Annotated in this window: 54 protein-coding genes and 1 tRNA gene (1 of these 55 cut by a window edge); 39 read left to right on the top strand and 16 right to left on the bottom strand. The window is 61.5% G+C overall.

Annotated features, from left to right (window positions below):
• The 25 genes from C167_RS0129720 to C167_RS34670 all read left to right on the top strand — a co-directional run.
• Nucleotides 1–1,051, top strand: the 3' portion of a protein-coding gene (locus tag C167_RS0129720; protein WP_017521963.1) for a hypothetical protein. It extends 83 nt beyond the left edge of the window; the window shows 1,051 of its 1,134 coding nt (coding positions 84–1,134); its start codon lies beyond the left edge, outside the window; the stop codon is at nt 1,049–1,051.
• Nucleotides 1,048–1,416 carry a hypothetical protein gene (locus C167_RS0129715; protein WP_017521962.1) on the top strand — a complete coding sequence of 123 codons (369 nt, stop codon included), beginning with the start codon at nt 1,048–1,050 and terminating at the stop codon, nt 1,414–1,416. The genes C167_RS0129720 and C167_RS0129715 overlap by 4 nt, the downstream gene beginning before the upstream one ends.
• A 542-nt stretch (nt 1,417–1,958) precedes the next feature.
• A complete protein-coding gene (locus C167_RS0129705; RefSeq protein ID WP_017521960.1) occupies nt 1,959–2,276 on the top strand; it encodes a phage holin, lambda family in 318 nt (105 codons plus the stop codon).
• Entirely contained in the window at nt 2,273–2,515 is a 243-nt protein-coding gene (locus C167_RS0129700) for a hypothetical protein (RefSeq protein ID WP_017521959.1), read from the top strand. The genes C167_RS0129705 and C167_RS0129700 overlap by 4 nt, the downstream gene beginning before the upstream one ends.
• Nucleotides 2,516–2,529: 14 nt before the next feature.
• Entirely contained in the window at nt 2,530–2,685 is a 156-nt protein-coding gene (locus C167_RS34695) for a hypothetical protein (RefSeq protein ID WP_017521958.1), read from the top strand.
• A 15-nt stretch (nt 2,686–2,700) separates the two neighbouring features.
• Nucleotides 2,701–2,985 (top strand): hypothetical protein, encoded by a 285-nt coding sequence (locus tag C167_RS0129690; RefSeq protein WP_017521957.1) that lies wholly within the window; start codon nt 2,701–2,703, stop codon nt 2,983–2,985.
• The gene (locus C167_RS0129685; RefSeq protein WP_017521956.1) at nt 2,982–4,241 is read left to right on the top strand and encodes a PBSX family phage terminase large subunit; all 1,260 of its coding nucleotides are present in this window, start codon (nt 2,982–2,984) and stop codon (nt 4,239–4,241) included. Before C167_RS0129690 ends, C167_RS0129685 begins: the two co-directional genes overlap by 4 nt.
• 7 nt (nt 4,242–4,248) lie before the next feature.
• Complete coding sequence (locus tag C167_RS0129680) at nt 4,249–6,519, top strand: portal protein (protein WP_017521955.1); 2,271 nt, start codon at nt 4,249–4,251, stop codon at nt 6,517–6,519.
• Entirely contained in the window at nt 6,506–6,796 is a 291-nt protein-coding gene (locus tag C167_RS0129675) for a hypothetical protein (protein WP_017521954.1), read from the top strand. Before C167_RS0129680 ends, C167_RS0129675 begins: the two co-directional genes overlap by 14 nt.
• A 54-nt stretch (nt 6,797–6,850) precedes the next feature.
• The gene (locus tag C167_RS0129670; RefSeq protein WP_017521953.1) at nt 6,851–7,189 is read left to right on the top strand and encodes a Gp49 family protein; all 339 of its coding nucleotides are present in this window, start codon (nt 6,851–6,853) and stop codon (nt 7,187–7,189) included.
• Nucleotides 7,186–8,217, top strand: coding sequence for a hypothetical protein (locus tag C167_RS0129660; RefSeq protein ID WP_200860185.1), 1,032 nt, complete (start codon nt 7,186–7,188; stop codon nt 8,215–8,217). Before C167_RS0129670 ends, C167_RS0129660 begins: the two co-directional genes overlap by 4 nt.
• A gap of 17 nt (nt 8,218–8,234) precedes the next feature.
• The gene (locus tag C167_RS0129655) at nt 8,235–9,158 is read left to right on the top strand and encodes a DUF5309 domain-containing protein (RefSeq protein ID WP_017521950.1); all 924 of its coding nucleotides are present in this window, start codon (nt 8,235–8,237) and stop codon (nt 9,156–9,158) included.
• A 56-nt stretch (nt 9,159–9,214) separates the two neighbouring features.
• The gene (locus C167_RS0129650) at nt 9,215–9,637 is read left to right on the top strand and encodes a hypothetical protein (RefSeq protein ID WP_017521949.1); all 423 of its coding nucleotides are present in this window, start codon (nt 9,215–9,217) and stop codon (nt 9,635–9,637) included.
• A gap of 40 nt (nt 9,638–9,677) precedes the next feature.
• Nucleotides 9,678–9,986 carry a hypothetical protein gene (locus C167_RS0129645; RefSeq protein ID WP_017521948.1) on the top strand — a complete coding sequence of 103 codons (309 nt, stop codon included), beginning with the start codon at nt 9,678–9,680 and terminating at the stop codon, nt 9,984–9,986.
• Nucleotides 9,986–10,282 carry a hypothetical protein gene (locus tag C167_RS33425; RefSeq protein ID WP_017521947.1) on the top strand — a complete coding sequence of 99 codons (297 nt, stop codon included), beginning with the start codon at nt 9,986–9,988 and terminating at the stop codon, nt 10,280–10,282. The genes C167_RS0129645 and C167_RS33425 overlap by 1 nt, the downstream gene beginning before the upstream one ends.
• Complete coding sequence (locus tag C167_RS0129635) at nt 10,279–10,884, top strand: phage adaptor protein (RefSeq protein WP_017521946.1); 606 nt, start codon at nt 10,279–10,281, stop codon at nt 10,882–10,884. The genes C167_RS33425 and C167_RS0129635 overlap by 4 nt, the downstream gene beginning before the upstream one ends.
• Entirely contained in the window at nt 10,881–12,326 is a 1,446-nt protein-coding gene (locus tag C167_RS34690; protein WP_157791883.1) for a hypothetical protein, read from the top strand. The genes C167_RS0129635 and C167_RS34690 overlap by 4 nt, the downstream gene beginning before the upstream one ends.
• Before the next feature lie 301 nt (nt 12,327–12,627).
• Nucleotides 12,628–13,035, top strand: coding sequence for a hypothetical protein (locus C167_RS0129625; protein ID WP_017521944.1), 408 nt, complete (start codon nt 12,628–12,630; stop codon nt 13,033–13,035).
• A complete protein-coding gene (locus C167_RS34685; RefSeq protein ID WP_157791882.1) occupies nt 13,032–13,991 on the top strand; it encodes a hypothetical protein in 960 nt (319 codons plus the stop codon). Before C167_RS0129625 ends, C167_RS34685 begins: the two co-directional genes overlap by 4 nt.
• Nucleotides 13,988–14,674 carry a hypothetical protein gene (locus C167_RS0129615; protein WP_017521942.1) on the top strand — a complete coding sequence of 229 codons (687 nt, stop codon included), beginning with the start codon at nt 13,988–13,990 and terminating at the stop codon, nt 14,672–14,674. Before C167_RS34685 ends, C167_RS0129615 begins: the two co-directional genes overlap by 4 nt.
• 196 nt (nt 14,675–14,870) lie before the next feature.
• On the top strand, nt 14,871–15,893 hold the full coding sequence (locus tag C167_RS0129610; protein ID WP_157791881.1) for a hypothetical protein: 1,023 nt from the start codon (nt 14,871–14,873) through the stop codon (nt 15,891–15,893).
• Nucleotides 15,890–18,046, top strand: coding sequence for a hypothetical protein (locus tag C167_RS34680; protein ID WP_157791880.1), 2,157 nt, complete (start codon nt 15,890–15,892; stop codon nt 18,044–18,046). The genes C167_RS0129610 and C167_RS34680 overlap by 4 nt, the downstream gene beginning before the upstream one ends.
• An 829-nt stretch (nt 18,047–18,875) precedes the next feature.
• Nucleotides 18,876–19,058, top strand: a complete 183-nt coding sequence (locus tag C167_RS0129590; RefSeq protein ID WP_017521937.1) for a hypothetical protein — start codon at nt 18,876–18,878, stop codon at nt 19,056–19,058.
• 22 nt (nt 19,059–19,080) lie between these two features.
• On the top strand, nt 19,081–19,356 hold the full coding sequence (locus C167_RS34675) for a hypothetical protein (protein WP_157791879.1): 276 nt from the start codon (nt 19,081–19,083) through the stop codon (nt 19,354–19,356).
• Entirely contained in the window at nt 19,356–20,663 is a 1,308-nt protein-coding gene (locus tag C167_RS34670; protein WP_157791878.1) for a hypothetical protein, read from the top strand. The genes C167_RS34675 and C167_RS34670 overlap by 1 nt, the downstream gene beginning before the upstream one ends.
• Here C167_RS34670 and C167_RS34665 read toward each other — a convergent pair.
• Nucleotides 20,632–22,137, bottom strand: a complete 1,506-nt coding sequence (locus tag C167_RS34665) for a hypothetical protein (protein WP_157791877.1) — start codon at nt 22,135–22,137, stop codon at nt 20,632–20,634. The two genes, C167_RS34670 and C167_RS34665, sit on opposite strands and share 32 nt — an antisense overlap.
• A 71-nt stretch (nt 22,138–22,208) precedes the next feature.
• Here C167_RS34665 and C167_RS0129575 point away from each other — a divergent pair, with 71 nt between their 5' ends.
• The 3 genes from C167_RS0129575 (at nt 22,209) to C167_RS0129565 (ending at nt 24,035) form a co-directional block, all read left to right on the top strand.
• Nucleotides 22,209–22,748, top strand: a complete 540-nt coding sequence (locus C167_RS0129575; RefSeq protein WP_026079361.1) for a glycoside hydrolase family 19 protein — start codon at nt 22,209–22,211, stop codon at nt 22,746–22,748.
• A complete protein-coding gene (locus tag C167_RS33070) occupies nt 22,745–23,281 on the top strand; it encodes a hypothetical protein (protein WP_017521933.1) in 537 nt (178 codons plus the stop codon). The genes C167_RS0129575 and C167_RS33070 overlap by 4 nt, the downstream gene beginning before the upstream one ends.
• A 274-nt stretch (nt 23,282–23,555) precedes the next feature.
• On the top strand, nt 23,556–24,035 hold the full coding sequence (locus C167_RS0129565; RefSeq protein WP_017521932.1) for a MarR family winged helix-turn-helix transcriptional regulator: 480 nt from the start codon (nt 23,556–23,558) through the stop codon (nt 24,033–24,035).
• Between the two features lie 13 nt (nt 24,036–24,048).
• Here C167_RS0129565 and C167_RS0129560 read toward each other — a convergent pair whose 3' ends face one another.
• Together C167_RS0129560 and mnmC are read right to left on the bottom strand one after the other, a co-directional pair.
• Nucleotides 24,049–24,801: a sulfite exporter TauE/SafE family protein gene (locus tag C167_RS0129560; protein WP_017521931.1), complete on the bottom strand. Its 753-nt coding sequence runs from the start codon at nt 24,799–24,801 to the stop codon at nt 24,049–24,051.
• 55 nt (nt 24,802–24,856) lie between these two features.
• Complete coding sequence (gene mnmC / locus C167_RS0129555; protein ID WP_026079360.1) at nt 24,857–26,824, bottom strand: bifunctional tRNA (5-methylaminomethyl-2-thiouridine)(34)-methyltransferase MnmD/FAD-dependent 5-carboxymethylaminomethyl-2-thiouridine(34) oxidoreductase MnmC; 1,968 nt, start codon at nt 26,822–26,824, stop codon at nt 24,857–24,859.
• A 109-nt stretch (nt 26,825–26,933) separates the two neighbouring features.
• On the opposite strand from mnmC, the gene pap reads away from it, so the two are divergent.
• Nucleotides 26,934–28,439 (top strand): polyphosphate:AMP phosphotransferase, encoded by a 1,506-nt coding sequence (pap, locus tag C167_RS0129550; RefSeq protein ID WP_017521929.1) that lies wholly within the window; start codon nt 26,934–26,936, stop codon nt 28,437–28,439.
• 466 nt (nt 28,440–28,905) lie between these two features.
• On the opposite strand, the gene lapD is transcribed toward pap, so the two are convergent.
• The 4 genes from lapD to C167_RS0129525 form a co-directional block, all read right to left on the bottom strand.
• Nucleotides 28,906–30,861: a cyclic di-GMP receptor LapD gene (gene lapD, locus C167_RS0129545; protein WP_017521928.1), complete on the bottom strand. Its 1,956-nt coding sequence runs from the start codon at nt 30,859–30,861 to the stop codon at nt 28,906–28,908.
• A 12-nt stretch (nt 30,862–30,873) separates the two neighbouring features.
• Complete coding sequence (lapG, locus tag C167_RS0129540; RefSeq protein ID WP_017521927.1) at nt 30,874–31,575, bottom strand: cysteine protease LapG; 702 nt, start codon at nt 31,573–31,575, stop codon at nt 30,874–30,876.
• A gap of 221 nt (nt 31,576–31,796) precedes the next feature.
• Nucleotides 31,797–32,198, bottom strand: coding sequence for a YbaN family protein (locus C167_RS0129530; RefSeq protein WP_017521925.1), 402 nt, complete (start codon nt 32,196–32,198; stop codon nt 31,797–31,799).
• Between the two features lie 7 nt (nt 32,199–32,205).
• Nucleotides 32,206–32,793 carry a YecA family protein gene (locus C167_RS0129525; RefSeq protein ID WP_017521924.1) on the bottom strand — a complete coding sequence of 196 codons (588 nt, stop codon included), beginning with the start codon at nt 32,791–32,793 and terminating at the stop codon, nt 32,206–32,208.
• Between the two features lie 209 nt (nt 32,794–33,002).
• Between C167_RS0129525 and recQ the strand changes: the two genes are divergently transcribed.
• From recQ to C167_RS0129500, 5 genes are all read left to right on the top strand, one after another.
• Entirely contained in the window at nt 33,003–35,147 is a 2,145-nt protein-coding gene (gene recQ / locus C167_RS0129520) for a DNA helicase RecQ (RefSeq protein WP_017521923.1), read from the top strand.
• A 278-nt stretch (nt 35,148–35,425) separates the two neighbouring features.
• Nucleotides 35,426–36,622 carry a diguanylate cyclase gene (locus tag C167_RS0129515; RefSeq protein ID WP_051168005.1) on the top strand — a complete coding sequence of 399 codons (1,197 nt, stop codon included), beginning with the start codon at nt 35,426–35,428 and terminating at the stop codon, nt 36,620–36,622.
• Nucleotides 36,623–36,719: 97 nt separating this feature from the next.
• Nucleotides 36,720–37,736 (top strand): DUF2804 domain-containing protein, encoded by a 1,017-nt coding sequence (locus C167_RS0129510; RefSeq protein WP_017521921.1) that lies wholly within the window; start codon nt 36,720–36,722, stop codon nt 37,734–37,736.
• Between the two features lie 107 nt (nt 37,737–37,843).
• Nucleotides 37,844–38,278, top strand: coding sequence for a transcriptional regulator SlyA (gene slyA / locus C167_RS0129505; RefSeq protein ID WP_017521920.1), 435 nt, complete (start codon nt 37,844–37,846; stop codon nt 38,276–38,278).
• A 291-nt stretch (nt 38,279–38,569) separates the two neighbouring features.
• Nucleotides 38,570–40,810 carry a FimV/HubP family polar landmark protein gene (locus tag C167_RS0129500; protein WP_017521919.1) on the top strand — a complete coding sequence of 747 codons (2,241 nt, stop codon included), beginning with the start codon at nt 38,570–38,572 and terminating at the stop codon, nt 40,808–40,810.
• 201 nt (nt 40,811–41,011) lie between these two features.
• Here the strand turns inward: C167_RS0129500 and C167_RS0129495 are convergent, their stop codons facing one another.
• Nucleotides 41,012–43,219 carry a patatin-like phospholipase family protein gene (locus C167_RS0129495; RefSeq protein WP_026079359.1) on the bottom strand — a complete coding sequence of 736 codons (2,208 nt, stop codon included), beginning with the start codon at nt 43,217–43,219 and terminating at the stop codon, nt 41,012–41,014.
• Nucleotides 43,220–43,289: 70 nt separating this feature from the next.
• Between C167_RS0129495 and C167_RS0129490 the strand changes: the two genes are divergently transcribed.
• Together C167_RS0129490 and rfaD are read left to right on the top strand one after the other, a co-directional pair.
• Nucleotides 43,290–43,574 (top strand): SelT/SelW/SelH family protein, encoded by a 285-nt coding sequence (locus C167_RS0129490; RefSeq protein ID WP_017521917.1) that lies wholly within the window; start codon nt 43,290–43,292, stop codon nt 43,572–43,574.
• A 124-nt stretch (nt 43,575–43,698) separates the two neighbouring features.
• Complete coding sequence (gene rfaD / locus C167_RS0129485; RefSeq protein WP_017521916.1) at nt 43,699–44,691, top strand: ADP-glyceromanno-heptose 6-epimerase; 993 nt, start codon at nt 43,699–43,701, stop codon at nt 44,689–44,691.
• A 243-nt stretch (nt 44,692–44,934) separates the two neighbouring features.
• On the opposite strand, the gene C167_RS0129480 is transcribed toward rfaD, so the two are convergent.
• From C167_RS0129480 to C167_RS0129470, 3 genes are all read right to left on the bottom strand, one after another.
• A complete protein-coding gene (locus C167_RS0129480) occupies nt 44,935–45,801 on the bottom strand; it encodes a DMT family transporter (RefSeq protein ID WP_017521915.1) in 867 nt (288 codons plus the stop codon).
• A gap of 87 nt (nt 45,802–45,888) precedes the next feature.
• A complete protein-coding gene (locus C167_RS0129475; RefSeq protein ID WP_017521914.1) occupies nt 45,889–46,230 on the bottom strand; it encodes a tRNA-binding protein in 342 nt (113 codons plus the stop codon).
• 74 nt (nt 46,231–46,304) lie between these two features.
• Nucleotides 46,305–47,069: an AraC family transcriptional regulator gene (locus C167_RS0129470; RefSeq protein ID WP_017521913.1), complete on the bottom strand. Its 765-nt coding sequence runs from the start codon at nt 47,067–47,069 to the stop codon at nt 46,305–46,307.
• Between the two features lie 137 nt (nt 47,070–47,206).
• On the opposite strand from C167_RS0129470, the gene C167_RS0129465 reads away from it, so the two are divergent.
• Both C167_RS0129465 and C167_RS0129460 read left to right on the top strand, forming a co-directional pair.
• Entirely contained in the window at nt 47,207–48,016 is an 810-nt protein-coding gene (locus tag C167_RS0129465; RefSeq protein ID WP_017521912.1) for a UDP-2,3-diacylglucosamine diphosphatase, read from the top strand.
• Nucleotides 48,013–49,044, top strand: a complete 1,032-nt coding sequence (locus C167_RS0129460; protein WP_017521911.1) for a glycosyltransferase family 4 protein — start codon at nt 48,013–48,015, stop codon at nt 49,042–49,044. The genes C167_RS0129465 and C167_RS0129460 overlap by 4 nt, the downstream gene beginning before the upstream one ends.
• Here C167_RS0129460 and C167_RS0129455 read toward each other — a convergent pair whose 3' ends face one another.
• The gene (locus C167_RS0129455) at nt 49,045–49,293 is read right to left on the bottom strand and encodes a hypothetical protein (RefSeq protein WP_017521910.1); all 249 of its coding nucleotides are present in this window, start codon (nt 49,291–49,293) and stop codon (nt 49,045–49,047) included.
• A gap of 208 nt (nt 49,294–49,501) precedes the next feature.
• On the opposite strand from C167_RS0129455, the gene C167_RS0129450 reads away from it, so the two are divergent.
• On the top strand, nt 49,502–50,635 hold the full coding sequence (locus C167_RS0129450) for a GNAT family N-acetyltransferase (RefSeq protein ID WP_026079358.1): 1,134 nt from the start codon (nt 49,502–49,504) through the stop codon (nt 50,633–50,635).
• A 119-nt stretch (nt 50,636–50,754) separates the two neighbouring features.
• Here the strand turns inward: C167_RS0129450 and C167_RS0129445 are convergent, their stop codons facing one another.
• The 4 genes from C167_RS0129445 to C167_RS0129430 form a co-directional block, all read right to left on the bottom strand.
• Entirely contained in the window at nt 50,755–51,318 is a 564-nt protein-coding gene (locus tag C167_RS0129445; protein ID WP_017521908.1) for a cytochrome b, read from the bottom strand.
• Between the two features lie 140 nt (nt 51,319–51,458).
• Nucleotides 51,459–52,733, bottom strand: coding sequence for a virulence factor family protein (locus tag C167_RS0129440; protein ID WP_017521907.1), 1,275 nt, complete (start codon nt 52,731–52,733; stop codon nt 51,459–51,461).
• Between the two features lies 1 nt (nt 52,734).
• The gene (mprF, locus tag C167_RS0129435; RefSeq protein WP_017521906.1) at nt 52,735–55,368 is read right to left on the bottom strand and encodes a bifunctional lysylphosphatidylglycerol flippase/synthetase MprF; all 2,634 of its coding nucleotides are present in this window, start codon (nt 55,366–55,368) and stop codon (nt 52,735–52,737) included.
• Between the two features lie 163 nt (nt 55,369–55,531).
• A tRNA-Met gene (locus C167_RS0129430) sits at nt 55,532–55,608 on the bottom strand.
• Nucleotides 55,609–55,744 lie beyond the last annotated feature (136 nt).

The raw sequence follows: 55,744 nt of genomic DNA, 5'->3' as shown, positions 1-55,744 counted from the left end.
GACAGCGCGCAGCATTGAGCGTCGCCGCGCATCGTTGGCTCGCAAAGGCTGGAGCCCAGAGCACGACATGATCCATACCGTGCCGGACGGCTACAAGGTCAAGGGAGTCAGCACCTACTACAACAAGGAAGGCAATCCGGCCGGCCAATGGGTGAAGTCCAGCATCGACGAAGACCGCCAGCGTGAGCTGTTCGAGGCATCTTGCAAGGCTGCAGTGAAGGAGCTTCCGGTAGTCGTGCCGCGCAAGGCAAAGGGTGAGTATGTGGACCACCTGCTGACCGCTTACCCAATCGGTGATCCCCATTTTGGCGAATACATCTGGGGCGAGGAATGCGGCAAGGATTGGGATCTGGATATCGCTGAGCGTGTCCACTGCGGCGCCATGGCTGCGCTGGTTGAGTCTGCACCTGCTACCCGTCAGGCCCTGATCATCAACCTCGGAGATGCGGCCCACTATGACTCGATGATCGCTGTAACTCCACGGTCAGGCCATCACCTGGACGCCGATAGTCGCTACGCCAAGATGGTAGACGTGCTGATCCTCGCTATGCGCCAGGTTGTCGAATCGGCGCTGGAGAAGCACGAGAGCGTGCACCTGGTCCATGTGATCGGCAACCACGACGAGACTGGCGCTGTATGGCTCAGCCGGCTGTTCGCCCACCTCTACAGCAAAGAACCTCGCGTCACGGTGGAAACGTCGCCCAGCGTGTTCAGCTACTACCGCTGGGGCAAGACGTTGATCGGTATGCACCATGGCCACACCAGCAAGGCGGACAAGCTCCCTGGGATCATGGCCACCGACCGCGCACAGGAGTGGGGAGAGACTCGCCACCGCTACTGGTACACAGGCCACATCCACCACGAGAGCAAGAAGGAATACCCAGGGTGCGTCGTCGAGTCGTTCAACACGCTGGCACCTGGCGACAGCTACGCGCACTCAGGGGGCTGGCGTTCGCGGCAGAACATGAAGTGCATCGTGCTCCACAAGGAACACGGCGAAGTCGCGCGACACACCGTGAATCCGGATATGCTCAAAGGTGAAGCAGCATGAAACAGTCACTCGACACCGCATACCTTCTCCAGCAGTACGGCATCTGGTTGCGAGTACAGGCAGGCATGCCGCGCTACGTTTCCCCTCAATGGGCCCTGATGAAGGACAACATCCAGGTCAGCAGTGAGCCGACGCCAGACATCCTGGAGGAGGTGGCCATGCTTATTGACCGGTACATCTGCCGGCTTTACATGCGCTACCCGAAGGCCGCTGAGGCACTCTGGAACTACTACCGTTATGCAGGAATGACATACCGGCAACTTGGACGACTGATGGGGATTCACCACAACAAGGCAGAAGAATTGGTGTCTGTAGGGTTCTGGTGGCTGGATAGCTCTCTCGACTCGTATGCAGAGGCTGCATAAAGTGCTTGCAAGTGGAATCCGCCAGATGTAGGATTTCAGTCAAATTGCGGTTTTACCGCTCAGAGCCCTGGACGTGTGCTGGGGCTTTTTGTTTGCCGCGCCTGATGAGTCCAAATGGACGAAACCGAAAGGTCGCGCGGAGTTGCCCCTGGCGGGGAATAACTGGCAACCAGGGAGATCAATCCTAAGCCGATTCAAGTGAGTCGATTTAGGGCGTGGGCGTGCAACGATCTCCTGTGCAGCACGCATCTGGCCCGCCACCTATTTTTAGCCCAGCCAAAGCGCTGGGCTTTTTCATTTCTGGAGTATCGATGGACCTCGACCTTCGCATCTCGCGCTGGATTCTAGAAGCGCAGCGAAGGGGAGTCCGTCTTGAGCGAATCCTGATCCATCCCGATGACTACCCATACGCCAGGAAGCACATGCGCTTTCTGCCTATGGCTGTGCTCGGACAGTTCCCCAGCGCTGAGTAAGCGCCCTCTGCCGGTTGAACAGGCCGGCGTTTTATTCAACAGCGGCCCGCAAGGCCAGGAACCGGAGCCATGAAAATGGATCAGGACCCAAGCCTGTGGGCGGCCATTAGTGGCTGGGCTACCGAGCACTCGGCCCAGCTCTACGCCTTCGGCCTCTCTGCTGTAGTAGCAGTGCTCAGAGTCATCTACGACAAGGGTGGCTGGAAGCAGATGGCACTTGAGGGAGCTCTCTGTGGGTTGGGCACGCTGACACTCGCATCGCTGCTGGCGTGGCTGAAGCTGCCTGAATCACTCGCCACCTTCATCGGCGGCATGGTCGGATTCCTGGGCGTCGAGAAGTTCCGCGACTACGTGAACAAGTTCGTAGGGAAGAAGGTGGGGCAATGAAGGTAGTTGAGTTCAAGCAAGAACCCTATAAAGACTGCCTCCAAGCGCTTCGCAGCATCATTGAAGACATGGAGAAAGGTGAGCTTGGCCCATACGAGACTGGCTGCCTTGTCCTGATCAGCAAGGATGGCATTGTCGATACCTTCGGGTTCGGCCCTAAGTCAGATGACCTCCAGGTGATTGGCGCGCTCCGCATGGGTGAGCACGCTATCCATGACGCGATACGCAGTTACGACTAGAGCGAGGGAAGAAGATGAACAAGCTCATCATCGCCATCTTCCTCATCCTCGGCATCACCTCATACATCTACTCGCACCGCACTGACGACGTAATCGTTGCCTGGTGTCGGTTCATTGCCGGGATCGTCCTCATCGCCATTGGGGCGATTGGGTGGATGGTCTCGAATTAATCAAGGTTAATCATCATGGCTCATGGCGGAAAGCGCGAAGGTGCTGGCCGTAAGCCTGGGTCGCGCAACAAGATCACTGCAGATATCAAGTTGGTTGCCCAGAGCTTCGGCGAGGAGGCGATCAAGCACTTGGTAGAGATTGCACGAGACGGCGATGCGGCTCCTGCTGCCAGGGTCGCGGCAGTGAAGGAGATCCTTGATCGCGGCTTTGGTAAGTCGAAACAGGAGATGGAAGTCTCCGGTCCGGATGGTGAAGGCCTGTTCTCCGGCATCAATGTGACCTTCCGCAAGGCCCAATGAACATCGAGTTCCCGGACAAGCTCAGCTTTCTGTTTGAGCCGCACCGGTACAAGGTTGCTTACGGTGGACGTGGTAGCTCGAAGTCGTGGAGCTTTGCGCGGGCGCTCCTGCTGCAAGGGGCAATGAGTCCTAAGCGTGTTCTTTGCACTCGTGAGGTGCAGAAGAGCATCGCCGACTCTGTACACAAGCTGCTGGCTGACCAGATCGCCGCGCTTGGTCTGGCCTCGTTCTACGAAGTGCAGCAGATGTACATCAAGGGCCGGAATGGTACGGAGTTCAGCTTCGCCGGCCTTCAGCAGCACACCATTGACTCGATCAAGTCCTACGAGGGCGTTGACATTGTGTGGGTTGAGGAAGCCCACGCGGTAGTCAAGAAGTCCTGGGACGTGCTACTGCCGACGATTCGTAAGGAAGGCTCAGAGGTCTGGGTTTCATACAACCCTCAGCTTGAGTCTGACGAGACGCACCAGCGCTTCGTGATTCATCCGCCGCCTGACTGCGTGTCGGTTCTGATGAACTACAGCGACAACCCTTGGTTCCCCGCTGTACTCGAGCAAGAACGCCAGCATGCGCAGGCAACCATGAAGCCTGAGCAATACGCCCACATATGGGAAGGCAAGTGCATGCCGGCAGTTGAAGGCGCCATCTACTTCGAGCAGATGAGCCAGGCCGAGTCTCGCATCATGCATGTCCCGCACGATGGGCTGCTGAAGACGCACGTTGTCTTCGACCTAGGCTTTAACGACGCGATGACGATCATCCTGGTCCAGAAGATGGCCGGCGAGATCCGCATTGTTCACTACATCGAAGGACATCAGCGCACGCTGGCTGAGTACAGCGCTGAGCTGCGCGGCCTGCAGCTGGACGGGCAGCCGATTAATTGGGGCAGCGTCTACCTGCCTCATGACGGCTATCACAAGCGGCACCAGAGCGGAAAGTCGGACGCCGAAGTTATGGGCCAGCTTGGCTGGAACGTGCAGGAAGTGCCTAACCAGCCGGTTGAGCAGGGCATCAACCGGGCGCGTGAAGTCTTCCCTCGCGTGTACTTCAACAAGGATCGCACTGGCCGCCTTGTCGAGTGCTTGAAGCGCTATCGCAGGCATATCAACCAGCAAACCAACGAGCCTGGCGCGCCACTGCACGACGAGTTCAGCCACGGCGCCGACGCATTCCGCTATCTCGCAATCGTTTCCGACCAGCTCAGCAACGAGCAATGGGGCGGAACGCTGAATTACCCACGCTACAACAACGCTTGAGGCCAGCATGGCAAAAATGACCGAAGACGAGCTGAAGGCTGACGTCTCTGAGCGCATGCGCCAGGCGCTTGGCTATTCGTCTTCAAAGCTGTCCCAGCAGCGCCAGAAGGCTGAGTACTACTACTTCGGCCTGCCTGTTGGTGATCTGTCGCCGCCTGAGGTTGATGGACGCTCCAGCGTCGTCTCCACGGACGTGCGCGACACCATCGAGTCGATGCTCCCGCAGCTGATGGTCACCTTCGTCGGGACTGACTGCGTGGCTGAGTTTGAGCCTACCAAACCCGAGGACGAGGACAAGGCCAAGCAGGCTACTGAATACGTGAACTACCTGTTCACCAAGAAGAACAACGGCCATCGCATCGCATACACCTGGATGAAGGACGCGCTGCTTCAGAAGAACGGCATCGTCAAGATCTGGTGGGATACTCGCAACGAAGAGAAGCGCGAGGAATACCGCGGGCTCAGTGATATTGAGCTGGTTCAGCTCTCCAAAGACGAAGAGATCGAGATCGTCGAGCAGGAGACATATCCAGATCAGGAGGATATGAGCCAGCGCCTGGAAGCCATCCAGATGCTTACGCTTCAGGCTCAGCAGAACCCTCAGGCAGCGCCTCAGATTCAGCAGCAAATCGCTCAGATAGAAGCGCAGCCACCGAAGCTGGTATACGACGTGGTCTGCAAGCGTGTGGCGACTGAAGGCCACATCTGCATTGAGAACGTGCCGCCTGAAGAGTTCCTGATCGCGCGGAATGCGAAGGACATCGAGACTGCATCCTTCGTTGCTCACCGCGTGCAGCGTACTCGCTCCGAGCTGAAGTCCATGGGCTACAAGAACGTGGACCAGCTTGGCACCGAGGATTCTGGCCAGGCAATGAACTCCGAGCGTATCCAGCGCCTTAGCTGGAACGATGAGAATGCCTACATTGATCAGGACCCGAGCGCAGACGATAGCCAGGAGCGCATCTGGGTGCTTGAGGCCTATGTCCGCGTTGACTTCGACGATGACGGCATTGCCGAGCTTCGCAAGGTCACCATGGCGGGCAACACGCTGTTGGACAATGAGGCAGTGGATATCGTCCCGTTCGTGTCCATCACGCCTGTGCCGCTGCCGCACCAGTTCTTCGGCCTGTCCATCGCTGACCTTGCCATGGAGAGCCAGCGCGTCAAGACCAGCATCCTGCGCGCACAGTTGGACAACATGTATCTCACCGTCAATGGCCGCTACTTCGCAGTAGAAGGCCAGGTGAATCTGGATGACTTGCTTACCTCTCGCCCTGGCGGCGTGGTGCGCACCAAGCAAATTGGCGCAGTAGGCCGACTTGATCAGGGAGCACCTGACATAGCTACCTCCATGCAGATGATGGAGTACATGCAGGAAGACCTGGAGAACAAGACCGGTTGGACTCGATACTCCCAGGGCAACGACAACAAGAACCTCAACGATACCGCAACCGGCGTGAACATCATCACGAACCGGGCGGACATGCGCCTCGACCTGATCGCGCGCAACTTCGCTGAGGGCTATGTCGAGCTGTTCAAGCAGATCCTAAAGCTGACCTGCCAGTACCAGAACAAGAAGCAGGTCGTGAAGCTCACTGGCGGCTGGGTAGAGATCGATCCGCGCGAGTGGCGCAACCAGTTCGACGTTACCATTAACGTCGGCATCGGCATGGGCAACAAGGACCAGAAGGTCCAGCACCTGATGATGCTTGGTCAGGCCCAGGCGCAGGGCATGGCTATCGGCATTGCCACTCCTGAGAACATCTTCAATGCCGCTACAGAGATGGCGAAGCAACTCGGGTTCAAGAACCCAGAGAAGTTCTTCAGCGACCCATCCAAGCAGCCGCCGCAGAACAAGCCGGACCCCGAGCAGATCAAGGTTCAGGGCCAGATGCAGATCGAGCAGGCCAAGATCCAGGCGCAGGGCCAATTGAAGCAGATGGAGCTCCAGCACCAGGCCCAGCTCGAGCAAGCCAAGCGCGAGTACGAGCTTCAGCTTGAGCAGGCACGCATGCAGTTGCAGGCGCAGGTGGATATCAACCGCCAAGAAGCAGAGGCGCAGCAACAGGCCCTGAAGGCGCAGCAACAGGCTGAGCTCGATGCCCTGAAAGAACAGCAGGAAACCGAGCGCAAGCGCATGCAAATTCAGTTCGATACCTGGAAAACCGAGCAGGACAACCAAACTAAGGTCCTTGTCGCTCAGATCCAGGCCCATACCAGCATGAGCAACGCTCAGACCTCCGCAGCCAGCAAAGGGGCGCCGAATGGCAACGCTTGAGCAGCGCATCTACGACGGCAATCGGGCGAAAGAAATCCTTGAGAACGAGGTGTTCATCCAAGTATGGGCAGACGTCGAGCAGGAACTGACGAAAGCATGGCTGGAATCCCCGGTAAGAGACGTGGAAGGCCGCGAAAAGATATTCATGACGCTGCAGATGCTCCGGAAGCTGCACCGTGCGGTGGAGACCTCACTGGAAACGGGGAAACTGGCTCAGAAGGAGCTGGAGCACAAGCAAACCCTGGCAGACCGCGCCAAAGAGATCTGGCGGCGCTGAATGCCATTCTCACCGGACGTTCCGTCCTGATCCGTAGATAACCGAGGAAACACAATGAGCGATCAAGCGATTGAGCAGGAAATCCAGGCTAAGGGTTTGACCGCGCCTCGGATCACTCCGGCAGACATCGAATCGAACATCTCTGGCGAATATTTCTTCACTGCAGCATCTGCAACGCAGGGTTGCCCACAGCTGCCGCCGCTCGCGCTGCTGACCTTCTGCGTCCTGGTTCTGAAGAATGGCTTCACCGTCACCGGCGAGTCCGCCTGTGCGAGTCCTGAGAACTTCGATGCTGAACTCGGCCAGAAGATCGCACGCCAGAATGCAATCCAGAAAATCTGGCCGCTTATGGGCTATGAACTGCGCAGCAAGCTGCATGGTGGTGATGCATGAACATGTTCATCCATGGTCGTTGCGGCCACTTCATGGCGGAGTCTGGAGACGGCGGCCATGGCTCTGCATCCACCGCGCCACTCAACGTAGATGGCGGGGCGGATGCGTTCGCCCAACTTTTAGCTGATCCTGCAGTAGATCCTGCAGATGCAACTCAGACTCCTGCTGATGACGAATTGCTGCGCACGCAACAGCCTGAAGATCAGCAGGATACTCCCGACGCTCCTGATCCTGACCAGGATCCAGAAATTGATCCTGACGATCAGCCGCAAGATCCCCAGAAGTTCACCGTAAAGGTGGACGGCAAAGAGATCGAAGTCACGCTGGATGAGCTGAAGAACGGCTACCAGCGCCAATCTGACTACACCCGCAAGACCCAGGAAGCCGCCGAGCTGCGCAAACAGGCAGATGCCGAGCGCAGCCAGGCCAACCAGGAGCGGGAACACTACTTCAACAACCTGCAGCGCATGCAGGTGGAGTTGGAATCGGCTCTAGGTGTACAGAGCCAAATCGACTGGCAAAAGCTGATCGACGAGAACCCGGTTGAGGCATTGCGGCAGCAGCATCTCTTGCAAGAGAGACAAGCTCGCTATCAGCAAGTCATGGCCGAGCAAGAACTAGTCGCTCAGCAATACCAGGCCGAACAGGCGCAAGCCCATGCTAGTTACCTGTCCGAGCAGCGGGAAGCACTTCTCGCCAAGCTCCCGGATTGGAAGGACGACGCGAAGGCCGCAGCCGAACAAGGCGCCATCTCGAAGTTCCTGCAAGAGCAGGGCTTCAACGACGCCGAAATTCAAGCAGTGATCGATCACCGGCACGTGCTGATTGCACGAGACGCGATGCGTTACCGGGACCTCATGGCCAATGCCAAAGCGCAAGCCAAGAAGGTTCAGGAAGCACCGCAGCGGGTGGTCAAGCCCGGCGTTGGCGAATCCCCGAATATCGACCGTAGAACCACTGCCATGAAGCAGCTGGGCAAGACCGGTCGTGTCGAGGACGCCGCAGCCGTATTCGCCCAATTCCTCTGATTTAGGAGTGAGTCATCATGACCGCAACCACTAATACCTTCCTCACCACTGCCGCAATCGGCAACCGCGAGGATCTGACCGACGTCATCTACCGCATCAGCCCGACCGCCACCCCGTTCATTTCGATGGCTGCCAAGTCCAAGGCATCCAACACCCTGCACGAGTGGCAAACCCAGGATCTGGCCGCCGCGGTGACCAACAACGCCCAGGCTGAAGGTGACAACGCCTCCGCCAAGACGGTAACCCCGACTGTGCGTCTGAACAACCGCACCCAGATCTCGACCAAGACCGTGATCGTGTCCGGCACCCAGCAGGCAATGAACCCGGCTGGCCGCAAGGATGAGCTGGCCTACCAGCTGTCCCTGGCATCGCTGGAACTGCGCCGCGACATGGAAAGCTCGGCTACTCAGCTCGACGTCACCGCTACTTCTCCGCGTCAATCCCGTGGCCTGGTTGGCTGGGTTGTGGACAACGTCGACAACAACGGCGGCACTCTGGCTTCGTACACCGGCAACACTGGCCGTACCAAGGGCACTGCAGTCGCCTTCACCGAAGCGCGGCTGAAGAACGTCCTGCAGAAGTGCTTCACCGCTGGTGGCGACCCGGACACCATTCTTCTGCCGCCGAAAGCCAAGCAGACCTTCAGCACCTTCACTGGTAACGCCACTCGCTTCGACAAGTCTGAGGACGCCAAGCTGTATGCGTCTGTGGACGTGTATGTAAGCGACTTCGGCGAACTGAAGGCTGTTCCGAGCCGCTTCCAGGACGCCAACGATGTGTTCTGCCTGCAGTCGGACAAGTGGGCCATGTGCTACCTGCGTCCGTTCCAGACCATCGAGCTGGCTACCACTGGTGACGCCCAACAGCGTGAACTGGTGGTGGAGTGGACCGTCGAGTCGCGCGCTCCGAAAGCCAACGGCGCTGTGTACGACGTCGCCTAACAGTAGCAACTAGAACAGGGGAGCTTCGGCTCCCCTTTCTTTTTGGGAGAGACAACATGCCCCAGATTAAACAGGGCGCTGACGGCGCTCTTGGCATCGAGGGTAGTGCAGGCGGCGACGGTGGCTTTGTTCCGGTCACGCTGAACTATCTGGCGACTACCACCGACTGCACCATATTCACCGCAGACCGTCCGTACACAGTCAAGGCCATTCGTGGTCGCGTCGATGTGGCTGGTACCGGTGGCGCATGTACTGCTGTGATCCGCAAGGTTCCGAGCGGTACTGCGCTTACCTCTGGCACCGCGCTGCATACCGGCTCGTACAACCTCGTTGGCACTGCGAACGCACAGCAAACCCTGACCCTTTCCACAACTGCAAGCGATCTGCTGCTGGCCGCTGGCGACTCCATCGCCTATGACCTGACCGGCACCGCAACTTCTGCAGTCGGCAACATCAGCGTCCTGCTGAACCCGGCCTGATTCACCGCCCCTTCGGGGGCGGCTTCCTTTGGAGATAGCCATGAGCAACACCTTCGAGGGTGCGATCAGTGTCGTCGTCACGGGCGTTTCTATCGCCACGACTGGCACCTCTGCGAGCGCCAACATTCCGCTTTGCCAGTCCGGCGAAATCCCGAAGTACATTCGCATTGCGGCAACCGCACCGGCCTGCGTGCGCCTCGGCAACGGCACTGTTACCGCGGTAACCACCGATCTACAGGTACAGCCTGGCGACGCCGTGATTCTCGCTGTTCACCAGCTCACCAAGATCGCCGCCATTCAGGTTTCTGCTGCCGGCATCGTCCAAGTGTCGCCGCTGGAGAACATGTAATGACCGACGCGCTTGATCTGGACACGAAATTCCACTTCCACGACGGCAAGATGACCGTGCAGCGCACCCAGGACTGCACGCCTATCGCGGAATTCACCAAGACCAAGCACAACGCCGGTATGTACGGCAGTTCAGAGATGAAGCATGCCGCCTCCATCCCTTACGTGATGATTGAGAAGTACTGCAACGATCACGGGATTACCTTCCGGGAGTGGTGTGTCAACAAAGAGCACATCAAGCGCATGCTGAATGATCCGGATCTGAAGGCGTTCCGCGTCTGGCCGGGGGCTGTATGAGCATTGCGACCTACTCCGACCTGCAGACCTCCGTAGCAAACTGGCTCAACCGGTCAGACCTCTCTGCCAATATTCCGGACTTCATTGCGCTGGCTGAAGATCGGCTGAGTGGCGACCTGAAGACGCGCGCTATGGAAGCGAAAACAACGCTTTCGACGGTGGGTGGAACCAGTACGGTTGCCTTGCCTGCCGATATGCTGGAGATGCGTCGCCTCCAGATTCTGGGTACCTATAACCAGCCTCTGTCCTATAGGTCGCCAGACGAGCTGAGCATTGACTACGCGGACAATCGCTCAGGGCAGCCTGTAGTTTTCACGGTGGTTGGCTCGAACATCGAGCTTGCCCCCATTCCGGACGGCGTTTACTCGGTAGAGTTGACCTATCAGCAGCGGATCCCCGCATTGTCAGCATCCAATACGACAAATTGGCTCCTGACTGCGTGGCCTAGCGCGTACCTCTATGCATCCCTGATTTCTGCAGAGCCATTCCTGAAGAACGACGAGCGTCTTCCTGTCTGGCAATCGCTATATCAGGAGGCTGTGGACAACATCAATGGAATCGACTGGTATTCCGGGTCGACCATGAAGGTTCGTGCACGATGATCCCCATTGTCGGCTTCGCTCCGGATGCTGATGTCACGACGCCTGGGTTGATCAGCGGGTGCTCTAATCTCATCCCGTACCAGAATGGCATGGAGTGCGCGCCTTCCCCAGCCATCCCAGGTAGCACTCCTGTTTTGCCAGCGGCTTGCATTGGCGCAGCAGTTGTATCGAAGCTGGATGACACACGGCGCATCATTGCTGGGACTACGACAAAGCTCTATGAGTTCTCTGCAGGCTCTTGGGTTGATGTGTCGCGCGCTGGAAACTACAACGGCGGCGTAGATACTCGCTGGTCTATCACTCAGTTCGGTGATGCCACGCTTTGCGCTAACCGGGCAGATGTCATTCAGCGCTCTACGTCTGGGGCCTTTGCGGATATTGCCACTGCACCAAAGGCAGAGATCGTTTTTACGGTTGGCGCCTTCGTGATGGCGTTGAACCTGAATGATGGCAGCGAAAAGCCTGATGGCTGGGCCTGCTCGGCAGCCTTCGACGATACAAGTTGGACTCCGAGCATTGCTACTCAGGCAACATCAGGGCGACTTGTTGCGACTGCAGGGCGCCTGACTGCCGGAATGCGCTTAGGCGAATATGCTATCGCCTACAAACAGCGATCCATTTACCTTGGCTCATATGTTGGCGCTCCGACCGTATGGAACTGGATTCAAGTGCCTGGCGGCGAGGCTGGATGTGTAGGGAAGGAAGCAATTTGCGATATTGGCGGCGCTCACTTCTTTGTGGGCGACGACAACATGTGGATTTTTGACGGGACGCGCCCTATCCCGGTGGCTGATGGCGTGATCCGACAGTGGTTCTTCGATAATTGCAATCCGCAGTATCGCTACAGGACCATCTGCAGCTTTGATCGGCAGAAGAACCTCGTGTGGGTCTTCTTCCCTTCCAATAGTTCGACTACACCTGATGCAGCAATCGTTTATCACGTCATTGCCAAGCGCTGGGGCATCGCGAACCGACAGATTGAAGCTGCCTTGAACTATGTGCAGCCAGGCGTAACGATTGATGGATTACCCACGTATTCATCCACAATCGATGGGCTTTCGTCCTATTCGTTCGATTCTCAGTTCTGGCTATCTGGCGGCAAGTCACTAGCAATCTTCGACACCTCCCATCAACTCCAGAGCATGACCGGCCTGTCTACTGGCGGCTCCATGACGACTGGCGAGGTGGGAGATGACTTCACTGTCACTACCCTGAACAGCATTCGACTTCGCTATGCGGTGTCGCCTTCTGCGTCTAGCGCTCAGGTATTTGCGCAGCAGAACTCCGGTACAGGATTCCTTGCTACCGGCTCAGGCAGTGTTCTTGATGGGAAATTCGATGTGCGTCAGACGGCGCGCTGGCACAAAGCAACATTCACATTCACTGGCCCCGCCAAGATCACGCATATGGATGCGGACTTGGTTAAGGCAGGTATGCGCTGAGTACACCAATGAAGCTGAACACGACGCCACGTGTAGGAACGAATGATCCTGTCCTGCAACGTGAGCTTCGCGAGCACGCAACCCAGGTTAACTTGCTTTCCGAAGGACGAATTGCTGGCTTCTATCAGGCCCTAACCTCTGCTCCATTGTCAGGGTCATATCAGCAAGGTGACTTCGTGATGAATCTCACCCCGACTGAACTTGGTTCCGCTGGATCAAAGTATGTGATTCATGGCTGGCAGTGTGTTGCGGCCGGAACTCCAGGTACTTGGGTCCAATGCCGATTCCTGACAGGTAACTGATGAATCTGATTCCTATCAATGCCGCGCAAATTGACTTTGCATGGCAGGACGGCGCTCATGTCCTGAAGGAGGCTTGCGATACCTCTGGAGGGGAGATTACAGGGGATCAGCTGAAGCTCATCCTGTCCCGCGGCGAGCGCATCCTTCTGCGTCTTGATGACGATGGGAAGAAGGTTGGTTGGGCAGTCGTCCGTATCGATCAGCTGCCAAATATGCGTGTGATGATGGTCACTGATCTCGTTGCCCCGGGCGGATATTTCCACCGCTGCCTTGAGCCATTACGCGCCATGTCTCGCTCAATCGGATGCTCAGTAATCCGCTGCGCCGCGAAGCCAGCCCAGGCGCGACTTTATCAAATGAAGTGCGGCTTCGAGCCTGTCTACCAGATTCTGGAGGTCAAAGTATGATCAGTCGGCGCGATCTTTACGCTATGGGTGAGCCTTTTGGCGATAGCTGCACTAGGATTGAGGCTGGCCGCTTGATCTGTGGCGGTGGCGGTGGAGGCGGTGGGAAAAGCACCACCACTACGGAAATTCCGAAGGAGCTGAAGCCACTGGCAACGGCATATGCCAATAAGGCAATGGGACTGTCCAACACCCCTTATCAGGCATATGGCGGTCAGCAAGTTGCTGACATAAATCCATACCAGAACGCAGCAACAGCGCGCCTTGGTGAGATGTTCAATTCTGGCGATTCCGCCATGAATGCGGCCAGAAACACAGTTACTAACTCGCTTAACTCTGGTCAAGCCGCCACGCAGAACCCGTATGGGTATATTGGGAATGGTGGCAGCAATCAATATGCTGGCTCAAACCCGTATCTTCAGCAAAATATCGATGCTGCACTCGGTGACATTACCAGGAACTACAACAATGCCGTTGCTCCTGGCCTAACCACTCAAATGGTAAATTCCGGTTCATTCGGTAACACCGGAGCGCAAGCTGCAACTCAGAACGCCATGAATGATTTGACGAAGAATCTTGCAAATACTGCATCTGGGATGCGCATGCAGGATTATGGCAATCAACAGCAGTTAGCAGAAAGTCAGATCAATCGAAACCTGCAGACCAACCAGTTCAACGCTGGGCTTGGTCAGGATTATGCGTCAAGGAACGACTCTCTACGCGGTCAGATGCTTGGATTGGCTCCAGGCTATGAAAACCAGCAGCTCGGCGTTGCAAACAACTTCATGAACGCCGCGAATATGTATCAAGACAACCAACAGCAGAAGCTGGATGCGCAATACCAGAACTATCTGGATCAGCAGAACGACCCATATAAGAAGCTTGCCGCGATGGCAGGTGTATTCGGGTCTGGACTTGGCACCACCACTACTACTAAATCGTCCGGGGGTGGGAAATGAGCTGGCTTGGTGATGTAGGCAGCTTTGAGCTGTTCAACCTGAAAGGCATGGGGAATCAGATCAAAGATAACCCTGCTCGCCTCCTATACGGCTCTGCAGACCCATTCTCCACCAAGATGTGGAATGGGGTCCTCGGAACTGATGACAAGCCACTCGTTGACCAATGGGGAGGCGCGGCTCCGCAGCGCTATGGTGAGGCCGAGGATGCGGGTATCAACACAGGCCCGGGCAAGACCATGCATGGCGTTGCACGCACCATCGCGGGCATGTTTGCAGGTGGTTATGGCGCTGGGCAGGCAGGAGGCCTCCTGAGTGGCGGTCAAGGTGCAGCGGCAGCAAGTCCTGGTGCTGCCGGATATGGCGTTGGTCAACCAGTGGTATCGGGTGGTGTTGGTAATGCCACCTACGCTGGCGGACAGTCACCTGGCCTGCTCAGCACCATGGGCAGCAAGCTTTCGAGTTTCAATACTGCAGCAAAGCCATATATGGAGGCTGCACAGTATGGGCAACAGGCAGCAGGCCTTCTGTCCACGCAGTCTCAGGAGCCTCTGGCGGCTCAGCCTCAACAGCAAGTTACCGGTGGTCCAGAATCACTCGCGCAACTCGCTCAAGGCAGCCAGAACAACCTGATTCAGCGCAGGCAGCAAGCCATGCAGCAGCGCCGGATGATGGGGGGATTCTGATATGGCTACGAACTCTGGCGGGCTGCTCGACTTCGTTAATACCCCGATTGGCATGGGGCTGCTATCTGCGGCTTTCGGCGGCCTTGCCGGGGCTCGCCGTGGGGCGCCTCTCAATAGCCTTGGCACTGCAGGTCTGGCGGGCGTGGCTGGGTATAACGCTGCGTCGTCGAATGCGCTGAAGAATCAGGCAATGCAGATGAAACAGCGTCAAATGGAGCAGCTACCGACTCTGTATGGTACTGACAAAGACGGGAACACCACATTTGACTGGAAGTCTGCCATTGCTCTTGGCGTATCCCCTGACGATCTCGCGAAATATGGTCAGGCGCCTAACGCAGGAAAGACCAAGGTTGCTCGCACCCTGGAAGTGCCAGGCATCAACGGCACCAAGCAGACGATTCAGCTAGACGAATTCGGCAACCGTGTCGGGGATGGCATAGACAGCTATGTCGCCCCTCAGTTGGTAGACCTGGGTGGTTCAAAGCAGTTCGTCACACCAACTGCAGGCCAGGGGTATGCCGTTAGCATGTCTCCCGCGGAACTTGCTGCGAATGCCCGCGGTTGGGCAGGCATTGAGAACCAGCGTCAGCAAAATGCGATCATGCAGGATGCCAACAACATCAACCGTCAGGCGCAGCGGACTCAGATCGTTGTTGGCGCAGACGGTAAAAATTACCTTATTGATAAGGGAACTGGCTCTGCGACTCCTGCCGTAACGGAGCTTGGTGCCCAAGTTATGTCTGGTCCACTTGCGGAAGCGACTGCAAAGAACCAGCAAAATATGCAGAAGCTTGGCGGCATGATCCAAGAGGCAAGAAAGATCCTTCCTGATGCAACTTCAAGTGGCTTAGGTGCTATCCGTGATACTGGTAAGCGCTTTTTTGGCAAGAGCAGCCCAGAGGCGCAGGCAGCAGCCAAGCTTGGTGTCATTGGCGGGAACATGCTGATGTTCATGCCCCGCATGGAAGGCCCTCAGTCTGACCGAGACGTTGAGAACTACAAAGCGATGGCCGGCAAGGTTAGCGATCCGACTATACCAGTTGAGGAGCGCATGGCTGCCTTGGATGCTATGCAGATCCTCGTTGACAAATATAGCGGTCAGACGCAACAGCCGGCTCCAGCACAGCCACAACCGAAGCAGGCGGTAGGCACCTATTCTGACCAGGACAAAGAAGCTCGTTATCAGGCCTGGAAGCGTCAACAGGGGATGAGCCAATGACTGAGCAGGAAGAGTTTGAGTTTCGCCACCGTCTTGAGCAGGAGCAGGCATCTGCGCCTCGTGTGGCAGCGCCAAAAATGGTGGCTCCTACCTCAATGCCTGATGCATCGCCTAACTATCTTGAAGATACGAACTGGCTGCAGCGCGGCATGATTGGCGCAGGTAAAGCGACTAACGACCTACTGCTCGGTGTCGGCTTCACTCCTGATGGTGTCATTGGCAAGCACATTGTTACCGAGCCAATGCCAGAAGCAGACAAGCAGCTTATGAGTGACCCTGCCGGGCTGATTGGCAATATCGGCGGTCAGGCTGGATTGATGTACGTCGGCGGCAAGGGGCTGCAGGGTGCTGGTAAGCTTCTTGGTGCTGCACGAGGCGTTGGCGCGCTTGGGCAAGCTGCTGGACGCGGCATTGAGGCTGCAGGGAATGCAGTTATTTCCCCTGCTAGCTACAAGCAAGCGGCAGCGGTAGGCGCTGGTTGGGGCGCGCTTTCGCAGCCTGGCGATATTGGTGACCGCATTCAAAATGCTGGAGTGGGCGCAATTGGCGGGAGTGCCGGCCTCGCACTAGGGAGAGGTCTCGGGAAGATTGCGGGTTCGATTAAATCGGCCCTAACTCCAACTCGAGATATGCAGGCGGAAATAACCGCTCGACTAGCGTCTAGTGGCATCGACTTTAATGCGCTACCTAGAGAGGCACAAAAGCAGATCATAAAGATTGGCAAGCGTTCAGTCGAAGATCTTGATGTACTAGATGAGAAGCAATTAGCACGACTTGCTGATTTCAACTCTCTTGGCATAACTCCGACTCGCGGATGGGTTACTCGTGATGCCAAGGATTGGTGGTTGGAAAATAACCTCAATACAGTTGATGACCAGATAGCTGCGCGCTTCAAGGATGCCAACCAGAAGCTTGTCCAAGGTGTTACCAAGGACGCTGGCAGTGCATCTGATTATCAAATGGGCAAGAAGCTTGAGGAAGCCATTACTGGCTATGACTCTGCCCTTAAGAGCAAAGCTGATGCACTCTACAATCAAGCAAGAGCGACTGCTGGTCGCGATATTCCGCTTGATCCTCATCAATTTGTAAATCGGGCATCTATTGATCTAGACCAGCAAATGCTTGGCGCAAAACTGCCAAAGGACACGCTGCTTTGGTTTAAGCGCGTTACTGGAGGCAAAGAGCCTTTTGATATGGGTACTGCACTGCAGCGCCTGCAGGCAATAAATGGGCGCATCTACTCTACTACTGATCCAGCAGAGGCAAAGGCTCTCGGAATAGTCAAAAATCACTTAATTGATGTGATTGATAATGGCGAAGCGGCTGCAGCTACACTGCGCCCCAATCCTGGCGTTCAGCCGCAAGGTAGCAGGGTTTTTACGCAGCCAGGATTTGGCAGCGATAGGATTTCTGGCCCTAGCAATGGGCTGTCTGGCCCGCAGTCTACTGATCTTATTCCGTTCAACGGTGAACTTGTGCCGACTAGCGGACAAGATGCTGGATATACAGGTATCGCAGAGGCATTCCGTGCCGCGCGCGCAGCAGCTGCTGACAGATTCAGATTCCAAGAGTCCAACCCTTTGGTAGAAAAGGTATTGAAGGGTCGTTATACCCCTGAAAGACTCCCTGATCTCATCAGCTCCATGCGCGTGGATGACCTTAATAGCCTAGCGAGAGTCGAGGCTGAGCGAGGCGTCCCCATGCTTAGTTCGTTGCGTGATGCAGCAAAAGCCTACATCCGCGATTCATCTACATTGCAAGGTGAAACCGGAGGCACCTTCACAACAAGAGGATTGCGAACAGCCCTTGATAGGATAGGCCCAGAAAAAGGTGAGGTTCTCTTCGGGAAAAATGGATGGGATGACTACCAAAGGATTTTGCGTGCAGCAGGGAATATCAATAATGCACCGATAAAGCCAGCAGGTTCTGCGACGGCAGCGAATATGATGCGCATGCTGCAACAAATACCTCTTCCTGGAGTTCCTAAAGCAATAAATATTGCCATTACCGGCCTAGGTAAATTCAAGCAAATGTCAGATGTTGGCGCAGCTCTAAACTCAGGCAGCGGTCTCCTGACGCCCATGCCAGTCCAGAAAGCGGCTAGCAGGCTTCCTCTTCTGACTACTCCTGGCCTGCTCAGCGTTTCGGAATAACTTCGTCGGGCTCATCGGCTCTAGACCACAAAACGAACTTCCTGATCTTGCTTCCACGAGGCAGGTATCGCTTTGCGAGCCTGATTAGGAAATGTTCGAACGAAACGATAAGCCATAAACCAACGAACGGCCCTGTTACCTGAATCGTCTTCAGGATGGCGCCTTTCAGTTCCATCTCGCCTCCAGCCCGCCTAGTGCGGGCTTTTTATTGGGAAGAAAGCCATGCCGCTACCTTCTTCTATCAACGATCTGTCGCAGACTGCTTCGGCGAATAGCCCGGCCGGTTCCGAGTCTCCAGGCCTGATCGATGACTACCTGCGCACGTATGCATCATACATCGCAATTCTACGCGATAAGCCAGGCCGGCTCATCGGTGCGCCTAAGACGTTTTTCACCGCAGGTGCGGCGACATACACACCGTCAGCCGGCATGACACTTGCCGTCATCTTCGCCACGTCTGGCGGTGGTGGCGGTGGTGGAACTGTAGCGACCGTTGCCGCGCAAGGTGCTATTGGCGCTGGAGGTGCTTCTGGCGGTTTCTGGAATGGTTATCTCACGTCAGCTCAGGTTGGCGCGTCTTTGGCTTTGACCATTGGCGCACCAGGAGGCGCGTCGGCTGGTGGCGCCGGAACTGCTGGCGGTACCACGTCAATCGGAGCCTTTGTATCTATCCCTGGCGGTAGTGGTGGTAGTGCAGGTGGTGCTGTGTCATCCAGTAGCACGGCAGTTAACAACGGGGGCGCCCCAGGCGCAGCACCGAGCGTGGCGGGAGCCGTGACGATCACGCAAGCCTCTGGAATTCCGGGCGGTGTAGGTGTTGCAACCCAAAATGGCTCTGTATCTGGATATGGGGCTGGATCCCCTATTACGAATGGCGCAGGTGGTGGAAGAGGGGTTGGCCCCACCAATGCTGGCCTACCCGGTACTTCTCCAGGTTCTGGCGGATCTGGTGCATGTGCCGGGGCTAGTTCTGCGGCATTGGCTGGCGGTGGTGGAAACGCCGGCATGGTGATCATTTACGAGTTTGGTAATCCATGATGAAAGCATACGCATATGTCTATGATGGCGAGGTCGTGGAAGTAATTCATGGAGCCATGTATGAGGCTCCATCAGTTGAATTGCGCGAAAGGATTGGCGAGGATGAATGGAATCTACTGGAGGATCGCACAGGTCGTGAAATACCAATTTCAGAGCGGTTTACCCCTGAATTCATCCGCTATTTAGTTGAGGTAGATCCTGAAAATGTAAGGCAGGGGATGCGCCTGGTTGATGGGGAATTTGTCGCAGGCGCTGTGCTGGGAGCCTATTGATGCTGAATATTACCCCTGAATTATTTGGTGCTGTAGGCGACTGGAATGATGTATCAGGCACGGATGATTCAGCGGCATTTTCTGCAATGGCTACGCACATTGCAGCCAATCCTGGAACTGTAGTCACCATCCGCAGAAAGCATTACGTAAAAAGTGGATGGCAGATTGGCGCCAGTAATTTTTCCATTCGCGGCATAGGCAGTGCGCAGGTTCATAGTGATGGGGCCGCAGGACAAGACACTTTGCGTGTCACAGGAGGCTCTAACATCGAAGTAAGTGGCGTTAAGTTTTCGCAACCAAGATCACTTCTTCGAGGGAATGAGTTCTGCATGTATTTCTTGGATTGCGCAAATGTAAGGGCTCTGTACAACTGGACAGATGGTGGAACTGCTGGGATATGGTTCAACCATTGTGCACACTCCATCGCACAGGGGAATACTGTCGATACCCCGAAAGCAGATGGCATTCATTTCAGCCATGGAAGTAGATACTGCAAGGCGATTTGCAATACAGTCCTAAATCCTGGTGATGATGCGTTTGCAGCCAGCTATTACAACCCTGTTAGCGGGCGCACACATCACATAGATTTCATACAGAACTCGGTTAGCAGTGGTTATTGGGGATTTGGCTTTGCAATCTATAGCGCCGATTACATCAATATCATCGGTAACAGCCTTACTGAAATCGCGCTCGGCATGGTCACCTTGAACGAGAATGCTGGCGGTGGAATGTCCACAAACATCCATATCAGTGATAACCGTGCAAGCGGTCTATGCAGGGTTAGCGCGGTTCCAATGAATTATTGGCATGGTCTCCCAGACGAAGCGGTTACCTCCGTCCTGTTCATGGCCGGCGCGCTTCTACGTGGTGAGAATGTCAGTTTCATCGGCAATAGTCTGTTCGACATAAAGGCATACTCACCATCAGCACAGGCGCGCACAGGCGTACGTATGAATGGCGGCACGGCAATCAGGGTCATGCATAATGGAATTCGGCAATGCGGCTGGACTGGCATCGCTGGTGGTGACCAGATGCTGAGTGAGTGCACTGTTTCATCAAACGCGCTAGATGAGGTAAATGGTGTAGGTGTCAGATTCGAGAACACCCCACTCTCAACATCATTAGTGATCTCAGGAAACGCTGGAGGCTATGGCGCCATCAACGGTGATCCATTCCTAGTTCGTGTGGTTGGTGCAGGTGCTACCCGGGTAGCCATCTGTGGAAATACAAGCGCATCGGGGCGAGGTATTTCCACAGACTCAGGTACTGGCAGTACTAACCTGCTGATCGCTGGGAACTACTGCTGATCCAGATTCTCTGGATCATCATCATCAGTATCGCTCCAGTCATGGGCAAGAATGCCATTACCCATAAAACTGGGTTTATGTGCAGGTGCATAGCCGCATGCCCTTTAGCAAGCACGACCCAGGACATTGTCACCGTCATGCTGAACATTGCCGTAATAGCAATATCTCTTAGTTTTCCTATATAGAAGACGGCAGCAATTGCCTGTATGTAAATGCAAGCAAGAAATATCCAAGAGAATGCGAAATTCGCCCCGGCAATGATTGGTTGATAGAAGCTTCCGAAATATCTCCAGAGAGTTTCTATAAGATCTGCACCATTGCCAAGCTCAGGTCTAACATCAGCTCCAGAGGCATATGTTCTGCGCGTAACATCTGTGGCAATTCCATGCAAGCCATCAAGTATCACACCTGAGCGCAAATACGCATGCAGCAATGCGGAAATTACAAATCCGATTGTTGCGGAAATGAAAAGTATAAAGAACGCCTTTGCTATAGCTTGTGGGGTATCCTTGTTTGCCAGTCCAAAATAAATCGCTGGAAGTGTTGAGATGATTAGGACGCTAGGCAGGAATTCATAGCCGAATGAGCATTTGATAACTACCGCCAAAGTGTATAAGGCTAAAAAAGCCTTTGATCTTATGGCGTTGGCTAATCCATGTTTAGAAATCCAGTAGGCTGTCACGAGAACTGGTAGGAACCAGTTCCACGGACTCCAATAAAGGTTTCCAGAAAACTCAAGCCACCATGGAGATGCCATAAGGATCATTCCTGCCCCTATGGATGCTAGCAGTCCGAATTCCTTTGAAAGCATGGCAAGGAGAATCGTAAGAACAACAGCCGTCAATACGGATGAGAGGAGTCTGTATGGTTGCATGTCAACTCCTCCGAAGTGTTTGTACAACCTGCTATATAAGTAACCAGAAGCGCCTATTTGTGATGTGTAAACACCAACTGCTAGATTTGATGTTATATCTGCAGGCTTTCTTTTTGTTAAAAATTCTCCTGGCGTAAGCATGTCTCCTGAATAGTTCACGTTCAGGTATGTTGATCCACCAGACAAAGATACAACTGACCTTGTCTGGCCGTTAGGCATGAAAATCTTTTGACCTGGAGCAAATTTGTAAAGGTTCTGTAGTGATGTGTCTACAATGAAAGATTGCGTGCTCCTTGACACACCGTTGTACCAGTTTTCATCTGAAACCTTTGAGAGCATTCTCTTCTTTAGAACAACCCCAGCGGAACTGTCGAAAAATTGATCCCTGCAATTCTGTGCAGGTAAATAACCAACTATTCCTAGCTTTGTTTTTGTATCTGTTTTATCACCTGACTCATTCAGCATAGAGCACAGGATTAGGTTTTCAGAGAACTGGTCGTAGAACGACTGGTTGACGATTTTTAGAGGGTCTTTGAATGACCACCATGCCATCAATGCGCATACGATAGTTGCCGCGCATATTTTCGTTAACTTCTTCATACGTCCTTCCGCTGGATTTTGCCCAGGCATGCTACGCAGCAATACATGAATGATCAATTGGAGCATAAATGATGTCATTCACCGAATCGCAGCTTATGCGCATCTACCCCAACGCCAGCCAGAGAGCTGGCGTTTTTGTTCCTGCGCTCAACAGGGCGATGCAGCGGTACAAGATCGACTCTCCGGTGCGGCAGGCGGCGTTCCTTGCCCAGATCGGGCATGAATCTGGCCAACTCCGCTATACGCGCGAGATATGGGGGCCTACGCGGGCGCAGAATGGCTATGAGGGCAGGAAGGACCTCGGGAACGTAGAGCCAGGAGACGGGAAACGCTTCATGGGGCGCGGCCTGATTCAGATCACAGGCCGCGACAACTACCGCAAGGTCGCTGCTGCGCTTGGAATTCCACTGCTGTCCAGACCTGAGTTGCTTGAGCAGCCGGAATGGGCTGTTACCTCTGCAGCCTGGTGGTGGGCAGATCGTGGCCTGAATGAAATAGCTGACTCTGGTGACTTCGAGAAGCTGACGCGCCGTATCAATGGCGGCCTGAACGGGCTTGATGATCGCAAGGCTATCTGGGAGCGCGCCAAGAGCGTGCTGGGGGCTGCATGATGGACTGGAAAACCGTGGTGAAGACCGTTTCTCCCTGGATTGGAACGGCCCTTGGCGGCCCGCTCGGAGGCATGGCAGTGGAAGCCGCGGCTTCAGCACTTGGCCTCTCCGAAAAGACCACGGACGCGGTAAAGCAGGCCATATCCGGAGCCACTCCTGAGCAGATGCTTGCCTTGAAGCAGGCCGATCAGGAATTCGCACTACAGATGCAGGCGCTTGGGTTTAAGCAGGTGACTGACCTGGAGGCATTGGCCGCTGGTGACAGGAAGGATGCCCGCGCCATGCAGATTGCGCAGCGCTCTTGGGTGCCTGCTGCGCTTTCTATCATCGTCACCATTGGCTATTTCGGCATCTTGATAGGGATGATGCTCGACTGGCTGAAGGTGTCAGACTCCCAGGCCCTTTTGCTGATGCTAGGAAGCCTGTCGACAGCCTGGGGCGTTGTCATGGCCTTCTGGTTCGGCACTACCTCGGACAGCGCGCGCAAGACTGAACTGTTGGCGGGATCGCCGCCGGTAAAGGGTAAGGTGTAGTTGCCCAGAACGGGCGAGGCGGGGGTTTTGCTCGTACCAATTTCTGTACCACTTTCATGATCTGGAGGGGGTTCTAGGGGTATTTGAACGCCCTAGAATGCCCCTTACAGCGCATGTTTAGTACTCCTGCTATTCCGCACATGTCCTTACCGGATCTCCGTTGGGGATGAAGTGGGTGACGTCTCAAGGACGCCTTAGGGGATGACCCGGTGATCTAGCGAGAGTTCTATTTGATTTCATTGAGGAAAAGTGACGGAGCAGCAGGTGGACTGAGATGGCCGAGAGCAAGACTTCGATGCGCAACGCCCACGCACTCTCGATGTTGCAGGCCCTGAGACGGCTGCAGCAGGCGGCGGAAGTGCATTCCAAGAGCCTGGGACGCGATGGCGAACTGACGCCGTTGCAGTTGTTGATCCTGCAGGTGGTGGAGCTGGAAGGGGAAATAACCGCTGGTCAGTTGGCGCAGCAGGTGGCGTTATCGCAGTCATCGATCTCCAGCGCGCTGACCCGCCTGGAAAGCAAGGGGTTGCTCACGCGCCGGCGCGATGACGATGACCGCCGCAAGCAGTGGCTGAGCCTGGAGGAGGAAGGCACCCACGCGTTGCACAACGGTCCGACGCTATTGCCCGAGCACGCCCTCGAGCGCTTTGCCGGCCTGCCCGAGTGGGAGCAGCATGCGATCCTCGCCGGGCTTTTGCGCGCTGCCGAGCTGTTCGAGACGCCGGGGGCTGGCGCCGCGGAAGAAGAGTTCTAGGGCGTTTTGAAAGCTACGAGGTCATCAGCTTCTGCGCCGCCAGCGACAGGCTGACCGCCACCAGCATCAGGGCGAACAGACGCTGTAGCGTTGCCCCGCCCAGGCGCACCGCCAGGCGATTGCCGAACAGCACGCCGAGCGCGCCACCCGCCGCCAGGCACGCCAGCAACGGCAGCGGCGGTTGTGCATGGGTGAGATAGAGCAGGAAGCCACCGCCGGACACCAGCGCGATCACCGCCATCGAGGTCGCGGTCGCCGCCAGCATCGACAGCGGCGTGAACCACAACAGCCCCGGCACGATCAGGAAGCCGCCGCCCACGCCCATCAGGCCGGACAATAACCCCACCGCCAATCCCACACCCAGCAGCGGGCCGTTGCGCACCGGTTGGCTGCACGCGCGCGGCTGGCTGGAGCCCTGCCACATGCGCCAGGCCGACCACAGCACCAGCAGGCAGAAGCCGACGATCAGCCAGGCGTCCGGCACGAGCTTGCCCAGCCACTGGCCGACAGCGTTGCCCGGCCAGCCGGTGATCACCAGCCAGAACAACGGCTTCCACGCCACCTGGCCCTGCCGTGCGCGCGGTACTGCGCCGATGGCCGCCGACAGTGCCACGGCCCCAAGGCTGACGCCAATGGCATCGTGCAACGGCAGGTGCAGGCTGAGCAGCAGGGGCAGCGCCACCAGCGAGCCGCCTGCGCCGGTCAGACCCAGCAGCAGCCCGAGGATCAGGCCTATGGCGGAGGATTCAAGCAGCAGTGCATCCATGTCGGTGGTCCGCTCTGGAGGCTGGTCGCGATCCCATCGATGGACCGCGAGGTGTTCAGGAGTTCTTCTGGCCGCGCACGACGTCGCGAAGGAAGAAACGGTTCGGGTGGCAGGCTTCGGCCACGGCGCGTGGCACGGGCAGCGGTTCGTCGTCGATCCAGGCCGCCAGCAGCTCGCCGGCCAGCGGTGCGGTCACCAGGCCGCGCGAGCCATGGGCGCTGTTCAGATACAGGCCTTCGAGCCAGGGGCAGGGCGTTTCCGGCACCTGGCGCGCATCCTTGCCGAGCACTGCGTAAGCCTGGGCGAAGGCTTCGCGATCCGCCAGCGGGCCCACCAGCGGCAGGTAGTCCGGCGTGGTGCAGCGGAAGGCGGCGCGGCCCTGCAGCATCGCCGGATCGAGCTGGGCGATTTGCAGGCGCTCGGTCAGGTCTGTGGATATCTCCGCCAGCAGGTCGAGGTTGCCCAGGTGTTCTTCCAATGATGGCTCAGTGTCGTCTCGCTTGAATTCGAAACTGGCGCCCAGGGTGTGCTCGCCGTGGCGCGGCGGGGCGACGTAGCCTTCGGCGCAGACCACGGTACTCAGTGCGGCGCTCTCGGCGGTGGCCGGCACGCGGGTGATCTGCCCGCGGATGCGCTTCATCGGCAGCGTCTGGGCCCCGTCGAAGCGGCGCACTTCGGCGGCGGTGGCAAGAATGGCGATGGGCGCGCTGGCGAGTTTCTGCTCGCCGCTCCAGGCGCTCCAGCCATCGGCGTCGCGTTGCAGGCGGACTTCCTCGCCGGTCAGCACGCGGATATTCGAATGCTGCGCGAGATGCCGGCACAGCGCAGGCGGATGTACCCAGCCGCCTTCGGGGTAGAACAGGCCGCCAGCGGGCAGCCCGATGCCTGCGACGGATTCCGCCTCGGCCTTGTCCAGTTGGCGCAGCAGGGTGGCCGGAAAGGCCTCGGCCAGCTGGGTCTGGCGCTGGCTCTCGGCCTCATCGAAGCCCAGTTGCAGTACGCCGCAATCGGACCATTCCGCGCCCTTCTGCAGGCGTTGGATCAGCCGCCGCGTGTGGCCAAAGCCGCTGACGATCAGCCGCGACAGTGCGGTGCCGTGGGCGGACAGCTTCAGGTACAGCACGCCCTGCGGGTTGCCCGAGGCTTCTTCGGCGAGACCCGCATGGCGCTCGATCAAGGTCACCTGCCAGCCCCGGGCGGCGAGGCTGGCGGCACTGGCGCAACCGGCCATGCCGCCGCCGATCACCAGTGCTTCCCGCGCACCTTTGGGTCGCGTAGGTCGACTGAACCAGGGTTTGCCGGCCGGCTGTTCGACGCCGAGGAATTCGCCCTGGGACATCTCCCATTTCTTGCCGAAACCCAGGGTGCGGCGGATCTTGAAGCCGGCCGCGCCCAGCCCCCGGCGGACGAAGCCGGCGCTGGTGAAGGTGGCGATGGTCGTACCCGGCCCCGATAGACGGGCGAGTTGGGCATAGAGGGCGTCGTTCCACATCTCCGGGTTCTTCGCCGGGGAGAATCCGTCGAGGAACCAGGCGTCGATGCGCGCGTCCAGCTCGGGCAGGGTGTCCACCACGTCGCCCACCAGCAGGGTCAGCACCACGCGGCCTGCGGCGAAGACGAGGCGCTGGAAGCCGGGGTTGATCGCCACGTACTGCTCCAGCAGCTGCGCCGACAGCGGCGCCAGCTCCGGCCAGAGGGCGAAGGCGCGACGCAGGTCTTCCCGCGTCACCGGGTACTTTTCGGTGGTGACGAAGTGCAGCCGCGCATCGCTCGGCGCGCGCTCTTCGAACAGCCGCCAGGCGCAGAGGAAGTTCAGCCCGGTGCCGAAGCCGGTCTCGCCGATGCACAGGCGCCCGCCGGCAGGCAGCGCGGCAAAGCGTTCGGGCAGGCGGTTGCCGTCGATGAACACGTGGTGCGTCTCGGCGATGCCCGAGTCGCGGGAGAAGTACACGTCGCCGTAGACGCGGGAACTGGGCTGGCCGTTCTCGTCCCAGTCGATCTGGGCGCTGCTGATGTCTGGCATGAAGGAGGGCAGGGCAGGGAAACGAAGGCGGCAGTTTAGCCGATCCATCGCGCAGACAGCCTGCGTCACTTCCGCTACCTTTTACTCACTTCGAAACAAGGAGAGGTGCATGTTCGAATCCGCCGAGATCGGTCATTCCATCGACAAGGAAACCTACGAGAAGGAAGTCGCGGTATTGCGCGAGGCCCTGCTCGAGGCGCAGTACGAGCTCAAGCAGCAGGCGCGCTTTCCGGTGATCGTCCTGATCAACGGCATCGAGGGCGCCGGCAAGGGCGAGACGGTGAAGCTGCTCAACGAGTGGATGGACCCGCGCCTGATCCGGGTGGAAAGCTTCCACCTGCCGACCGACGAGGAACTCTCGCGGCCGCCGCAGTGGCGCTTCTGGCGGCGCCTGCCGCCCAAGGGCACGACCGGCATCTTCTTCGGCAACTGGTACAGCCAGATGCTCTATGCGCGCGTCACCGGCGAGATCAAGGACAGCCAGCTCGACGGCCTGATCAACGATGCCGAGCGCTTCGAGCGGATGTACTCCGACGAAGGCGCGCTGATCTTCAAGTTCTGGTTTCACCTCTCCAAGAAGCAGCTCAAGGAACGCCTCAAGACGCTGGAGAACGACCCGAGCCGCAGCTGGCAACTGAGCGAGATCGACTGGAAGCAGAGCGAGGTCTACGACAAGTTCGTACGCTATGGCGAGCGCGTGCTGCGCCGCACCAGCCGCGACTATGCGCCCTGGTATGTGGTGGAGGGTTCCGATGAGCGCTACCGCAGCCTGACGGTCGGCCGCACCATCCTCGAGAGCCTGCAGGCCGCGCTCAAGCGCAAGGACCGCCCGACCCCGCAGCCCCACGCCGCGCCGCTGGTGTCCAGCCTGGACAACAAGGGCCTGCTGGATGCGCTGGACCTGAGCCTGTCACTGGACAAGAGCCAGTACAAGGAGCAACTGGCCAAGGAGCAGGCGCGCCTGGCCACGCTGATGCGCGACAAGCGCTTGCGCAGCCACTCGCTGATTGCCGTGTTCGAAGGTAACGACGCGGCGGGCAAGGGCGGCGCCATCCGCCGTGTCACCGACGCGCTGGATCCACGCCAGTACCGCATCGTGCCGATTGCCGCGCCCACAGAAGAGGAGCGCGCGCAGCCCTACCTGTGGCGCTTCTGGCGGCACATTCCGGCGCGCCGGCAGTTCACCATGTTCGACCGATCCTGGTACGGGCGCGTGCTGGTGGAGCGGGTCGAGGGCTTCGCTTCGGACGCCGACTGGCTGCGCGCCTACGCGGAGATCAACGACTTCGAGGAGCAGCTGGCGAACTACAACATCGTGCTGGTGAAGTTCTGGTTGTCGATCGACCAGGAAACCCAGCTGGAGCGATTCAAGGAGCGCGAGTCGATTGCCTTCAAGCGCTTCAAGATCACCGAGGAGGACTGGCGCAACCGCGACAAGTGGGACCTCTATGTAGATGCGGTGGGCGACATGGTCGACCGCACCAGCACCGAGATAGCGCCCTGGACGCTGATCGAGGCCAACGACAAGCGCTATGCGCGGGTGAAGGTGCTCAGGACCATCAACGATGCGCTGGAGGCGGCGTACGGGCGTTCGAAGAAGAGCAAGAAGGACTGAGACGCCAGTCTGCCTTTTTGTAGGAGCGAGCTTGCTCGCGAACCTGATCCAACGCCGGTCCTACGCTCAATGCTTCGGGGCTTGGAGTTACTGCGTCGCTTCGGCGTGCGTTATGAAATCTGGTTTCGCCTCTCGGCGAGTCACTTCTTCCAGACGCCGAAGAAGTAACCAAGAAGGCTTGCCCCTCCATCCGGTTTTTCGCTTCGGCGAAAAATTCCCTCGGTGAAGCGCAGTTTCTGGGGCACGCCACGACGGGCCATCCCTGGCCCATCGTGGCTCTGGCGACATCCATGTCGCTCAACCCCTGAAACTCCGCTTCAACGAGGCCTCCTGAAAGGGGCCGTCCGGAGCGTGCGGATGTTTCACTGGAAGTCCACAAAGACTGAAGCGCAAACCCAAGCCCAGGCAACGGCGAGGCTTTCGTATGAGCGGGCCATGCCTGCGATCCGTCGGCAGGGCCGACGGTCTACCCGCCATTGCGCTGCGACGGCTTCGGCGCCCCGATGAGCCGCCCCATCGCCCCGGCAATCCCCATCTCCCGCAGCACCTGCAGCTCGCCCTCGGTCTCGACCATCTCCGCGATCAGCGGCAGGTCGATGCTGTTGGAGGCGCGGTACATGGCTTCGATGAACAGGCGCTTGTCGTTGTCCTGGTCGATGGCGCGGATGTAGCTGCCGTCGATCTTCAGGTATGCAAGGCCCAGGCGGGTGAGGTTGCCGATCAGGCTGAAGCGCCCGCCGAAGTGCTGCAGGCCCAGCTTGGCGCCGACCTCCTGCACCGATTGGGCGAGTCTCTCCAGCTCGGCCGGTGGCGGCAGGTAGCGTTCGTCCACTTCCAGGGTCATCCGCTGTGCTTCCTGCGGGTGGGCACGCAGAATCTCGAACAACTGGCGCAAGGGTTCGGCACTGCGCACGGTTTCCGCCGAGAGCGACAGCGCCAGTGGTACTGGCTGCTGGGCAAGGTGGGCGAGGGCGTGTTCGAGCATGGCCAGGTCGAAGCGCGCGGACCATCCGAAGCGCTCGATCCACGGCAGGAACTGCCCGGCCGCAATGGCCTCGCCCTTGGGATCGAGCAGACGCGCGAGGACCTTCTGATGCAGCAGTTCGCCGTTCTCGGCGCAGGTGCGCACAGGTTGGAACCACAGCTGCAGCTTGCCCTTCTGCAGGGCGTCGTCGAGCCACTCGCGCCAGGCGCGGGAGTCCTGTGCGGGTTGGCTGCCGGAGCTGTCCAGGCGTTGCCAGGGGCGGTCCGGCGAGGATTGCGACTGCGCCAGCGCCTGGTCTGCTCGGGACAGCACGCTGGCTGCGGATTCGCCGGGGCGGAAGGCCGCCAGGCCGAGGTGCGCCACCGGTTTGCAATCGCTGGCACCGGTGCCGCGCAGGTTTTCCAGTGCGGCGCTGAGTTGATCGGCCAGCAGTTCGGCGCTGGCGCTGTCGACGCCGGGGGCGAGCAGAGTGAATTCGCCGCCGCGGCTGCGCGCGGCGAGCCAGTCCGGGGTGCCGTGGGTTTCGCGCTGACGCTCCAGCAGCTCGGCGACGTCGCGGATCAGCGCGTCGGTGCGCAGCCCGCCCAAGCGCTGGTTGAGTCCGGCGAGGTCATTCAGGCGCAGCAGCAGCAGATAGCCGGCGGCGTTCTGTTCGCTGGGGGACAGTTGTGCATCCAGCCGCGCGTCGAACAGGCGGCGATTGGCCAGGCCCGAGAGGCTGTCCTGGTAGGCCTCCTCGCGTAGCTTCTCGCTGCGGGTGGCCTCCTCGGCGAACAATGCCTTGAGCTTGTCGACCATCTGGTTCATCGCCTGCACCACGCGCTTGAGTTCGGGAGTGCGTGGCTCCTTGGGCAGGGTGAGGAATTCGCGGCGGGTAATGGCGTGGGCCTGCTGCACCATCTGGTCCAGCGGCTTCAACTGGGTACGCAGCAGCCAGCCGCCGAGGATGGCGCTGACCAGCCCGCAGGCCAGCAGCCAGGCGAGGCTGCCCAGTGCGCCGTCCCACAGCTTGGCCAGGGCGAACTGTGGGTGGCTGACCACTTCGACCCGCGCTGCCTGCTCCCAGCCGCGCATGATCAGCGCGTCGCCGCCCTGGGCCTTGAGGTTGACCAGCTTGGCGAACCAGCCCGGCACCTTTTGGTCCTGGGTGTCGCTGTCGCGCTCGACGATCACCTTGCCCTCGGGAATGCTCACCACGCGGATGGTGGCGAAGTAGCCGGAGTCGAAGATCGAGCTGACCATCAGCTCGATCATCGCCGGGTCGTCCACATGCGGGGTGAGCGATAGCCCCAGCGCGGTCGCGGCATCCTGGGCGTGGGAGCGCAGTTGGCTGATCATCTGCTCGCGGGAGCTTTCCAGGCTGGCGGCGAAGCTGCCGGCGAAGGCCACCACGAGGAACAGGCAGATCGCCAGGAACAGTTGCTTGAGCAATGACATGCCGGTTTTCTCCTATCGCGTCTCGTCGAGGTCCAGGCCCTCGGCGCGCATCTTGGTCAACAGGTCCTGCCATCGCGACAGCTTCTTGCTGTCGCCGGTGCGCTTGCCGCCGCCAGGGCCGGGCAGCCACAGCCCCTCGGCGTTGAAGGCGTAGACGGGCAGGAGGTCCTTGCGCTGGGAGGCGGGCTTGATCTGCGGGATCAGGTTGTCCAGCACCAGCGGTTCGGCAGTGGGGGAGGCGTAGTAGGTAAGCACCATGTGCGCCTGGTTCTGCTGCAGCGCCTTGACGTAGGTGATGCGCAACTTGTCGCTGGCGACCCCGAGGCGGCGCAGGGTGACGAACTTGGCGATGGAGTAGTCCTCGCAGTCGCCAGCGCCTTTGTAGAGGGATTCCACCGGCGTCGCCCAGTAGTCCTCCTGACGCCAGACGGTGCGGTCGTCGGTGAATACCAGGGCGCCATTGAAGAACGCGTTGACCGCCTTGAGCTTGGCGGGCTCGTCGAGGCTCTCGCTGTCCTGGATCAGCCGTCCCCAGGACTGGATCCGGCCCTTGCCGGTGCCCAGGTCGCCATATTGCTGCTCGGCGTTCTTCAGGATGGCGTCGAAATTCCAGGCGGCGCCGGCGGTCAGCGCGAGGAGCGCGAGTAGCAGGACGCCGGCCCGCAGACGCAGCGGGCTGGCGAACAGCCTGAGGGCTCCTCGGGATGGCTGCATCGCCAGCGCTCCATGTGGGATGAGTGCAGTCTAGGCGGTCTTCGGGAACTTGCGCTGGCGCATCGCCACCGGGTGCAGGGTCGCGAAGGTAGAGGGGCCGTACGGCGCGTCGGCCAGCAACCGAGTCAGCTGGAAAATGCCTGGCGTTCAGGCCACTCCAGACAATCCCCTCTCCCTTCAGGGAGAGGGTTAGGGAGAGGGTGCTCGCCCAGGCTCAGAACTCAATCCAACCGACGTGTTTTCATTCGGATCAAATAGATGCTCACCAGCGTCGCGCTGGTCAGCATGAACGCCCAGGCCCAGGGGCGCTGAACGACGAAACCGGAAATCAGGATGCTGCACCACATGAGCCCGATGGCGTAGACCTTGCCCTTGAGCGGGATGCCTTCGCCGTCGAGATAATTACGAATCCAGGGGCCAAGTTTCGGGTGGTTCACCAGCCAGTCGTAGAAGCGCTGGGAGCTGCGCATGAAGCAGGCGGCGGCAAGCAGGAGGAAGGGCGTGGTGGGCAACACCGGCAGGAAAATGCCGATCACGCCCAGTGCCACGCTGAGCCAGCCCACGCCGAGCAGGCAGTAGCGAACCCAGGCGTGGCGGCTCTGGCGGATTTGCCGCGCAGGCATCGAACGATTAGTGGGTGCGGGGCTTGAGGAGAGCGGGCTTCTCTTCCGGCGCCTGGCACAGCAGGAACAGGTTGGTCAGCAGCTCCGGGATCTGCGCGACCATGTCATCCACCAGGCCGCGGTCTCGGGCGATCTCGTCGAACTCGGGCTGTTCGTCGAACAGGCCGGAACCGACCATGATCGGCAGCAGCAGCTCACTGACTTCCTCCTCGGCCTGCTCGAACCACACCGCTTCACGCAGGAACACGCCCTCCATGAAGCCGATGCACCAGCCGCGGATGTCGGAGTCGTCCGGCTCGTCGCCCAGGTAGGGCTCGCACGGCAGCTCCAGCTCCTCGTCACCGGCCATCTGACGAATGATGTGCGCCTTGAGCTGGACCAGGGTGGATTCGATCTGGGTGCGCTCTTCCTCGTTGCGGTAGTGCGGCGGCTCGGCGAACAGGGCGTCGATCCACTCGCGCTCCGGGACTTCCTCCGGGCAGATGGCCAGGGCGGTCAGGTAGCCGTGTGCCGCCACGTAGTCCAAGGCTTCCTCGTGCAGGTCATCGGCATCGAGAAAGGCTTGCAGGCGGGACAATTGGTCGGCGAAGGACATCGGGTACTACCTCGGAGGTGATCGGTCCCGAATTGTAGTCTTTCCGGGGGCCCGCGGCAAAAGCGAAATGCCCGTGCAGCCCGCGCCGACGCAGGGCTCCGACGCAGAGCTCGGACGCATGTGACGGATTTTTCCGCAGTTTCCCGGACAAGGTGCCGGTCGCTGGCGGATCGCTTGCGTATAATGCCCGGCTTCATTCGGAGTCCCCCATGCTCGACCAGGCCCAGCGCATCCTCAAAGACGTTTTCGGTTACGACGCCTTCCGTGGCAATCAGGCGCGGATCATCGAGCGCGTGGCCAGCGGCGGTGATGCCCTGGTGCTGATGCCCACCGGCGGCGGCAAGTCGCTGTGCTTCCAGGTCCCGGCGTTGCTGCGCGACGGCCTCACGGTGGTGGTGTCGCCGCTGATCGCGCTGATGGAGGACCAGGTCGCCACGCTGGACGAGCTGGGCGTGCCGGTGGCGGCGCTGAACTCCTCACTGAGCCTCGAGGCCCAGCGCGAGATCGCCGATCGCCTGCTGCGCGGCGAGATCAAGCTGCTCTACCTGGCCCCGGAACGCCTGGTGCAGCCGCGCATGCTGGCCTTCCTGCAGCGCCTGCAGATCGGCCTGTTCGCCATCGACGAGGCGCACTGCGTGTCGCAATGGGGCCACGACTTCCGTCCCGAATACCTGCAACTGGGCCAGCTCGCCGAGCTGTTCCCGGCGGTGCCGCGCATCGCCCTGACCGCCACGGCGGACATGCGTACCCGCGAGGAGATGATCCAGCGCCTGCACCTGCAGAACGCCGAGCAGTTCCTTTCCAGCTTCGACCGGCCGAACATCTTCTACCGCATCGTGCCCAAGGAGCAGCCGCGCAAGCAGCTGCTGGGCTTCCTCGCCGAGCGTCGGGGCGATGCCGGTATCGTCTACTGCATGTCGCGCAAGAAGGTCGAGGAGGTTGCCGAGTTCCTCTCCAACCAGGGCTTCCCGGCGCTGCCTTACCACGCGGGGCTGTCCAACGACCTGCGCGCCTATCACCAGAAGCGCTTTCTCAACGAGGAAGGGCTGATCATGGTCGCCACCATCGCCTTCGGCATGGGCATCGACAAGCCCAACGTGCGCTTCGTCGCGCACCTGGACCTGCCGAAAAGCCTGGAGGCGTACTACCAGGAAACCGGCCGCGCCGGTCGTGACGGCCTGCCCGCCGACGCCTGGATGGCCTACGGCCTGCAGGATGTGTTGCTGCTGCGGCAGATGATGCAGAACTCCGAGGGCGACGAGCGCCACAAGCGCGTCGAGCGGCACAAGCTCGAAGCCATGCTGGCGCTGTGCGAGGAGACCCGCTGCCGCCGCCAGGCGCTGCTGGCCTACTTCGATGAAGTGATGCCCAACCCCTGCGGCCATTGCGATATCTGCGTCGACGGCGTGGAAACCTGGGACGCTACCGAACCCGCGCGCCAGGCGCTGTCGGCGATCTACCGCAGTGGCCAGCGCTACGGCGTCGGCCACCTGGTGGACGTGCTGCTGGGCAAGGACACCGAGAAGGTGCGCAGCGTCGGTCATCAGCACCTGGCAGTGTTCGGTATCGGCAAGTCCCGTGGTGAGGACGAGTGGCGCACGCTGTTCCGCCAACTGGTTGCCCGTGGCTTTGCCGATGTGGATGTGGACGGCTTCAACGGCCTGCGCCTGACCGAAGCCTGCCGTCCGCTGCTGCGTGGCGAGGAGACGCTGGCCCTGCGCCGCGATCCCAAGCCGCAGCGCAGCAAGTCGTCCTCCTCCGGCGGCGCCAGCCCGGCCAGCCAACTGGTGCGCCAGGAAGAGCGCGAGATGTGGGAAGCCCTGCGAACCCTACGGCGCAAGCTGGCGGAAGAGCACTCGGTGCCGCCCTACGTTATCTTCCCCGACGCCACCCTGCTGGAAATGCTGCGTAGCCAACCCACCACGCTGTCCGCCATGGCCCAGGTCAGCGGCGTCGGCGCGCGCAAGCTGGAGCGCTACGGCCACGCCTTCCTCGATGTGCTCACCGAATCGGACAAGGCCCCGGACACCCCGGCCCCGGTCACCGACCTGCGCCACGAGCTGGTGACCCTGGCCCGCGCCGGCATGACCCCGGCGCAGATCGCCCGCCAGCTCGATTGCAGCGAGAAGAATGTCTACAGCCTGCTGGCCGAAGCCATCGGCCGCCAGCAGTTGACCCTGGAGCAGGCGCTGGACCTGCCCGAGGAGCTGCTGGGCGAGGTACAGGACGCTTTCCTCGACGAAGACGGCGAGCTGCCTCCGGTGAGCGCCATCGCCGAGCTGTTCGAAGGCCGCGTGCCGCTGGGTGTTCTGCATTGCGTACGTGCCGCCCTGCAGGCCGAGCTGGAAGTCTGACAGCGAGAAGCTCTTGATCTCGTAGGCGCGGACCTTGTCCGCGAAATTCCTCGGGGCAGGGGTCATATCCGGGTCCCCTGTTCTTGCTTTCGCCCCCGCGCGACCCCGTTCGCGAGCAAGCTCGCTCCTACACGAGTTCATCCTTCAGTGCTGGAGCGTCGGCGGGACTTCGCGGACAAGGTCCGCTCCTACGACGCAGGCGCGACCCGCGCCCCGCTGCACCGTCATATTCGTGACGGAACAAAACGACAAACTTGTGACGCCCGTCCCGAACCGCTATGGTGGCACTTAGACCTCCACGAGAAGAGGTGAGCGTGTCACAACAACAAAGCTGGCTGGACGATGTCCGCTCCAATGCCTACGCCGAGCAGCTCTCCCGGGGCTTTCGCCGCCTGCGTTTCGAGCCCGACCTCGAGACCCAGTATCGCCATTACCTGCTGGAAGACAGCTTCGATCTCAAGCGCACCGCGCTGACCATCGGTGTGCTGATCTGGCTGGCGCTGGCGGCTATCGACTTCCTTCTGATCCGGACTGCAGAACACTGGGAGATGCTCGCCGTCCGTATCGGCGTGCTGGTGCTGCTGACCGTCTGTGGCGGGCTGATCCTGCAGCGCCGGCATATCCATCTGCTGGTGCCGCTGAGCCTGGCCTGCATCCTCAGCGTCGGCATTGGCGCGGCGGCCGTGGCCGGCATCGCCCATACTGTCGACCAGAGCTATCCCTACGAAGGCCTGCTGCTGGTCAGCATGGCCGCCTACTTCCTGATCGGCCTGCGCTTCGCCGAAGCGGTGGGCTGCGCCTCGGTGATCCTGCTGGCGTACGTGGGCTTCGAGCTGTACGCGGGGTTGCCGCCAGCCAAGCTGATCAGCAACGTGGTGTTCCTGCTGCTGGCCAACCTGGTCGGCGCGGTGGGTTGCTACCTGCTGGACTACAAGTCGCGCCAGCATTTCCTCATCAGCCGCCTGCTGAAAGTGATGGCCGAGCACGACGCACTGACCGGCCTGCACAATCGTCGCAGTTTCAATCGCCAGTTGGAGCGCCTGTGGCGACAGGCCCAGCGCGAGAGCGTCGGGCTGGCGCTGCTGCTCTGCGACGTCGACCACTTCAAGGCCTACAACGACCGCTATGGCCACCAGGCGGGCGATACCGTGCTGCAGCGCATCGGCGAGGTGCTTGCGGCCTGCGCCCGGCGCCCGCTGGACATCGCGGTGCGTCTGGGTGGCGAAGAGTTCGCGGTGCTGCTCTACGGCGCCAGTGAGCGCGAGGCCAAGGAGCGCGCCGAGGTGTTGCGCGAATCAGTACAGAGGCTGGGCATCGCCCACGAGGGCTCGCTGACCGCAGACGAGGTGACGCTGTCCATTGGCGTTTCCTGCCTGTGGCCGGAAACCGGCAACCCGCTGCGCAGCATCTACGAACATGCTGACCGGGCTCTGTACGAAGCCAAGGCGTTCGGGCGCAACCAGGTCGTGGCCTGATGGCCCATTCGGTCCCCCGAGCTGGCGCCGTGTGTGACTGCGGGGCGCGTCGACGCGGTGCTAGCATGCGCCGCACTCCGTCACCGAGCCCGCGCCCATGCAGCAGCTGATCCAGCCCAACGGCCAACCGCACTACGGCATCTTTCCCGGCACTCCGGCGACCATCAATTACCGCGACTTCGACTTCCGCTCGCCGATGGGCCGGCGCCTCGGCGCGTTGGCCAAGTGGCGCAGCTTCCATCAGTTCCAGTACTTCGGCCTGATCAGTCCGACGCTGATCGGCGGTTGCGCATTGGCGAATGTGAGCCTGCTCACTATCGGTTTCGTCTACCTCTACCACCCCGAAAGCGGGCGGATGATCGAGCGCCAGTTCAAGTGCCCGCTGGGAATGGGGACGCACTTCTCGCAGGCGCCCGATGACGGCGTCTGCGAACTGCGCCAGGGGCTCAACCTGCTGCGCCTGGAGAACAGCTCCTCGCCCTTCGGAAAGCGTTTGCTGGTCGAGCTGGACGACGGCACCCGCATCGACGCACGCTTCAGCGAGGAGCAACCGGCGTTCCAACCCATGAGCCTCTGCACCCCGACCGCGGTGAACGGCTGGGTCTATGCGCGCAAGGTGGCGGGCGTGCACTGCCAAGGGGAGGTACGTTGCGTGCTGGGCAACTACGACCTGCGCGAGCTGGATGCCTACGCGCACCACGACTGGTCCGCCGGCTACATGCGCCGCGAAACCTTCTGGAACTGGGCCTGCCTGTCCGGCGCGGCGCAGGGCCGGCGTATCGGGCTGAACCTGTCGTGCGGCGTCAACGAGACCAGCTTCACCGAGAACTGTTACTGGCTCGACGGCCAACTGGTGAAGGTCGACACGGTGCGCTTCGAGTTCGACCGCGACCATCCGCTCAAGCCCTGGACCATCCGCTCCTTCGACGGCCAGGTCGAATTGCGCTTCGAGGCCCACGGCCTGCATCAGGAGCGTCTCAACCTCGGCGTGCTGGCGAGCAACTTCAAGCAGATATTCGGGCGCTTCACCGGCGTGCTGCGCCCGGCAGGGCGGGGCGAGGTGCGCATCGAGAATCTCTGGGGCTTCGTGGAGGACCAGTACGCCAAGTGGTGAGGCAAAGCGTCACACCCTGCGACAATCTGTCATTGTACGGGCTTGATTAGCTGGCTAATAATTAGTCAAATCAACTTAGCCGATTCACTTCCGAACTTTGCACGACAATGTCAGATAACGATAAGCACTATTTCGGTACCCAACTGGCCCAGGCTTCGCGTGCCTGGCGGGCCGAACTCGACCGCCGTCTCAGTCACCTTGGCCTGTCCCAGGCGCGCTGGCTGGTGCTGCTGCACCTGGCGCGCCACTCCGCTGCACCCACCCAGCGCGAGCTGGCCCAGTCGGTCGGCGTCGAGGGTCCCACCCTGGCGCGCCTGCTCGACGGCCTCGAGGCCCAAGGGTTGGTCCGTCGCCAGGCTGTCGCCGAAGACCGCCGCGCCAAGCGCATCGCCTTGACCCCCAAGGCAGACGTACTCATCACCGATATCGAGAACATTGCGGCCGCTGTCCGCAACGAAGTGCTCACCGGCATTTCCGAGGAAGAAATCGCGCTCTGTCAGAAAACGCTCAGTCGAATTCTCGGCAATCTCGAGCGAAACTGAGTAATTCATCACGTTATTCGGGTACAGTAGCCATTTTTCTGGCGGTCTCTCGCGGGATCGCTGGCCACTCGCCATCCACCCCTTAACCATTCGCCGGTTTTTCGACGATTTATCTTGACCAAACCCAGCGCAACACCTAATCCGTGATATCAGACGGCCTGTACCCTGCAAGGTACAGAGGAGTGGTGCGTTGCGGTCTGCGGTCCGGCATGGTTCCAGTGTGTGGACAGGTTGAGCCTGCCGCCTTCGGGCGGTCAGGGGAATGGCAGACCCGGACAATGGGATGGGGTTATGGCTCGAATAAATAGAATTCCGCTGACGCTTGCCGCACTGTCGGTTTTTGTCTCCGCTCACGCGAATGCCCTCGGCCTTGGGGATATCACCCTGCATTCCGGGCTGAACCAGCCCCTGGATGCCGAGATCGCGCTGCTGCAGACCGGCGACATGACCTCCGATGAGCTCATTGCGAAACTGGCGAGTCCCGCCGACTACGAGAGCGCCGGCGTCGACCGTTTCGTCTTCCTGCAGAACCTGCGTTTCACCCCTGTGATCCGCAACGGTCGCGGCTACATCAAGGTGGTGTCCACGCAGCCGGTGCACGAGCCTTACCTGAATTTCCTGATCGCCGTGGAGCGCCCCAACGGTCGCCTGCTGCGCGAGTACACCGTGCTGCTCGACCCGCCGGAGTACAACAGCGCCAATCGCAGCGTGGCCGCCAACCTGAGCGCAGCGGCGCCTTCGCGGTCTTCCAACTACCGACCCGACAGCTACCGCGCGGAACCTGTACGCAGCTCGCCAGCACGGCCGCCTCTGCCGGCGGGAGACGGCCGTTACACCACGGTGCGCAATGACACGCTGTGGAAGATCACCTCGCAGCTGAGCGGTTCCGGTGCCTCCCGGGCACAGTTGATGGACAGCATCGTCGCGCTGAACCCGCAGGCCTTCGTCAACGGTGACCCGCATCGGCTGAAGGTCGGCCAGACGCTGGTCCTGCCGCAGGGCCAGCAGCTTGCCGGAGCCGGCAACAGTGCAATGCCTGCTTCTCAGCCGGCTGCTGTCGCGCCTTCGTCCGCAGTCGAGCAGCCCGCCAGCAATGCGCCGGCTGCCGCCACGGCCAGCGCCCAGGCGCCGATCCAGGCGAATGCCGCTCCCGCGGTACCTGGCGGTGATGCCAATCTCGCCAAGGTCGAGGCCGACCTGCTCCTGGCCAACGCCCAGCGCGACCAGATGAACCAGCGCATGGATGCCCTGCAGAAGCAACTGGAATCCCTCCAGCAGGCCTTGCAGAGCCGTGACCAGCAGGTACAGTCACTGCAGGCCGAACTGGACCGCCGGCAGGGCGCGGACGCCGCCGGCAGCGCCCCGGCCACCGTGGCACAGTCGGACAATGCCCCGACCAACGCCGTGCCAGCCCCCAATGGCGTGGCGCCGGCACCGCAGGACGCTGGCGCTCCGAGTGCTGCCCAGCCCACGACCCCGGCACAGGATGCGCAGGGTTCCGGTTTCAACTACTGGCCCTGGGTTGGCGTGGGCGCCCTTGGCGCGCTGCTGGTCGGCCTGCTGTTCGCGCGGCGCAAGCGCGAGGAAAAACCGATCGAGATGTCGCCGCTGCGTGCGGCGGCGCCCGAGCCGGTCAGGCCGCTTCCGCAGGCCAAGCCGCTGGCCGCCGCCGTCGTGGCTCCGGTTCCGGTGCCGCACCCGGTGGTCGTCGCCACGCCCGAGCCGGGCGTCGCTCGCCTGCCGGCGGCCAGCGCGGACAGCCTCGAAGGTGCGGATATCTACATCGCCTACGGCCGCTTCAATCAGGCCCGCGATATGCTGCGCAAGGCTGTCAATGCGGAGCCGAGCCGCCGCGAACTGCGCATGAAGCTGCTGCTCGTGCTGGCCGAACTGGGTGACGTGGTCGGCTTCCATGAGGAAGAGCGCGCCCTGGTGGCGGCGGGCGGTGACCAGAAGCAGATCGATCAGCTCAAGTCCCGCTACCCGGCCATGATGATTCGCCCGGAAGATACATTGCAGCCGCCCACCGGCGAGACCCTCACCGACTGGGACGACCTCGAACTGGGCGAACCCGTGGCCGCCCCCCTGGAGCAGCCCAGGGCCGCGCAGGACCAGCCGGATTTCGCCATGAACCTCAGCGACCTGTCGCTGGACCTGGACTGGGACAAGCTCGACAACCCCTTCGAGTCGCCCAAACAGGGCAAGGCTGCTTCCAAGGCCGCACAGGACGTGCCGTCGGACTTCCGCAGCAACCTGCATGAGCTGCCGGAAATCACCGAGCTGGATCTGGGGGAGCACGGCGAAATGTTCGGCCATGGCCGCAAGGCCCAGGTGGACGAGGATTTGACCTTCGACCTGCCGGACGACATCGGCCACGAGCACGACGAACTGCTGGCCAGCCTCGACCGCGCCCGCCAGTGCATCGACCAGGGCAATCTGGAAGAGGCCTACGGCATCCTCAAGCAGGTGATCGCCAGCGGCGACTCCAAGGCCAAGGCCGAAGCGCGCGAACTGCTGGCATTGATCGCCTGATCCGCAGCCCTAATAAAAAGCCCGGCCGATGCCGGGCTTTTTATTAGGGCAGGAAAATAAAGGGTGGCCATGCCGGCCGTAGCATCAGTCCGTCTGTGGGAGCGAGCGTGCTCGCGAACCACCTCCCTGCAAACCCGTCGGCAAACGCCGTTCGCGAGCGAGCTCGCTCCTACAGGTTGCCGGTTCCTTCTGCGCTAAGGCTCAGAAATTGCGCCCCAGGTTGATGTACACCGCGTGCTCGCTGGCATCGTTCAGGCCGTAGCTGAAGGACAGCGGGCCCAGCGGCGTCTCGAAGCCCATGAGGAGGCTGCCGGCGTTGACGTAGCCGGTGTCGTAGCTGTTGTCGTTGTTCCAGACCCGCCCGCGCTCCAGGCTGCCGCCCAGGTAGAAGGGGAAGTCCAGCGGCAGGAAGGAGCGCTCGGTCATGCGTCGGTAGTAGATGACCCGCCCGAGGCTGTAGTTCTGCCCGGACAGCGCGTCCTGGCGATAGCCCGAGAGCTGCCGCGCGCCGCCGAGCAGGAAGCTCGACACCACCACGTCGGCGTCGTCGAGGGTGCGTCCGTAGCCTCCGCCCAGCACCCAGGTATTCGGACCAGTGCTCAAGGCCTTGTCCAACTGGATATCCCACTGCCGGTAGCGGTCGTCATCGCCCAGGGACGGCGTGTGCTCGCGGAACGAGGTCTGGATGTTCTCGCCTTCGCGGGGGAAGTCCACGTTGTCCATGGTGTCGAAGGAGTACTGCAACTGGGCATAGCCTTCGTTGAAGTGGTAGTCGGGCAGGTCCTGCTCGCCCACCCGTACGTCGGCCTTGCCGAAGGCCTGGGCGACGCCGAGGCGGAATTCGCCGTTGTTGGCGATCTGCCGGCCAAGGTTGATGCCGTAGCCGTAGCGCTCCAGGCGGTATTCGGCGATGGGATCGTCGTCCTGCGTGGCCTCGACGTTCTGCGCCTGGTTGAACAGGTAAGGGGCGACGAAGTAGCGCGAGCCCACGTCCAGCGGCTGGTAGAACTCGCTGTAGAGTTCCTGGCGGTCACCGAATTGCAGGCGCGTAAGCCACTCCGCGCCAAGGCGGTTGATGCCGTTCATGCGGTAGCTGCCGCCGACGTTGAAGGTGCTGTCGCCGCGCAGGTCGTCGGAGAGATTCAGGCCCAGGCGCAGGTAGTCGGTGCCGCTGCGCTTGCCGTAGGCATGGATCACCAGCGCGTTGCCGGCCTTGCCGGCCTTGTCTTTCTGGTTGTGTACCACGCGGTACTGCACCTGGTCGAAATAGTCCAGGCCGTAGAGTGTGCTCATGTCGCGTTGCAGGCGCTCCAGGTCCAACGGTTCGCCCAGCGGTTGGCGGATGTAGTGGAGGATGACGTCGTCGCTGACCTTGGAGTTGTTTTCCACCTCGATCCGATCGATCACTGGACGGCGCTCACCCGGCGTGCGCGCTTCGCTCAGGGCCAGCGCCTCGGTATCGGCGGGCTTGCGCAGCGTCGCCAGGCGCGGGGCGAGTATGCTGGTGGCGCGGTAGCCGGCGTCGATCAACTGCGGTACGCGTCCAAAGTCGGTGGAGCTGAAGCCGCTGAGCGGTGGCTGTACCAGCACATCGCTTGACTTCAGGGTGGCCAGCTGTGCCTCCGAGTTCTTGCGGGTCATCAGGGTGACGGACTGGTTGAGCATGTCCACCACGGTCAGCAGTTGCTTGCGATCCGCCAGCGGGTTGCCGATGTCGACCACGATGACCACGTCGACGCCCATCTGCCGAGCTACGTCCACCGGGATGTTGTCGACCATGCCGCCGTCCACCAGCAGCTTGCCGTTGACATCCACCGGCGCGAATACCGCCGGGATCGACATGCTGGCGCGGATCGCCTGGGGCAGGTGGCCCTTGCTGAACACCACCTTCTCGCCGGTGGCGATGTCGGTGGCGACTGCGCGGAAGGGGATCGCCAACTGATCGAAGTCGCGCGTGTCGCTGGTGTGGACCAGCAGGCTTTCCAGCAACATCGACAGGTTCTGCCCCTGGATCGCGCCCAGCGGCAGGCCGAGGGTGCCGTCATCGCGGAAACTGAGCTTCTGCTTCACCAGGAAATCGCGGTCGTCCTGCTTGCGGCGGAAGGGCACGTCGACCCGCGGCGGCGAGTCGGACAGCGCCTGCTTCCAGTCCAGTTCCAGGGCCAGTTGCTCCAGCTCTTTAGGCGTGTAGCCCGCCGCGTACAGGCCACCGATCACCGCGCCCATGCTGGTGCCGGCGATGGCGTCGACGTGGATGCCCTGTTCGTCCAGTGCCTTCAGCACGCCGATGTGCGCCAGGCCGCGCGCCGCGCCGCCGGAAAGGACCAGGCCGATCTTGGGCTGCGGCATGTTCGCCGCCAGAGTGCCGAGGGGTAGGAGAAGTAGCAGGGCGAACAGCAATCGGCGCATGAAGAGAAGTGTCCGGAAGGGCGTTTCAGACCGGTATTATAGGGTCGCGTCCTACAGCAGAGTCTGATTCATGTCCGAAGCCAAAGCCGAAGTCGTCATCACCTATTGCACCCAATGCCAATGGTTGCTGCGCGCCGCCTGGCTGGCCCAGGAACTGTTGAGCACCTTCGGCGACGATCTGGGCAAGGTCAGCCTGGTGCCGGGCACTGGTGGTGTCTTCCTGATCACCTGTGACGGCGAGCATATCTGGGAGCGCAAGGCCGACGGCGGCTTCCCCGAGGCCAAGGTGCTCAAGCAGCGGGTGCGCGACCGCATCGATCCGCAGCGCGACCTGGGCCACAGCGACCGGCCCTGAGCCGTCGCTCTACCGGCGGCTAATTAGTTTCGTTAGCTGGCTAACTTCCTTGCTTCATATCAAAAGGAGACCTGTGTCCCGCTTTTAGTCTGGTGGCATCCATTCTCCGCAAAGGATGCCCGCCATGAGCATCATCGTCACAGGCGCTGCCGGGTTCATCGGCAGCAACCTCGTCAAGGCGCTGAATCAGCGCGGCGAGACCAACATCATCGCGGTCGATGACCTGACCGACGGCGACAAGTTCGCCAACCTCGCCGACTGCGACATCAGTGATTACCTCGACAAGCGCAATTTCATCGAGCGCTACGCCCGCGGCGATTTTGGCGTGGTACGCGCGCTGCTGCACCAGGGCGCCTGCTCCAGCACCCTGGAGCGCGACGGGCGCTACATGATGGACAACAACTACCGTTACAGTGGCGAATTGCTGGACGCCAGCCTGTCACTGGGCGTGCCGTTCCTTTATGCCTCGTCGGCGGCGGTGTATGGCGGCGGGCACGAGTTCCGCGAGATGCGCGCTTGCGAGAAGCCGCTGAACGTCTACGGCTATTCGAAGTTCCTCTTCGACCAGCGCGTGCGCAAGGCGCTGTCCACTGCTCGCACCCAGGTGGCCGGCTTCCGCTACTTCAACGTCTATGGCCCGCGCGAGCAGCACAAGGGGCGCATGGCTTCGGTGGCCTTCCATTGCTTCAACCAGTTCCGCGAGACGGGCAAGGTGCGGCTGTTCGGTGAGTACGGCGGCTACCCTGCCGGCGGCCATCTGCGTGATTTCGTTTCGGTGGAGGACGTGGCCAAGGTCAATCTGCACTTCCTCGACAACCCCGAGCGCAGTGGCATCTTCAACCTCGGTAGCGGCCGCGCCCAGCCGTTCAATGACGTGGCCCTGGCCGTGATCAACACCCTGCGCGAACAGCAGGACCTGCAGCCGCTGACCCTGGACGCGGCGATCCGCGCCGGTTTGCTGGAGTACAGCGAGTTCCCGGACGGGCTGCGCGGTAAATACCAGTGCTACACCTGCGCCGATATCGGCTTCCTCCGCGAGGCGGGTTACCGCGCGCCGATGATGGGCGTGGAAGAGGGCGTGCAGCGCTATTGTCACTGGTTGCTGCAACAGGGTTGATACCGTTTGTATCGGGCCTTTTACCCAGTCTTTACCCGGTGCTGACACTCGGCTACCGCTGGGCGCGAGACAATATCCCCATACACCACACCGAACAGGCCGCCACGCAGGTTGTCGTGCGATGAACCCTTGGCATTCCCTCCCCGGGGCAAGGTTCGAGTTTCGCGCGCTGCGGGGCGGCCTTCCCTTTCTGCCCGTCACGCCGCACGACCCCGCAGGAGGACCGACACGTCGGGGCAAGGATCAGTGCGAGCCGCGCGCGCTGAGGAAGGTGGCGAAGATGATCAGCGCACCGCCGGCCAGCATGCGCAGGCTGGGGGCCTCGCCGAACAGCACGGCGGCGAAGGCGATGCCGTAGACCGGCTCCAGGGCGAAGATCACCGCCGCCGTGCGCGCCTTGATCAAGCGCAGGCTGGCGACGAACAGGCTGTGGGCGACTCCGGTGCAGAGCACGCCCAGCGCCACCAGCCAGAGCCAATCCATGCCGCGTATCGATGGCAGTTCCAGCAGCACCAGCGGCAGCAGGCAGGCAATGATCGTCAGGTTCTGGCACAGCGCCGCCTGGATCGGGTCGATGCCGCGCACGCTCACCCGATTGGCCAGCGACAGCAGGGCGAACAGCAGGCCGGAGAGGGTGCCCCAGAGCAGCCCGGCAGTGGCGCCGTCGCGCAGGTCCAGGGTCGGGGTGACCATCACCAGGCCGATACACACCAACACCACCACCAGGTACTCGCCCTTGCGGATGCGCTCACGGAACAGCAGCCCCTCCAGCAATACGGTGAAAGCCGGGAAGCTGGCGAAACCGAGCGTCGCCACGGCCACGTTGCCCACCTTTACCGCAAGGAAGAAGGTCAACCAGTGCGTACACAGCAGTACGCCGCCGCCCAGCAGCATGGCCGCCTGTTTCAACCCGGGACGCTGCTGCTGACGCAAATGCCCGGCGAACACCGCGGCCAGTGACAGCGAGCCGAACAAGGCTCGCCCAAAGACGATGACCAGCGGGCCGGCGAGGATGAGTTTGCCGAAGATGCCTGACAGCCCGAACATCAGGGCGCCGATGTGCAGGCCGACCAGGGCGCCGCGGGGAGTGAGCTGGGTAATGCGATTCATGCCGGAGTCCTCGCCGACTGCTGTGGCGGGGCCTTGTCTGGAAGTGGAAAGGCGCGCCGGGTCGGCCGGCACGCGGTGAAGCGAACGTCAGGCCAGGCGCGCGCCATTGGGCAGCGGTTTGTCGAAACCGGCCAGCACCACTTTCTCGTCGCTGTCGTAGGCGCCGGTGACCAGCACTTCCGAGCGCACCCCGGCGATGGATTTGGGCTCGAAGTTGCAAACGCACAGCACCTGGCGACCGATCAGCTCGTTGGCTTCGTAATGCGCGGTGATCTGCGCGCTGGAGGTCCTGATCCCCAGGGGGCCGAGGTCGACCCGGAGGACGTAGGCGGGCTTGCGCGCCTTCACGTTGGGTTCTGCCTGGACGATGGTGCCCACGCGCAGTTCGACGCGCTCGAAATCCTGCCACTCGATGGTGTCTGCTGACATCGCTGCTCCCGCTGGGTTATCCGGTTCGATGGCCGGCAGTCTAGGCCCTGGGCGCGCGGCTGTCTGTCGCGCGGCTAGCGGGAATTGTCGCGCGCCTGCTGGCGCAGTTGGCGCGGTGTGGTGCCGAACTGGCGCACCAGCGCGGCGGTGAAGGCGCTTTGTGAGGCGTAGCCGACCTGCGCGGCGATCTCGCCGACCGACTGGTGCGAGCCACGCAGCAGGTCGCGGCCCAGTTGCAGGCGGCGCCGGCGCACATAGTCCATGGGCGTCTGCCCGGTCTCCGCAAGGAAGCGGGCATGGAAGCGCGCGGCGGACAGCCCGGCGAGCCGCGCCAGATCAGCCACTTGCAGCGGATGCGCGGCGTGGCGGTCGATGAAGCTGTCGAGGCTGGCCAGCGGCAGTTGTGCCGGTTCCTCGATGCGCTGCTGGCCGGCGGCGAGGCTGGCGAGCAGCAGGATGGCGCCCTGACGTGCCAGCACCGGGTCATGCAGCGAGCTGCCGGCGAGCCAGTGCACCAGCTGTGCCTGGTCATTGCTGAGCAGGCGCTGACCGGGGGTTTCCAGCAGGCGGCGGCCAGCATCGCCGTGCAGGCCGAGACTGCCGAGCAGGTCTTCCTCGTCTTCCAGGTCCACCACCAGGCAGCGACTGCCGTCTGGGCTGGCGCAGGTGTGGTGCTCGTCACGCGGCACCACGGCGAAGGTCTGCCGGGTCACCAGGCTGCCGCGTCCGCCCACTTCGAAATCCAGGCTGCCGGACAGCCCCAGCACCAGCTGCGCATGGCTGTGGCTGTGGGCGAGGTGATCGTGGCTGTAGTGGCGCAGGGAGAGGATCTGGCTCATGCAAGGCGGCTTTCGTGCTGGCGGGCAGGCTGACAGTCTAGCGCGCTGCGGGCTGTCACGGGACTGTCGCCAGCCGGTCACCTTCGCTTCACCCCGTGGGTCGACACTCGGAGAAACCCCACTGGAGGTCGCCGACGATGAGCAGCGCGCAACGCATGACGCCGACGAAGAAGCAACGGGTACGCACCCTGTGGGTATCCGATGTCCACCTCGGTACCCGCGACTGCCAGGCCGAGCACCTGGCCGGCTTTCTCAAACGCTACCACGCCGACCGCATCTACCTGGTGGGCGACATCATCGACGGCTGGAAGCTGCGCGGTGGCATCTACTGGCCGCAGGCGCACACCAACGTGATCCGCCGCCTGTTGACCATGAGCAAGCGCGGCACCGAGGTGATCTACGTCACCGGCAACCACGACGAGTTCCTGCGCCGCTATTCCTCGCTGCTGCTGGGCAACATCCGCCTGGTGGACGAGATCGTCCACACCACCGCCGACGGTCGCCAGTTGCTGGTAATCCACGGCGACCAGTTCGACGTCATCACCCGCTACCACAGATGGCTGGCCTTCCTCGGTGACTCTGCCTACGAATTCACCCTGACCCTGAACCGCTGGCTCAACCACTGGCGCAGCCGCTATGGCTACGGCTACTGGTCGCTGTCGGCCTACCTGAAGCACAAGGTGAAGACGGCGGTGAATTTCATCAGCGACTTCGAGCAGGCCATTGCACATGAGGTGCACAAACGCGGCCTCGATGGCGTGGTCTGCGGGCATATCCACCATGCGGAGATCCGCCGGATCGGCGAAGTGGAATATCTCAATTGCGGTGACTGGGTGGAATCCTGCTCGGCGCTGATCGAACACTGGGACGGCAGCATCCAGCTCTATCGACTGGCCGAAGAGCAGGCGCGTGCTGAGCAGCCCGCGGTGGTCGAGTCGGCGGCATGAGGCTGCTGATCGTTACCGATGCCTGGCTACCGCAGGTCAATGGCGTGGTCACCAGCCTTAAGGCGCTGATAGGCGAGCTGGAAGAGCTGGGTCACGTGGTCGGCCTGGTCACTGCGCAGGACTTTCGCCACCGCCCGTGCCCGACTTACCCGGAGATTCCGCTGGCGTGGGACCTGTGGACAGTAGGAGAGAAGATTGCCGGCTTCGCTCCCGACTGCGTCCACCTCGCCACCGAAGGCCCGCTGGGCTGGGCCGCGCGGCGCTGGCTGATGCGTCGCGGCCTGAAATTCAGCAGCGCCATTCACACACGCTTTCCCGAATACGTGAACACCCGCTGGCCCTGGCTGCCGCTGGGCTGGAGCTATGCCTTCCTGCGCCGCTTCCACGCACCCAGTGCGGCTGTGCTGGTGAGCAGCGAGCGAATGCGCGGCACTTTCACCGAGCACGCCTTCGACAACCTCGCGCTATGGCGCAAAGGTGTGGATATCCAGCGCTTCCAGCCGGGTGTGGGCGCACCACTGGAGGAGCCGGTATTCCTCTACGTCGGCCGGCTGGCACGGGAAAAGAACCTCGAAGCCTTCCTCGCACTCGACCTGCCCGGACGCAAGCGCGTGGTGGGGGATGGCCCGCAGCGGGCCGAGCTGGAAGCGGCTTATCCACAGGCTGAATTCCTCGGCTATCGCCATGGTGACGAACTCGCCGAGGCCTATCGCAGTGCCAGTGTGCTGGTCTTCCCGTCGCTGACCGATACCCTCGGACTGGTGATGTACGAGGCGCTGGCGTGTGGCACGCCGGTGGCGGCGTTCCCGGTGGCGGGGCCGCTGGACGTACTGCAGCAGGGCGTCACCGGGGCGATGGATGCCGACCTGCGCAGCGCCTGCCTGCGGGCACTGGGGCTGGGTCGCCAGGCCTGCGCGCAGTGGGCGCGCGGGCAGACCTGGCGGGCATCGGCGCAGGAGTTCCTGGCGCTGCAGGTGCGCCTGTCGGAGGTGCCGGTCAGTGACGAGCCGGGCTACGTGAACGGCTGATCAGAACAACTGGCGATCGTGATCCAGGTTCTGGTCCACCAGCCACTTGCCGTGGGCGATGGAGGCGTGCTGGGCTTTCTCCAGGTCCGACATGAAGGCGTACTCCACCGGCAGCGTCTTGCGCCGGGTGGTCTGCCCGTCAGGGGCGGTGATATGGCAGCCGCCGGCCCAGGGGGTGGGCAGGCCGGGATGCTCGATGACGTCGGCGGTAATGGTGTATTTGCGATATTCGCATTGCATCAGGCTCATGGGACGTCCTCCTGGCGAGTGCCAAAGGCCCGCGACGCACGCGGGCGGAACGAGGCCGGCGACGCGCGCCGGCAAGCCTTGCTAACCCCCACCATAGTCCACCCGGCAGGCCTTTCCGGCGGATACCGACGAACGTGAATGTCACCTTCGCCGGAGATTTCCTGCCCGAATCTTCCCAATGTTGGCGCACCGCGCCAGACTGTCGGCCATGCCTATCCAGACCCTTTCCCGCCTCGCCGACGTCGACACCCAGCAGTGGGATGCCTTGCTGCCGGACGACCAGCCGTTCCTGCGCCATGCCTTCCTCTCCGCCCTGGAGGACAGCGGCAGTGTCGGCGGCCGCACCGGCTGGAAGCCGTCCCATCGCGTGCTGCTGGGCGACGACGGTCGGCTGCTGGCCGCTGCGCCGGCCTATCTGAAAAGCCACTCCTACGGCGAGTACGTGTTCGACTGGAGCTGGGCGGACGCCTGCCTGCGTGCCGGAATCCCGTACTACCCCAAGCTGCTGGTGGGCATTCCCTTCACTCCGGTCGGTGGTGCTCGCCTGCTGGGTACACCGGAAGCGGCGCTGAGCCTGGTCGGCGCTTTGGCGGGAGAGGTAGACGAGGGGCATTGTTCGGGTGTGCACGTGAACTTCACCGATGCTTCCGCCGATGCGCTGCTGCGTGACGCCGATGGTTGGCTGGAGCGCCTGGGCTGCCAGTACCACTGGAGCAACCGCGGCTACCGCGACTTCCAGGACTTCCTTGACGCGCTCAGCTCGCGCAAGCGCAAGCAACTGCGCAAGGAGCGCGAGCAGGTCGCCGGGCTTGGGCTGGACTTTATCTGGATGGAAGGGCGCGAACTTTCCGAGGCGCACTGGGACTTCGTCTACGCCTGCTACAGCAGTACCTACGAGGTGCGCGGGCAGGCGCCCTACCTGAGACGCGAATTCTTCAGCCTGATCGGTGAGCGCATGCCCGAGGCGATACGCGTGGTATTCGCCCACCAGAATGGCCGGCCCGTCGCCATGGCCTTCAGCCTGCTAGCCGGTGATACGTTGTACGGCCGCTATTGGGGCTGTCTCGCGGAGTTCGACCGCCTGCACTTCGAGACCTGTTTCTACCAGGGCCTGGACTTCGCCATCGGCCAAGGCCTCAAGCGCTTCGATGCAGGTGCCCAGGGCGAGCACAAGCTGATCCGTGGCTTCGAACCCGTGATCACGCGCTCCTGGCATCGCCTGGGGCATCCGGGGCTGCGCGAGGCAGTGGAAGAATTCCTGGCGGGGGAGAGGGCGGGCATCCTGGCCTACGCCGAAGAGGCCCGCACCGCACTGCCATACCGGCAGGGGGATTCGGTGTAGGAGCGGACATTGTCCGCGACCGTTTTCGGCCGCTCAGGCCAATCCGGAAGCGCGGCCAGCCGATCGCGGACGGAGCCCGCTCCTACGGGGAGCTGGCAGTATGGGCCTTGCGCGCGCCGTTACTCCGGCTTCGCCTCGCCCTTGCCCGGCAGCATGCGCACCAGGGTGTTGTCGCGGCTGATGTAGTGGTGGAACAGCGCGGCCAGCGCGTGCAGGCCGATCAGCCAGTAGCCGAGGACCGCGATGGTCTCGTGCCAGTACTTCACCTGCTTGGCCAGGTCCGGGTTCTTGTCCACCAGGTGCGGCAGCTCCATGCCCCAGAACGGCACTGGCTTGTCGGCGGCGCTGAGGATGATCCAGCCGGCCAACGGCAAGCCGATCATCAGGGCGTAGAGGGCCAGGTGCATCAGTTTGGCGGGGATCATCTGCCAAGCCGGCGGCGCGGGAACGATCGGCGGGGTGGGGTAGATGAGGCGGCCGATGATGCGCAGCCAGACCAGCACGAAGACGCTCAGGCCAAGCATGAAGTGCCATTGGGAGAACAGCGCGCGGGTATCGCTGCCCTTGGGGAAGTTGGTGCGGTACTCCATGCAGAAGTAGGTGGCGGCGATCAGCACTAGCATGATCCAGTGCATGGCGATGGACAGGCTGCCATAGCGGGACGGGGTCTTGGACAGGCTCATGACGGTTCCTTGTGTGGCTCGGTATCGTGACGCCCCGCTCTGCGGCGGGGCTGCCAGTATCAGCATAGAGCCTTAACCCTGCCTGAAACACCGTGAAGACAAAGTGAAAGGGCCGCAATGTGCGGCCCTTTTGACATCGGTCAGCCTTCGTCGTCGGCTGACTGGCGGGAGCGGATGGCGTTCACCAGGCGCTTGGCCAGGGCCGGGTAGTCCTCGTCGAAGTGGTGGCCGCCGGGCAACTGCAGGTTCTCGCCCACTGACTGCGGCTGGGTGCAGCCGCTTTCGTCCCTCTCCTCGACGCCATACACGCAAAGCACTTTCGGCGCGGGCAGGCGGGCCATTTCCGGGCCGGTGGACGCTTCCTGGCCGGCCTTGCCGAGCCAGCCCTGTACTTCAATCTCGAAGCTGCCGCTGCGGGCGAAGGCCAGCAGGATCACCGCGCTGACATCCTTCTTGGCGTCCGCCGGCAGGCGGTTGTAGATCGCCGGCAGCACGTCGGCGCCGAAGGAATAGCCGGCCAATACAAAGTGCTTGGCACCCCACTTCTCGCGGTAGTGCTGCATCAGCAGGGCGAGGTCGGCGGCGCTCTGTTCCGGGGTCTTGTGCTCCCAGAAGTAGCGCAGGGCATCGACGCCCACCACCGGGTAACCCAGCTCGGCCATCTGGGCGGCGACGTCGCGGTCCAGATCGCGCCAGCCGCCATCGCCCGAGTAGAACAGGGTGACGGTTTCAGAAGGCTTGGCGGCCGGGACCTCCACCACCGGTACGTTGTCGCCGCCGCCTTGCAGCAACTGGCGCAACTGGTCGGCGAGGACCTTGGGCAGCGGCGTGTCGTAGTCGGTGATCACCGTCTCGGCGTTCTGCAGGCCGCGGGCGAAGCGCGCGCTGGCATCGTCCGGGTTGTCGTTCCAGGCAGCCAGCCAGTGGCCGTGGGCGGCAGTGGTCGGCAGCGGGGTGGCGGCGCAGTCGGGTTTCTCCAGCGAGAAGCCGACCGACAGGGCCTTGGCCTTGTCGTCGGCCTGCCCTGCAAGCCAGCGGAAGGCCCACGCGCTGCCCGGGCCGATGCCCGCCACGAGGGTTGGCTGGCCGTCGAGGAGCTCGCCGGCGGCCTTGATACGGGCCTGCTGGGTGGCGCAGTCATTGTCCGGGAATACGAACTGCACCACGCGGGCGCCGCTGTCGTGGGCCAGGGCCAGCAACTGGCCGTCGTCGAGTTTCTGGTCGGCCTGTACGGCCAGCAGCACGCGGGCGTTCGGCGCCTTGCCGGGGATGGCCAGGGCAACAGCGCTGCCGTCAGCGAGTTGGCGGTGTTCGAGGGCAGCCTGGGAAGCCGGGCGGCTCCACAGCAGCAGACCCACGGCAAGGATGATCAGCAGGAGGAGGGCGAGCAGGTGTCGCCAGCGTCGTTTCAACATATCAGCGTTTTACCAATCCACTCAGGCCGCCTGCGATGAGGGCGGCCGTATCGGCCAGGGCCACCAGCGGATCCAGTCCGGCGGGCACGGCCAGGTAACGGGGTTCCCAGTCGGGCTGGAACTTGTCCTTGAAGCGCCGCAGCCCCTGGAAATTGTAGAACTGCTCACCCCGGCGAAAAACCAGCGCGCCGAGACGTTGGGTCAGCGGGGCGCCGCGGCGCGGCTGCAAGCCGGCCAGGGGCACCATGCCGAGGCTGAAGCGGGTGTGCCCGCTCTCCTTGTAATGCAGGATCAGGCCGAGCATGAGGAATTCCATGGTCAGCTTGGGGGCGTCGGGGGCCACGCGCATCAGGTCGATGCTCGCCAGTTCCTTGCCGGAAGTTTCCAGCAGGTTGGCGAAGGCCACGGCGCGGCCTTGGAATCGGACCACGACGACGCGGAAGTAATGCAGGTATTCGGGGGTGAAGCGGCCGAGGGAGAAACCCTTCTCGCGGACGTTCTTGCCGCCCAGCCAGGCATCGGAGATGGCACGCAGCTCGTCCATTGGCGCCTGCCCGGCGTCATGGAATTCCAGGCTCAGGCCGTCGCGCTGGCCGCGATTCCAGGTGTAGCGCAGGTCCTTCATCTCCTTGCCCTTGCTCTCCAGATCGAAGCGGCGCAGATCGACCCGCGCCTCCTCGCCGAGCTTGAGCGCGGTCAGGCCGATGTCCATGTACAGCGGCAGGTTCTCTGCGCGCACCTGGTAGAACACCGGTCGCGCGTGGTGCAGGTCGCACAGGTCGCGGAACTGCCAGATCAGTTCGGCGCGGGCCTGGGCCGGGCCGACCGGATCGAACAGCGCTACCAGGCTGCGGCCGCGGCGGGCGTACATCAGGAAGGCGTCGTTGCCCTCGTGGAACAGCAGCGCCTTGTCACCGGACAGGGCCAGGCCACCATCGGGCTGTGCGGAGTTGGCCAGGATGCCGGCGGCAGTATCCAGTTCCTCGCGGGTCGGGGCGTGGATCGCTGGCGGCGCGGTGCGCAGCAGCCAGTACAGCGCCAGTGCCGCCAGCAGCAGGCAACTGCCCAGCGCGGCGCGCAGGCCGCGAGGGGCGTCGGCATCGAGGGCGAACTGCCACCAGAGTTCGTGGCTGTAGGGCACGTCCTGGTAAGCGAACAGCAGCAGCCAGATCGATGCGGCAATAACACAGGCCGCCGCGCCCAGATACAGCGGCGAGAAAGGCAGGTCCATCAAGCGGCTGCGGCGGTAGAAGGCGCTGCGGAAGATCACCAGCAGGGCGGCGGTGCAGCTGAGGATCAGCGCCTCTTCCCAATCGAAGCCCTTGAGCAGTGACAGCACCGCGCCGGCGCTGAGCAGCCCGATGGTCAGTGCCCAGGCGGCGGACAGGCGGCGGCGCAGGCCGTGGGCAAGCAGCAGGCAGAGCACGCCGATCAGGCTGGCGGCCAGGTGCGAGGCATCGATCAGCCGGTGCGGCACGAGGAAGCCGACTTCGTCCAGGCGGGTGTCGATGGACGGCGTGGCGCCGGAGAACAGCAGCACGATGCCGGAAATGAACACCAGCAGGGAGAGAATCTGCGCGGCGAAGCCGGAGGTGATGCGGACCGCCTGCTTGGCCACCAGCACCCGGCGGGCTTCGAGGAACAGCAGCAACAGGCAGGCGACGATCAGCGGCAGCACCACGTAGATCAGGCGGTACAGCAGCAGCGCGGCGGCCAGCGGCGCGGCGCCCAGCTGGTTGGCAAAGGCCGCCAGCAATACCGCTTCGAACACGCCGACGCCGCCCGGCACGTGGCTGAGCACGCCCGCGGCCAGGGCGATCAGGTACACCAGCAGGAAAGCCCCAAAGGGCGGGGCCTCGGGCAGCAGCAGATAGAGCACGGTGGCGGCGGCCGCCACGTCCAGCGCGGTGATCACCAATTGCAGCAGCGACAGGCGCAAGCCCGGCAGGCGCAGGGTGCGGCGGCCGAAGCGGACCAGGTGGCTGTCGGGCGAGGGCTGCTCGGGCAAGCGGCGGCGTTCTATACCGACGACCAGCAGCAGGCATAAGCCGATGATCCCCAGCGCCAGTACCGCCACCAGCCACTCCGGCAGATGCAGGGCCAGCGAGGCGTCGGAGAGGTCGCTCAGCGCGGCGAGCGCGGCCAGCACCGGCAATGCGCAGCCCAGCGACAGGCTGGCGAACAAGGTCATCAACGCGACGTCGCCAGCGCCCAGGCCCTGGCGGGCATAGAGGCGATAGCGCACCGAGCCGCCGGAAAGCATCGACAGGCCCACGGCATTACCGATGGCGAACGCGGCGAAGCCGCCGGTCAACAGCGCCGGTCCGGGTAGTTTCACGCCCGCGAAGCGGCTCGCCGACCATTCATAACCCAGCAGGAAGACGAATCCGACCACGGTGGCGGCGAAAGCGCCGAGCAGCGAGGTGGTGGGCACGTCGAGCAGGGCGTCGTGCAGGGAGTAGGCGTCGATGTCGCGCAGCAGGTGATAGCAGGCGATCAATGCGAGGCTGAACAGCACCAGGGTGACGCCCAGGCCGAGTGCCTGGCGGTTGGTGTTCACCCAGTTGAGCCAGGTCGCTCGGGTGGGAGCGCCTTCGGTGGCAGGTGTCTCAGGTGTGGCGGGGTTGGCGCTCATCGGGCACCTCAATCGATTTAGCGCGACAGAGTAGGGGCACTGACGCGATTTCCCAAGTCCCCGGAAGAGTATTTTCCTGATCCGTGAGACGCCACCCGTGGGCAATCATTTTCTGGGCACAACGAAAAAAGCCACTCCTAAGAGTGGCTTTTTTCTTGATGTCTGGTTGCGGGAGCAGGATTTGAACCTACGACCTTCGGGTTATGAGCCCGACGAGCTACCAGACTGCTCCATCCCGCGGCGGCCATTCTACGGATATGAAGCCTTGTGTCAAACGATATTTCGTTTTCGATCAAAGATTTAAGCGCGCGTAAACGAAAAAGGGTCACTCCGAAGAGTGACCCTTTTTCTGTGTCTGGTTGCGGGAGCAGGATTT

It is taken from the genome of Pseudomonas nitroreducens TX1 (assembly GCF_000313755.1).
Taxonomy (GTDB): Bacteria; Pseudomonadota; Gammaproteobacteria; order Pseudomonadales; family Pseudomonadaceae; genus Pseudomonas; species Pseudomonas nitroreducens_A.
The sequence above is the reverse complement of the archived record's forward strand: the minus strand, read 5'-3'. Positions and strand labels throughout refer to the sequence as shown.

Coding starts and splice junctions, on each gene's coding strand:
- C167_RS0129715 (WP_017521962.1), top strand. CDS start 1,048: ATGAAACAGTCACTCGACACCGCATACCTTCTCCAGCAGTACGGCATC.
- C167_RS0129705 (WP_017521960.1), top strand. CDS start 1,959: ATGAAAATGGATCAGGACCCAAGCCTGTGGGCGGCCATTAGTGGCTGG.
- C167_RS0129700 (WP_017521959.1), top strand. CDS start 2,273: ATGAAGGTAGTTGAGTTCAAGCAAGAACCCTATAAAGACTGCCTCCAA.
- C167_RS34695 (WP_017521958.1), top strand. CDS start 2,530: ATGAACAAGCTCATCATCGCCATCTTCCTCATCCTCGGCATCACCTCA.
- C167_RS0129690 (WP_017521957.1), top strand. CDS start 2,701: ATGGCTCATGGCGGAAAGCGCGAAGGTGCTGGCCGTAAGCCTGGGTCG.
- C167_RS0129685 (WP_017521956.1), top strand. CDS start 2,982: ATGAACATCGAGTTCCCGGACAAGCTCAGCTTTCTGTTTGAGCCGCAC.
- C167_RS0129680 (WP_017521955.1), top strand. CDS start 4,249: ATGGCAAAAATGACCGAAGACGAGCTGAAGGCTGACGTCTCTGAGCGC.
- C167_RS0129675 (WP_017521954.1), top strand. CDS start 6,506: ATGGCAACGCTTGAGCAGCGCATCTACGACGGCAATCGGGCGAAAGAA.
- C167_RS0129670 (WP_017521953.1), top strand. CDS start 6,851: ATGAGCGATCAAGCGATTGAGCAGGAAATCCAGGCTAAGGGTTTGACC.
- C167_RS0129660 (WP_200860185.1), top strand. CDS start 7,186: ATGAACATGTTCATCCATGGTCGTTGCGGCCACTTCATGGCGGAGTCT.
- C167_RS0129655 (WP_017521950.1), top strand. CDS start 8,235: ATGACCGCAACCACTAATACCTTCCTCACCACTGCCGCAATCGGCAAC.
- C167_RS0129650 (WP_017521949.1), top strand. CDS start 9,215: ATGCCCCAGATTAAACAGGGCGCTGACGGCGCTCTTGGCATCGAGGGT.
- C167_RS0129645 (WP_017521948.1), top strand. CDS start 9,678: ATGAGCAACACCTTCGAGGGTGCGATCAGTGTCGTCGTCACGGGCGTT.
- C167_RS33425 (WP_017521947.1), top strand. CDS start 9,986: ATGACCGACGCGCTTGATCTGGACACGAAATTCCACTTCCACGACGGC.
- C167_RS0129635 (WP_017521946.1), top strand. CDS start 10,279: ATGAGCATTGCGACCTACTCCGACCTGCAGACCTCCGTAGCAAACTGG.
- C167_RS34690 (WP_157791883.1), top strand. CDS start 10,881: ATGATCCCCATTGTCGGCTTCGCTCCGGATGCTGATGTCACGACGCCT.
- C167_RS0129625 (WP_017521944.1), top strand. CDS start 12,628: ATGAATCTGATTCCTATCAATGCCGCGCAAATTGACTTTGCATGGCAG.
- C167_RS34685 (WP_157791882.1), top strand. CDS start 13,032: ATGATCAGTCGGCGCGATCTTTACGCTATGGGTGAGCCTTTTGGCGAT.
- C167_RS0129615 (WP_017521942.1), top strand. CDS start 13,988: ATGAGCTGGCTTGGTGATGTAGGCAGCTTTGAGCTGTTCAACCTGAAA.
- C167_RS0129610 (WP_157791881.1), top strand. CDS start 14,871: ATGAAACAGCGTCAAATGGAGCAGCTACCGACTCTGTATGGTACTGAC.
- C167_RS34680 (WP_157791880.1), top strand. CDS start 15,890: ATGACTGAGCAGGAAGAGTTTGAGTTTCGCCACCGTCTTGAGCAGGAG.
- C167_RS0129590 (WP_017521937.1), top strand. CDS start 18,876: ATGGCTCTGTATCTGGATATGGGGCTGGATCCCCTATTACGAATGGCG.
- C167_RS34675 (WP_157791879.1), top strand. CDS start 19,081: ATGATGAAAGCATACGCATATGTCTATGATGGCGAGGTCGTGGAAGTA.
- C167_RS34670 (WP_157791878.1), top strand. CDS start 19,356: ATGCTGAATATTACCCCTGAATTATTTGGTGCTGTAGGCGACTGGAAT.
- C167_RS34665 (WP_157791877.1), bottom strand. CDS start 22,137: ATGAAGAAGTTAACGAAAATATGCGCGGCAACTATCGTATGCGCATTG.
- C167_RS0129575 (WP_026079361.1), top strand. CDS start 22,209: ATGTCATTCACCGAATCGCAGCTTATGCGCATCTACCCCAACGCCAGC.
- C167_RS33070 (WP_017521933.1), top strand. CDS start 22,745: ATGATGGACTGGAAAACCGTGGTGAAGACCGTTTCTCCCTGGATTGGA.
- C167_RS0129565 (WP_017521932.1), top strand. CDS start 23,556: ATGGCCGAGAGCAAGACTTCGATGCGCAACGCCCACGCACTCTCGATG.
- C167_RS0129560 (WP_017521931.1), bottom strand. CDS start 24,801: ATGGATGCACTGCTGCTTGAATCCTCCGCCATAGGCCTGATCCTCGGG.
- mnmC (WP_026079360.1), bottom strand. CDS start 26,824: ATGCCAGACATCAGCAGCGCCCAGATCGACTGGGACGAGAACGGCCAG.
- pap (WP_017521929.1), top strand. CDS start 26,934: ATGTTCGAATCCGCCGAGATCGGTCATTCCATCGACAAGGAAACCTAC.
- lapD (WP_017521928.1), bottom strand. CDS start 30,861: ATGTCATTGCTCAAGCAACTGTTCCTGGCGATCTGCCTGTTCCTCGTG.
- lapG (WP_017521927.1), bottom strand. CDS start 31,575: ATGCAGCCATCCCGAGGAGCCCTCAGGCTGTTCGCCAGCCCGCTGCGT.
- C167_RS0129530 (WP_017521925.1), bottom strand. CDS start 32,198: ATGCCTGCGCGGCAAATCCGCCAGAGCCGCCACGCCTGGGTTCGCTAC.
- C167_RS0129525 (WP_017521924.1), bottom strand. CDS start 32,793: ATGTCCTTCGCCGACCAATTGTCCCGCCTGCAAGCCTTTCTCGATGCC.
- recQ (WP_017521923.1), top strand. CDS start 33,003: ATGCTCGACCAGGCCCAGCGCATCCTCAAAGACGTTTTCGGTTACGAC.
- C167_RS0129515 (WP_051168005.1), top strand. CDS start 35,426: ATGGTGGCACTTAGACCTCCACGAGAAGAGGTGAGCGTGTCACAACAA.
- C167_RS0129510 (WP_017521921.1), top strand. CDS start 36,720: ATGCAGCAGCTGATCCAGCCCAACGGCCAACCGCACTACGGCATCTTT.
- slyA (WP_017521920.1), top strand. CDS start 37,844: ATGTCAGATAACGATAAGCACTATTTCGGTACCCAACTGGCCCAGGCT.
- C167_RS0129500 (WP_017521919.1), top strand. CDS start 38,570: ATGGCTCGAATAAATAGAATTCCGCTGACGCTTGCCGCACTGTCGGTT.
- C167_RS0129495 (WP_026079359.1), bottom strand. CDS start 43,219: ATGCGCCGATTGCTGTTCGCCCTGCTACTTCTCCTACCCCTCGGCACT.
- C167_RS0129490 (WP_017521917.1), top strand. CDS start 43,290: ATGTCCGAAGCCAAAGCCGAAGTCGTCATCACCTATTGCACCCAATGC.
- rfaD (WP_017521916.1), top strand. CDS start 43,699: ATGAGCATCATCGTCACAGGCGCTGCCGGGTTCATCGGCAGCAACCTC.
- C167_RS0129480 (WP_017521915.1), bottom strand. CDS start 45,801: ATGAATCGCATTACCCAGCTCACTCCCCGCGGCGCCCTGGTCGGCCTG.
- C167_RS0129475 (WP_017521914.1), bottom strand. CDS start 46,230: ATGTCAGCAGACACCATCGAGTGGCAGGATTTCGAGCGCGTCGAACTG.
- C167_RS0129470 (WP_017521913.1), bottom strand. CDS start 47,069: ATGAGCCAGATCCTCTCCCTGCGCCACTACAGCCACGATCACCTCGCC.
- C167_RS0129465 (WP_017521912.1), top strand. CDS start 47,207: ATGAGCAGCGCGCAACGCATGACGCCGACGAAGAAGCAACGGGTACGC.
- C167_RS0129460 (WP_017521911.1), top strand. CDS start 48,013: ATGAGGCTGCTGATCGTTACCGATGCCTGGCTACCGCAGGTCAATGGC.
- C167_RS0129455 (WP_017521910.1), bottom strand. CDS start 49,293: ATGAGCCTGATGCAATGCGAATATCGCAAATACACCATTACCGCCGAC.
- C167_RS0129450 (WP_026079358.1), top strand. CDS start 49,502: ATGCCTATCCAGACCCTTTCCCGCCTCGCCGACGTCGACACCCAGCAG.
- C167_RS0129445 (WP_017521908.1), bottom strand. CDS start 51,318: ATGAGCCTGTCCAAGACCCCGTCCCGCTATGGCAGCCTGTCCATCGCC.
- C167_RS0129440 (WP_017521907.1), bottom strand. CDS start 52,733: ATGTTGAAACGACGCTGGCGACACCTGCTCGCCCTCCTCCTGCTGATC.
- mprF (WP_017521906.1), bottom strand. CDS start 55,368: ATGAGCGCCAACCCCGCCACACCTGAGACACCTGCCACCGAAGGCGCT.